This is a genomic window from Streptomyces sp. NPDC005775, assembly GCF_042871565.1.
GTDB lineage: Bacteria > Actinomycetota > Actinomycetes > Streptomycetales > Streptomycetaceae > Streptomyces.
This window is the reverse complement of record NZ_JBIAIU010000010.1, coordinates 283,994-338,996: the sequence shown is the minus strand read 5'-3', so window position 1 is coordinate 338,996 and position 55,003 is coordinate 283,994. Positions and strand designations below refer to the sequence as shown.

Below are 55,003 nucleotides of genomic sequence, written 5' to 3'. Positions count from 1 at the left end.
CAAGGTCCTCGGACAGGGCGAGATCTCCGTGGCACTGCAGGTTTCGGTTGACGCCGTCTCCGGCTCCGCCAAGGAGAAGATTGCCGCTGCCGGCGGCACCGTCACTGAGCTCGTCTGAGACAACTCGGACCAATCGGTGGCCTGAACATCCAACCGGGGATGCCTCTCATATGGGGCATCCCCGGTTGGTCGTTCCTAGGGGGGCATGTACGCCGGTAAGGTGGCCTCCGTTGCTGTGGTAAGCCCTGGGCGCAAGCGCCTTGGGCCCTTTGGCTATTACGAATTCATCGATCCTCAAGACCGTCACCTCTACGCATTGCGCGGGGGTCGCAGGAGGCACCGTGCTCACCGCGTTCGCCCGGGCGTTCAAGACGCCCGACCTGCGCAAGAAGCTGTTCTTCACGCTCGGCATCATCGTGCTCTACCGGCTCGGGGCACACATCCCGGTCCCGGGAGTGAGCTACGAGAACGTCCAGACCTGTGTTGATCAGGCAAGTAAGGGCAACAACAGCCTCTTCGGCCTGGTGAACATGTTCAGCGGTGGTGCACTGCTGCAGATCACGATCTTCGCGCTCGGCATCATGCCGTACATCACGGCCAGCATCATTCTTCAGCTGCTGACCGTGGTGATTCCCCGACTCGAGGCGCTCAAGAAGGAGGGGTCGTCCGGGCAGACCAAGATCACGCAGTACACGCGTTATCTGACGGTCGCGCTCGCGATCCTGCAGGGCACCGGTCTGGTGGCCACCGCACGCAGCGGTGCGCTCTTCAGCGGCTGTCCGGTCGCCGACCAGATCGTCCCGAACCAGTCGATGTTCACGACGGTCGTCATGGTCGTCACCATGACCGCCGGTACCTGCGCCGTCATGTGGCTCGGTGAGCTCATCACCGACCGCGGCATCGGCAACGGCATGTCGATCCTGATGTTCATCTCGATCGCCGCCAGCTTCCCCGGCGCGATCTGGGCCATCAAGACGAGCGGCAAGCTCGCGGACGGCTGGATCGAGTTCGCCACCGTCATCCTGATCGGCTTCGTGATGGTCGGCCTCGTCGTCTTCGTCGAGCAGGCCCAGCGCCGCATCCCGGTGCAGTACGCGAAGCGCATGATCGGACGCCGGTCCTACGGCGGTACGTCCACGTACATCCCGCTGAAGGTGAACCAGGCGGGTGTGATCCCCGTCATCTTCGCTTCTTCGCTGCTCTACATCCCGGCCCTGATCGTCCAGTTCTCCAACTCCACCGCGGGCTGGGCCACCTGGATCCAGGACCACTTCGTCAAGGGCGACCACCCGTACTACATCGCGACGTACTTCCTGTTGATCGTGTTCTTCGCCTTCTTCTACGTGGCGATCTCGTTCAACCCCGAGGAAGTCGCCGACAACATGAAGAAGTATGGTGGCTTCATCCCGGGTATCCGGGCAGGTCGACCTACTGCCGAGTACCTGAGCTACGTGCTCAACAGGATCACTTGGCCGGGCTCGCTGTATCTGGGTCTGATCGCTCTTGTGCCGACGATGGCGTTGGCAGGCTTCGGTGGAGCCAACCAGAACTTCCCGTTCGGCGGGACGAGCATCCTCATCATCGTGGGTGTGGGTCTGGAAACCGTGAAGCAGATCGAGAGTCAGCTCCAGCAGCGCAATTACGAAGGGTTCCTCCGCTGATGCGAATCGTCCTCGTCGGCCCGCCGGGTGCCGGCAAGGGAACGCAGGCTGCGTACCTTGCCAAGAACCTGTCGATTCCGCACATCTCCACGGGCGACCTCTTCCGCGCCAACATCAGCCAGGGCACCGACCTTGGCAAGCAGGCCCGCGCCTACATGGACGCGGGGCAGCTGGTGCCGGACGAGGTCACGATCGGGATGGCCAAGGACCGCATGTCCCAGCCGGACGCGGTCAACGGCTTCCTGCTCGACGGCTTCCCGCGCAACGTGGGTCAGGCCGAGGCCCTCGATGTGATGCTCAAGGACGAGGGCGTAAAGCTGGACGCGGTGCTCGACCTCGAAGTACCCGAGGACGAGGTCGTGAAGCGGATCGCGGGCCGTCGGGTCTGCCGCAACGAGAGCGCGCACGTGTTCCACGTGACGTACAACCCGCCGAAGACCGAGGGTGTCTGCGACACCTGCGGGGGCGAGCTGTACCAGCGCGACGACGACAGCGAAGAGACGGTCCGCACCCGGCTCGAGGTCTACCACACGCAGACCGAGCCGATCATCGACTACTACAGGGCTCAGGACCTGGTGGTCACCATCTCCGCGCTCGGCAAGGTCACCGATGTGACCGAGCGGGCCATGGAGGCTCTGAGGTCCGACGAGGGCTGAGAGAGAACACCGCAGTACTTGTTGTGCAGTCGGGCGCGGGGGGCCCCGGCGCCCCCCCCCCCCCCCGGCCCCCCCCCCCCGGCGGCCCCCCCCCCCCCCCCCCCCCCCCCCCGCCCCCCCCCCCCGGGGCCCCCGCCCCGCCCCCCCCGCCCCCCCCCCCGCCGGGCCCCCCCCCCGCGGGCCCCAGGGCCCCGGGGGGGCCGGCGGGCCCGTGGGGGGGTGGGGGGCGGTCGGGGGGGTGTCCCCCCCCCCCGCGGGGTTGGGGGGGGGGGGCGCGGGGGCGCCGGGGCCCCCCGCGCCCGACTGCTTGCGCCGTATCGTTGACTACGCCGCACCCGTCACGTCCATCCAGAAAGGCGCCGCGCAATGGTGCAGATCAAGACCCCCGAGCAGATCGCGAAGATGCGTGAGGCGGGGCTGGTGGTCGCCGCCATTCACGCCGCCACCCGCGAGGCGGCGGTGCCCGGCGCCACCACGCACGACCTGGACCAGGTCGCCCGCAAGGTGATCGCCGACCACGGCGCGAAGTCGAACTTCCTCGGGTACGGCGGGTTCCCCGCGACGATCTGCACCTCGGTGAACGAGGTCGTCGTCCACGGCATCCCGGACGAGAAGACCGTCCTCAAGGACGGCGACATCATCTCCATCGACGCAGGCGCGATCATCGACGGCTGGCACGGCGACGCCGCGTACACGGCCTTCGTCGGCACCGGTCACGCTCCGGAGCTCATCGAGCTCTCCCGGGTGACCGAGGAGTCGATGTGGGCCGGCATCGCCGCGATGAAGGTGAACAACCGCCTCGTCGACATCTCGAAGGCGATCGAGTCCTACATCCGCCGCCAGCCCCGTCCGGCGACGGGCAAGTACGGGATCATCGAGGACTACGGCGGGCACGGCATCGGCACGGAGATGCACATGGACCCGCACGTGCTGAACTACGTCGCCCGCAAGCGCGGCAAGGGCATCAAGCTGGTCCCGGGCCTCTGCCTGGCGATCGAGCCGATGGTCTCCCTCGGCACGGCCCGTACCGAGGTGCTGGAGGACGAGTGGACCGTCATCACCACCGACGGCACCCGGTCCTCCCACTGGGAGCACAGCATCGCCCTCACGGAGCAGGGTCCGCTGGTTCTGACCGCTCCGGACTGCGGCCGCGAGAAGCTGGCGCAGTACGGCGTCGAGGTGGCGCCGGACCCTTTCCCAAGGTCTTAAGGACCAGGGGAGACCCCAACGGCTGATTGATGGCCACCGCGAGGTCTAAGGATCTCCCGCGGTGGGCAAACTTGACGGATTCGTCTTTTGGAGTCCGCTGACGTAGACTGACTCGTCGGCTCTCGTGCATCCGTGTGTCCGCATACGAGTGACGAGAGTCGATCAAGGTAGCCGATTCGAAAGGCGAAGCGTGGCCAAGAAGCAAGGTGCCATCGAGATTGAGGGCACCGTGATCGAGTCCCTCCCGAACGCAATGTTCAGGGTGGAGCTCCAGAACGGTCACAAGGTCCTCGCGCACATCTCCGGCAAGATGCGGATGCACTACATCCGAATCCTTCCGGACGACCGGGTCGTGGTGGAGCTCTCCCCGTACGACCTGACGCGTGGCCGGATCGTCTACCGCTACAAGTAGATCTTGCCCACATCTCGCTTCGGCGGGGTGCTGGCACTGACCCGGAGAACCTGACATCCCATGAAGGTCAAGCCGAGCGTCAAGAAGATCTGCGACAAGTGCAAGGTGATCCGCCGTCACGGTCGGGTCATGGTCATCTGCGACAACCTGCGCCACAAGCAGCGCCAGGGCTGACGCACGACCCCCTGCATCTCGCAGTACTTCGCGCGACGCACGAAAACGTACATACGCAGAACCCGTCCAAGCCACGGCTGACGACACCTCCGGCGGGGGCCGGGGACTCGGGCGTACCACCTCTCTCCGAGAGGTCGGCGGTCGGGAGTGGTTCTGTGGAAGACCCCCGAAATAACAACTGGAGCCATTGAATGGCACGCGTTTCAGGTGTTGACATCCCGCGCGAAAAGCGCGTGGAGGTTGCCCTCACCTACGTCTTCGGTATCGGGCGCACCCGGTCCAAGGAGATCCTCGCCGCCGCCGGCGTGAACCCCAACACCCGCGTTCGTGACCTGGCCGAAGAGGACCTGGTCAAGATCCGCGAGTACGTGGACGCCAACCTCCGCACCGAGGGTGACCTTCGCCGCGAGATCCAGGGCGACATCCGCCGCAAGATCGAGATCGGCTGCTACCAGGGCATCCGTCACCGTCGCGGTCTGCCGGTCCACGGCCAGCGCACCAGCACGAACGCTCGTACCCGCAAGGGCCCGCGTCGCGCGATCGCCGGTAAGAAGAAGCCGGGCAAGAAGTAGTCCTCAGCGGACGCACTGCGAGCGTCCGGTTCGCCGGACAACCGCGGTATCCAGCGGTCTTCGCTGTAGGACCGATCACCTCCCCTCTCCATCTGGAGTCAAGACATGCCCCCCAAGGGTCGTCAGGGCGCAGCCAAGAAGGTGCGTCGCAAGGAAAAGAAGAACGTCGCTCACGGGCACGCCCACATCAAGAGCACGTTCAACAACACCATCGTCTCGATCACGGACCCCTCGGGCAACGTGATCTCCTGGGCCTCCGCCGGCCACGTCGGCTTCAAGGGCTCGCGCAAGTCCACCCCCTTCGCCGCACAGATGGCCGCCGAGTCGGCCGCCCGTCGCGCGCAGGAGCACGGCATGCGCAAGGTTGACGTCTTCGTCAAGGGTCCGGGCTCCGGCCGCGAGACCGCGATCCGCTCCCTGCAGGCCACGGGCCTGGAGGTCGGTTCGATCCAGGACGTCACCCCGACGCCGCACAACGGCTGCCGTCCGCCGAAGCGTCGCCGCGTCTGATCCGGTGCGGCCGGTGACGGCCGCGCACGGGCAGTAGCGTTTTGGGGTGCGGGCGGTATGTCCCTGTAGGGGCCTGCCGCCCGTATCCTTGTTTCATCTGTCGGGCGTCAAATAGTGGGCGCCCACGACTGAAGGATTCACACATGCTTATCGCTCAGCGTCCGTCGCTGACCGAAGAGGTCGTTGACGAGTTCCGCTCGCGGTTCGTCATCGAGCCGCTGGAGCCGGGCTTCGGCTACACGCTCGGCAACTCCCTGCGTCGCACGCTCCTCTCCTCGATCCCGGGTGCCGCTGTCACCAGCATCCGCATCGACGGTGTCCTGCACGAGTTCACCACCGTGCCGGGCGTCAAGGAGGACGTGACCGACCTCATCCTCAACATCAAGCAGCTGGTCGTCTCCTCGGAGCACGACGAGCCGGTCGTGATGTACCTGCGCAAGCAGGGCCCCGGCCTGGTCACCGCTGCCGACATCGCCCCGCCGGCCGGTGTCGAGGTCCACAACCCGGACCTCGTCCTGGCCACGCTGAACGGCAAGGGCAAGCTGGAGATGGAGCTGACCGTCGAGCGCGGTCGCGGCTACGTCTCCGCCGTCCAGAACAAGCAGGTGGGCCAGGAGATCGGCCGTATTCCGGTCGACTCCATCTACTCGCCGGTGCTCAAGGTCACGTACAAGGTCGAGGCGACCCGTGTCGAGCAGCGCACCGACTTCGACAAGCTGATCGTCGACGTCGAGACCAAGCAGGCCATGCGTCCCCGTGACGCCATGGCGTCGGCCGGTAAGACCCTGGTCGAGCTGTTCGGTCTGGCGCGCGAGCTCAACATCGACGCCGAGGGCATCGACATGGGCCCCTCGCCGACGGACGCCGCGCTCGCCGCGGATCTGGCGCTGCCGATCGAGGAGCTGGAGCTCACGGTCCGCTCGTACAACTGCCTCAAGCGCGAGGGCATCCACTCGGTGGGCGAGCTCGTGGCCCGCTCCGAGGCGGACCTGCTCGACATCCGCAACTTCGGTGCGAAGTCGATCGACGAGGTCAAGGCGAAGCTGGCCGGTATGGGCCTGGCGCTGAAGGACTCGCCTCCCGGCTTCGACCCGACCGCCGCGGCCGACGCGTTCGGTGCGGATGACGACGCGGATGCCGGTTTCGTGGAGACCGAGCAGTACTGAGTCGCCTCCGGCCGGGGTGCCTGTCCCTGACGGGCGCCCCGGACCGGGCGAGGACTGTGTCCTCAATCGCCGGACGGGCTCGGTTTACGGGCTGCGGCTCGATGCCGAGTGCGTGCGGCGGATCAAGACTTCCGTGTGGCGACCGCCGCGCGGGAACTGACACCGGTACCTGATACGGCCGGTGCAGCACACAAGGAGAAAACCATGCCTCAGCCCGCCAAGGGTGCCCGTCTGGGCGGCAGCGCTGCGCACGAGAAGCTTCTTCTCAACAACCTCGCGAAGTCGCTGTTCGAGCACGGCCGCATCACCACGACCGAGGCCAAGGCCCGCCGCCTGCGTCCGGTCGCCGAGCGTTTCATCACCAAGGCGAAGAAGGGCGACATCCACAACCGTCGCCTGGTGCTGCAGTCGATCACGGACAAGGGCATCGTGCACACGCTCTTCACCGAGATCGCGCCGCGGTACGAGAACCGCCCCGGTGGTTACACCCGCATCACCAAGATCGGCAACCGTCGTGGCGACAACGCCCCGATGGCCGTCATCGAGCTGGTCGAGGCCCTGACCGTGGCGCAGGCTGCCACCGGTGAGGCCGAGGCCGCCACGAAGCGTGCGGTCAAGGAAGACGCCCTCAAGAAGGACGAGACCCCGGTCGAGTCCGTCGAGGACGCCAAGCCGGCCGAGGCCGACGAGGAGTCGAAGGACGCCTGAGCGTTCTGAGACGACTGGGACGGGCCCGCATCACCCTTCGGGGCGGTGCGGGCCCGTTTCGCTGTGTACGGATCTTGAGAGGATCGCTGGTGTGAGTGACGTGGTGGAGCCCGGATTCGTACGGGTGCGGCTGGACCTGGCCTATGACGGCAAGGACTTCTCGGGCTGGGCGAAGCAGACCGGCCGGCGGACCGTCCAGGGGGAGATCGAGGACGCGCTGCGGACCGTGACCCGCTCCCCGCGTACCTACGACCTGACCGTGGCCGGGCGCACCGATGCCGGCGTGCACGCCCGGGGACAGGTCGCGCACGTGGATCTGCCGGCCGAGGTGTGGGCCGAACACGATTCGATGCTGCTGCGGCGGATGGCCGGCCGGATGGCGCTCGATGTGCGGATCAGGCGGATCGAGGAGGCGGCGGCCGGGTTCAACGCCCGTTTCTCCGCCCTGTGGCGCCGGTACGCGTACCGGATCTCGGACAGGCCCGGCGGGGTCGATCCGCTGGTGCGCGGTCATGTGCTGTGGCACGACCGGCCGTTGGACCTCGATGCGATGAACGCGGCGGCGGCGCGCATGACGGGGGAGCACGACTTCGCCGCGTACTGCAAGAAGCGCGAGGGTGCGACGACCATCAGGACGCTGCAGAAGCTGAGTTGGGTACGTGACGAGGCGTCCGGGATCATCACCGGCACCGTGCAGGCGGACGCCTTCTGCCACAACATGGTGCGGGCGCTCGTGGGGGCGATGCTGTTCGTCGGCGACGGGCGTCGCCCGGCCCCGTGGCCGGCCGAGGTGCTCGCGGCCGGGGTGCGCGATCCCGGGGTGCACGTGGTGCGGCCGCACGGGCTGACGTTGGAGGAAGTGGCTTACCCCGCCGATGAGTTGCTCGCCGCCAGGGCGGTGGAGGCGCGTAACGTGCGGACGCTTCCGGGAGCCGGCTGCTGCTGACCGCCGGTCAGGACGCGTCACGTCTTCGGCGGCGCAGCGCGGTCGTGAGGGAGCCCGCCAGGTACAGCGCCGCGCCGCTCAGCAGCGAGGAGCGGAACCAGCCGATGCGCGGGCTCCACCAGGCGAAGACCGCCGCCACGCCGACGGCCACGAGCGCGGCGGTACGGGTCAGCCACCAGCGGGTCGTCCGCGGGGTGCCCTCGTCGGGTGCGGGCGGATGGCTGCCGGTGCTCGTCGTCATGGTGTCGCGCATCCCCGCCAGGATGGAGCGGCGGGCCTGCACCCGGGCGCCGGGGATGTCGCCGAGGATCTCGGTGTCCCCGCCGAAGCCGGGCGGGACGGGCGGCAGCCCGAGGGCGGTCACCAGATCGGCCTGGTGGCGGACCGGGTCGCCGGTACCGCGCAGGATGTGGGCCAGCGGGCGAGGGTCCGCCACCCGGTACAGCCGCGCGAGGTCCCCGGCGGTGTCCTGCACGTCGGCGTGGTCGGGGGCGGCGGACTCGGCGTCCCAGGTGTGCGAGGCGATGTGCCGACCCTGGTGGAGAGCGGTCACGGTGCAGCGCTCGGGGGTGCGGTGCAGCACCAGGGCGGGCCAGCCCTCCCCGGTGGTGAACGTCTCCGCCGCCGCGGTCAGTGGCTCCCGGGGGAGCAGCGCCGCGCGTCGGCCGCGGCTGGCCTCGGGGACCACCTCGACATAGCTGTAGCCCTCGCCCGCCGGGGCCGTACGCAGCGAGAAGCCGCAGATCAGCGCCGCCTGGGCGACGGCGGCCGGGGGCGCGGGGACGATCGCGACCGCGCGCGGGGTGAGGGCCGCCCAGTCGGGGGCGACGGCGGGCGGCTCGGGCGGGCGCGCGAAGAACGGGATCTCCGCGGCCAGGTCGAGCCGGACGTCGGACCGGGCTTCGAGGAACTCGGTACGGGGGTCGCCGAGGCGGTTCCACGGGTACTCGGTGGCGTGGACGCCGATGGCCCGGAACACGCCGAGGGCCTCGGCGGGCCGGTCCGACAGGATGAGGAGCAGGGCCAGTTCGTTGCGGAATCCGGCCGCCTCCCGGTCGCCCGCCCCGTCGTAGGTGTCGGAGAGGCCGAGCGCCCTGGTGATGGCCGCGTCGACCTTGGGTCCGTACGGGTCGGGGCCCTCGGGCTCGTCGGCCTCGGACAAGCGGTACTCCAGCGCCGCCTGGAGCGGCAGTGCGTGCAGCCTGGAGCCGGGCGGGGCCGAGGCCGCCACCCGCTCCGCGTACCGGAACATCTCCTCGTGCGAGCCGTACCACTTGGCGCACAGGTACTGCAGCGCCTGCGCGTGGCAGCCGAAGTGGTGCGGGTCGCGGGCCTCGGCCTCGGCGAGGTACGCGTCGAAGACCTCGCGCGGAGCCTGCGTGCCGCGGGCGTGGGTGAGCGCGATGCGCCAGGGGACCGGGTCGCCGGGATTGAGTTCGGCCGCGGCCCCGATCACGGGCACCGCGTCCTCCAGCAGCGCGAAGAACGCCTGGAACTGGTCCCGTTCGACGTCCTTCGCGCGGGCGCCCGTCCGCACCTTCCAGGCCTGGTGGAGGTGGAAGTCGGCGACGACGAGAAGGGCGTCGGGGTCGTCGGGGGACTCCGCCACCCAGGCGTCCAGCCAGCCGTCGTGGTGCAGCGCGGTCCGGGCCAGCCGGCTCACGTACGCGTCCCGGCGGTCCCACTGGGCGTGGACCCGCGTCGAGGCGAGGAGCTCCCGCGCGGGGGCGTGGTCGCCGGCCGTCGCCGCGGTGAGGGCGGCGCGGAGCGGGGCGTCCGGCGGGTCCAGGACGACGGCCTCGTCGGGTGCCAGGTCGACGCCGATGGCATCACGGTGGCGGAGGATGCGCAGGAAGGAGACCAGGAAGACGGGACGCACAGCAGCGGTCCTCCGCATCCGGGAGAGGTGACTGGGCCGAAGGACGTGCGGCGGGTCAGGTCGTGGGGGCGGTGGCGGCCGCCGACGCCTGGACGTCGCCGCGGTGGCGGATCTGGCGGAAGGTGAAGTCCGTCAGGTCGTCGCCGACGGCGAACACGTTCTTGTCGCCCTTGGTGACGTTCTTGCCGCTGGTGAAGCCGCCCACCGTGAAGTAGGCGTACCGGCCGTAGGAGTTGGCGGTGCGCCGGCAGACGGCGCCGCCGCGGCAGAACGTCGGCACGCCCGATCCGCTCAGCGAGGCCAGGCCTCCGCTGGCCTGCTGGGCGGCCCTCTTGGCCTGGGCCTCCGTCTCGAAGACCGCGAGGCCGATGGTCACGGCCACGCCGCTGCGGCTGTATGTGGCCCGCAGGACCTGGTCGCAGCCGTTGTTCGTGAGGATCGTGCCCAGCGCGCCCTGGGTGGTGGCGGCGCACTGCGTGGTGCGGTGCGTCGCCCCCTTGGAGTAGACGCGGTCACCCATCGTCAGCTTCTTGCCGGGGAAGAAGGCGTCCACGGTGACGGGTGCCCGGTCCTTCTTCACGTCGGATATGTAGTCCTTCGGGTTCGGCGGCGGTGCCGGGGCCACCGACGAGAACGACGGCTCCGGCAGTGCCGTCTCGCTGGGCAGATCGGTCGCCGACGGCAGCTCGCTCGCGTTCTTCCCGGAGGCGCCGCCGGGTTCGTCCTTGTTGGTCGAGATGACCGCGGTCGCCACGATCGCGGCGACCGCGGCGGTGGCCAGCGCGCCTCCGCCGATCATCAGCCACTTCTTGCGCCTGGCGCGTTTCGCCGATGCCTCGGCCAGTGCCGCCCAGTCCGGTGTACCAGTGCCCCCGGGCCCCCAGGAGGGCCCCCCTTGCCCAAAGCTCATGCCGCGAATCCTAGGCCCTCGGTAATCCGGTTGGGCCAGGGCTTCGCGGCCCGTGACAATGCTGTGCATGGGACATCTTGAAGCAGGCCATCTCGAGTACTACCTACCGGACGGGCGGGTGCTGCTCGGCGATGCTTCGTTCCGTGTGGCGGACGGGGCCGTGGTCGCCCTCGTCGGGGCGAACGGCGCCGGGAAGACGACCCTGCTGCGCCTGCTCGCCGGGGAGCTCCAGCCGCACGGCGGTTCGGTCTCGGTGAGCGGCGGGCTCGGCGTGATGCAGCAGTTCGTCGGCTCGGTGCGCGACGAGCGCACGGTGCGGGACCTGCTGGTGTCCGTCGCCCAGCCCCGGATCCGCGAGGCCGCGCGGGAGGTCGACCGGGCCGAGGAACTGATCCTCACCACCGACGACGAGGCCGCGCAGATGACGTACGCGCAGGCACTGAGCGACTGGGCGGAGGCGCGCGGGTACGAGGCCGAGACGGTCTGGGACATGTGCACCATGGCCGCGCTCGGCGTCCCGTACGAGAAGGCGCAGTGGCGCGAGGTGCGCACGCTGTCCGGCGGTGAGCAGAAGCGGCTGGTCCTGGAGGCGTTGCTGCGCGGGCCCGACGAGGTGCTGCTGCTCGACGAGCCGGACAACTATCTCGACGTCCCCGGCAAGCGCTGGCTGGAGGAGAAGCTGAGGGAGACCCGTAAGACGGTCCTCTTCGTCTCCCACGACCGGGAGCTGCTCTCCCGCGCCGCCGAGAAGATCGTCAGCGTGGAGCCCAGCCCGGCCGGCAGCGACGTCTGGGTGCACGGCGGCGGCTTCGCCACGTACCACCAGGCCCGCAAGGAGAGGTTCGCGCGCTTCGAGGAGCTGCTGCGCCGCTGGGAGGAGGAGCACGCCCGGCTGAAGGCGCTCGTCCTGCGGATGCGGCAGCAGGCGGCGAACAGCCCCGACATGGCGAACCGCTACCACGCGATGCAGACCCGCTTCAAGAAGTTCGAGGACGCCGGGCCGCCGCCGGAGCCGCCGCGCGAGCAGGACATCAAGATGCGGCTGCGCGGCGGCCGGACCGGGGTGCGGGCGGTGACCTGCAAGAACCTGGAGCTGACCGGCCTGATGAAGCCGTTCGACCTGGAGATCTTCTACGGGGAACGGGTCGCCGTCCTCGGCTCCAACGGGTCGGGCAAGTCCCACTTCCTGCGGCTGCTGGCGGGCGAGCCGGTGGCGCACACCGGGGAGTGGAAGCTCGGGGCGAGGGTGGTGCCCGGACACTTCGCGCAGACCCACGCCCATCCCGAGCTGCTCGGCAAGACGCTCGTCGAGATCCTGTGGACGGAGCAGGCCAAGGACCGGGGCGGCGCCATGTCCGTACTGCGGCGGTACGAGCTGGAGCGGCAGGGGGACCAGCCGTTCGAGAAGCTGTCCGGCGGGCAGCAGGCCCGCTTCCAGATCCTGCTCCTGGAACTCGCCGGCACGACCGCGCTGCTGCTCGACGAGCCGACCGACAACCTGGACCTGGAGTCGGCGGAAGCGCTTCAGGACGGGCTGGAGGTGTACGACGGGACGGTGATGGCCGTCACGCACGACCGGTGGTTCGCGAAGTCCTTCGACCGCTATCTGGTCTTCGGCTCGGACGGGGTCGTCCGGGAGACGACGGAGCCGGTGTGGGACGAGCGGCGGGTGTCACGAGCGCGGTAGCGCCTCCCCGGGGCGGCGGGGTTCCGTCCTCAATCGCCGGACGGGCTTGGTGGTGCGGGTGCTCCGCGGGGTGCGCTTCTGTCCGGTGGGTGGGGGTGGGGTCCCTCCGGGCAGACTCCTCAAAAATGGCGTGTGCGCCCGACGACGAACAGGTACCCGGGTCGTACGCCATTTTCTGCGGGGACTGCCCTGCACGCCCCCACCCGGTCGCTCCTGCGTCTGCACGCCGGTGGGACGATGGGTGCAGACTCACGGCGGGCGGGTTCGGGGGCGTGCAGGGGAGTCCCCGCAGGACGACGAACAGATACCCGGGTCGGCTGCGGACCCGCCGAACGTTCGTCGTCTGAGGAGACGCCCCGGAGGGGCCCCGGACCCCCACCCACAAACCCAGCCCGTCCGGCGCTTGAGGACGGAACCCAGCACCGAGGAACCCTCAGCCCCCGGACCGGGGCGACCCGTTTTGACCCGTCCGGGCCGCGGCGGGTACTCTCAGGGATTGTTATACGTATTGGCTTCGTCGTTCTCACGCGAAGGGCCCTTACGTAGGTTCTCTGGAGCAGTTACCAGTGGCTCGCATACGGGCAGCGTCCCCGGCATTGTGAGCCCCAGCTGCATTCGCTTCAGAGGTGCCGTGTGTCTGGACCCCATCCACTGAAGAAGCGAAGGCTACAAGGTGCGCACGTACAGCCCCAAGCCCGGCGATGTCACTCGCCAGTGGCACATCATCGACGCCGAGGACATCGTCCTGGGCCGTCTGGCCACCACGGCTGCGAACCTCCTCCGAGGCAAGCACAAGGCGATCTACGCCCCCCACATGGACATGGGCGACTTCGTCATCATCATCAACGCCGACAAGGTTCACCTGTCCGGCAACAAGAAGACCCAGAAGATGGCGTACCGTCACTCCGGCTTCCCGGGTGGTCTCCGCTCCGTTCGTTACGACGAGCTGCTCGCGAAGAACCCCGAGAAGGCCGTCGAGAAGGCCATCAAGGGCATGATCCCCAAGAACACCCTGGGCCGTCAGATGATCTCGAAGCTGAAGGTCTACGCGGGCGACCAGCACCCGCACGCTGCGCAGCAGCCGGTCCCGTACGAGATCACCCAGGTCGCGCAGTAGTTCCGGCCTCCCCCCAAAGACGTAAAGAAAGATCTGAGGAGAATCGTGGCCGAGACCACTGCAGAGACGCCCGTCGAGGGCACCGAGGTCACCGAGGGCGAAGAGACCTTCGCCGAGGTGACCACCTTCGAGTCGGAGGTCCCCGTCGAGGGTGAGTACACCTCCGAGTCGCTCGCGGGCCGCTTCGGCGACCCGCAGCCGGCGGCCGGCCTTGGCCGTCGCAAGAACGCCATCGCCCGCGTCCGGATCGTTCCGGGCACCGGCAAGTGGAAGATCAACGGTCGCACCCTTGAGGACTACTTCCCCAACAAGGTGCACCAGCAGGAAGTCAACGAGCCCTTCAAGATTCTCGAGCTCGACGGTCGCTACGACGTCGTGGCCCGCATCTCGGGTGGCGGTGTCTCCGGTCAGGCCGGTGCCCTGCGCCTCGGTGTGGCCCGCTCGCTGAACGAGGCGGACGTGGACAACAACCGCGCCACGCTGAAGAAGGCCGGCTTCCTCTCCCGCGACGACCGTGCGGTCGAGCGCAAGAAGGCCGGTCTCAAGAAGGCCCGTAAGGCCCCGCAGTACAGCAAGCGCTAAACCGCCTGCTCAACCGCGTTACACGTTCGCCCCGGCGGCACTCTTCGTGCTGCCGGGGCGTTCGTTTATTGAGCACGTCGGGCATATAACGGCATAAGGCGTTCATAGGCTTGATGCGCGTGTTGCTTACTTAGTCTGATTTTTTGCGTTTCGGAGCACCTTCGGAGGACACCAGTGGGACGACTCTTCGGCACGGACGGCGTGCGCGGTGTCGCGAATGCGGACCTGACGGCCGAGCTCGCGCTCGGTCTCTCGGTCGCGGCGGCACACGTACTGGCCGAGGCAGGCACCTTCGAGGGCCATCGGGCGACGGCCGTGGTGGGCCGCGACCCCCGCGCCTCCGGAGAGTTCCTGGAGGCGGCCGTGGTGGCCGGCCTCGCCAGCGCGGGCGTCGACGTCCTGCGCGTCGGCGTGCTGCCGACCCCGGCCGTGGCCTACCTGACCGGTGCCCTGGGTGCCGACATCGGCGTGATGCTCTCCGCCAGCCACAACGCCATGCCGGACAACGGTGTCAAGTTCTTCGCCCGCGGGGGCCACAAGCTCGCCGACGAGCTGGAGGACCGCATCGAGACGGTCTACGAGCAGCACCGCACCGGCGAGCCGTGGGCCCGCCCCACCGGTGCCGGAGTGGGCCGCGTCAGCGACTACGCCGAGGGCTTCGACCGTTACGTCGCCCACCTCATCGGAGTGCTCCCGAACCGCCTCGACGGTCTGAAGGTCGTCCTGGACGAGGCGCACGGCGCCGCCGCCCACGTCTCTCCGGAGGCGTTCGCCCGGGCCGGCGCGGAGGTCGTCACGATCGGCGCCGAGCCGGACGGCCTGAACATCAACGACGGCTGCGGCTCCACGCACCTGTCGCTGCTGCGCGCCGCCGTCGTCGAGCACGGGGCCGACCTCGGCATCGCGCACGACGGTGACGCCGACCGCTGCCTGGCCGTGGACGCGGCGGGCGAGGAGATCGACGGCGACCAGATCCTGGCCGTGCTGGCGCTCGCCATGCGCGAGGCCGGGCAGCTTCGCAAGGACACCGTGGTCGGCACCGTGATGTCGAACCTGGGCTTCAAGATCGCCATGGAGCGCGAGGGCATCCAGCTCGTCCAGACGGGCGTGGGCGACCGCTACGTCCTGGAGTCGATGAAGGCCGAGGGCTACGCGCTGGGCGGCGAGCAGTCCGGGCACGTCATCGTGCTGGACCACGCCACGACCGGCGACGGCACGCTGACCGGCCTGATGCTGGCGGCCCGCGTCGCCGCCACGGGCCGCTCGCTCGCCGAGCTGGCCGGTGTGATGGAGCGCCTGCCGCAGGTGCTCGTCAACGTCCCGGACGTCGACAAGTCCCGCGTGAACACCTCCCCGGAGCTGGCCGCGGCCGTGGCCGAGGCCGAGCGCGAGCTGGGTGCCACCGGCCGGGTGCTGCTGCGCCAGTCGGGTACGGAGCCGCTGGTACGGGTCATGGTCGAGGCGGCCGACATCGAGCAGGCGCGCGCGGTGGCCGGACGGCTGGCCGACGTGGTGAAGTCCGCGCTGGGTTAGCCGTGGGGTGGGCGGGTGCGCGCGTCGCCGCGCCCACCCGCCCACCGTCACCCGTCGGCGGTACGCGGCGTGGGGCGCCCGCCCCGCGGTCGCGCTACGCGTCCGCCGCCGCCGACGGCTGCGCGTGGGCCCGCTGACGGCGGAGGGCCGTCCGCCACAGCGCCTTCTGCGCCAGTAGCGTCAGCGTCCCCGCGAGCACGATCCCGCCGAGGTTCGCCAGCAACTGCTGGAGGGACCCGGTCATCTGGCCGTAGTCCCGGTAACTGAACGCCACCGCCGCGTTGGCCGCGGCCGGCACGGTCGTCACCGAGATCGCGACGCCGATGAGCGCCCCGGATTTCGCCGAGGTGAGCGAGAGCGTCCCGGCGACGCCCGCCAGCAGCGCCACCACGAACGACATCCAGTCCGGCTGCCAGACGAACGCCGTGTTCGGCCGGGGCGCCTCGATCATCGCGGCGTCGAACAGCCCGAGGGCGTTCAGCAGCCAGGCGAACCCGGCCGTCAGCACCATGGCCGCGGCGAAACCGCCGACCAGGGCCCACAGCGACCGCGTCACCAGACGCGGGGCGCGCTGCACCAGGGCCGTGGAGATCCCGGCCAGCGGCCCGAACTCCGGGCCCACCGCCATCGCGCCCACGATCAGGATCGCGTTGTCGAGCATCACACCGCAGGCGGCGAGCATCGTCGCGACCGCGAGGAACGACACGTAGGTGACGCTGAACGTCGAGTCCTCGTGGGTGACGTCCGTCAGCTCTTCCCACAGCACGGCGTCCGCGCCCTCGCCCGGCGCCTCCTCCTCGGCCCGGTCGGCGCGGGCGGAGAGCGTCAGGTCCATGTTCTCGACGGTGATCGCCCCGTACTCGTCGACCCCCAGCCGCCGCAGCTCCGCGATCAGCTCGTCGCCGGCCTCGCGCGCCACGTCGCACAGCACCACGTCGCCGACCGGGTCGCGGGCGACCCCCGGCAATACCGCGAGGTGGGCGGTGCCGACGGTCCGCTCCAGCAGGCCCGTCACCTCGTCCGTACGGTCGGCGGGGACGAGCAGGCGCAGATGCAGCACGGTGCAACCCTTCCGGAGTCAGAGCTTGCGCAGGGACAGCCGCTGGACCTTGTGGTCGGGGCCCTTGCGCAGCACGAGGGTGGCACGGCCGCGGGTCGGCGCCACGTTCTCCACCAGATTGGGCTTGTTGATGGTCCGCCACATCGTCGCCGCGTAGTCCATCGCCTCCGCCTCGGAGACCTGCGTGTACTTGCGGAAGTACGAGGACGGGTCCTGGAACGCCGTGGCGCGCAGCTTGCGGAAGCGGTTGAGGTACCAGGTCTCGATGTCCTCGGGCCGCGCGTCCACGTACACACTGAAGTCGAAGTAGTCCGCGAGCCCGACCCGGGTGCGGCCGTCCTTGCCGGGCAGCGCGGGTTGGAGGACGTTCAGCCCCTCGACGATGAGGATGTCCGGACGCCGTACGGTGAGCCGCTCGTCCGGCACGATGTCGTAGATCAGGTGCGAGTAGACGGGGGCCGTCACCTCGTCCTTGCCCGCCTTGATGTCGGCGACGAAGCGGGTCAGGGCGCGTCGGTCGTACGACTCCGGGAAGCCCTTGCGCGACATCAGGCCCCGCGCGTGCAGCTCCTTCATCGGCAGCAGGAATCCGTCCGTGGTCACCAGCTCCACCCGCGGGTGCTCCGGCCAGCGGGCCAGCAGCGCCTGGAGGATTCGGGCGCTGGTGGACTTGCCCACCGCGACACTGCCCGCGACCCCTATGACGAACGGGGTTCCGCGCTGTGCCCCGTGCCCGTTTCCCGCGTCCCCGAGGAAGGTGTTCAGGGCGCCGCGCAGCCCGGAGGTGGCCTGGACGTACAGATTGAGGAGGCGGGAGAGCGGCAAGTAGACGTCCCGCACCTCGTCGAGGTCGATGACGTCCCCGAGCCCGCGCAGCCGCTCCACCTCGTCGGCGGTCAGCGGTAGCGGCGTCTTGTCGCGCAGCGCGCTCCACTCCGCCCGGGAGAGGTCGACGTACGGCGTCGCGGCGGGCTCGGCGCGTCGGTTCGTGCTCCGTGTGGGCGAGGTGATCACGGGTTCATTGTTGCGGGAGTTCGACGGGAGTTCGAACGGAGCGGGGGGTGGGCTCGGTCACGTGGCGGACGGGGGCCCGGCCCCCGTCCGCCACGGCTCAGGCCTCCTGGGGGTGTTCCTCGGTGGCGCGGGAGTCGGTGAGCGTGAGCGCGCCGCCTGCCGCGACCAGGCCGACGATGACCGCCAGCACGGCGTAGGTGATCCGCTCGCCGTGGAAGAACGACGCGACCAGGGCGTCGCTCCAGGTGCCTGCGGGCAGCTGTGTGGTGACCAGCGCGGCGATCATCGTGCCGACCACGGCGGTGCCGATGCTGCTTCCGACCTCCTGGGCGGTGTCGTTGAGCGCCGTGCCGATCGACGTGCGGTTGTCGGGCATCGCGTCGACGAGTGCGATGGCGCAGATCGTCATGACGGTGCGCAGGCCGACGGTCATCAGGACCATGCAGGCCGCGATGGCGCCGTACCCGTGGTCGACGCCCCAGGACAGGCCGGCCAGCGAGCCGGCCATACAGGCCGCGCCGACCAGGCAGGCGATGCGGTGGCCGAACCTCCCCGCGAGCCACTCGGACAGGGGGGTCGCGGCGATCATCGTCACGATGAGCGGCAGGTTCGCCAGACCGGCGCGGACGGGGCTCCACCCGTAGGCGTACTGGAAGTGGAGGATCAGGCCGAACATCACGGCGGCCATCGCGATGGCCGTGCCGATCTGCGCGATGGCTGCGCCGCGCACGGTGCCGCTGGAGAAGAGGCGGAGGTCCAGCATGGGCGAGGCGCTGCGGCGCTCGTGCCACACGAACGCGATGCCCGCGGCGAGGGCGCCGAGGAGCGAGGCGAGCGTGATCGCGGAGAGCCAGCCGTGCTCGACGCCGCTGGTCAGCGAGTAGCAGGCGAGGCCGATGGTGGTGACGCTCAGCGCGGCGCCCGGCAGGTCGAGCCTGTCGCGGGTCAGGTCCTGCGGCCGGTCGGCCGGGACGCCGAGACGGACGCCGATGGCCGCGATCAGTGCGATCGGGGCGTTGACGAGCAGGAGCCACTGCCACCGCACGTGGGCGAGGGCGGTGCCGCCCAGCAGGGGGCCGAGGACGAAGCCGGACATGCCGACGATGATCATCAGGGTCATCGCGCGCATCCGCAGCGCCTTGTCGTCGAACAGCCGGAAGACCAGCGAGTTGGTGATGGGGGCCATCGCCGCCGCGGCGATGCCGAGGCCCGCCCGCAGGGTGATGAGCTCCCCCGCGGTGGACACGGCGACGACGCCCAGGCTCAGCAGGCCGAACACCGCCAGGCCGACCAATAGCACGCGCCGGCGCCCGAGCCGGTCGGCCATCGACCCCGCCGTCAGCAGCAGACCGCCGAACGTCAGCGAGTACGCGCCGGTGACCCACTGCAGCGCGGTCGTGCCGCTGCCGAGATCCCGGCCGATCGTGGGCAGCGCGATCGAGAGCAGGGTGTTGTCGACCATTTCGACGAAGAAGGCCAGACAGAGCGCGGTCAGGGGGATCCACGCGGCCAGCAGGGACGGATAGGTGCGTGGCGGGGCGGGCGCGGTGGCGGTGGTGGTGGTCATGACGGCCTCCTTCCGGAACGCCGTCGGCTATCGAACGACGTTCTACAATGGAACGTGGTTCGACCATAGAACGTCGTTCGAGAAATGTGCAAGCTGTGATTGGATGGGGACCATGACAGGCCCGCGACCACGACCCGCCGACCGCCCTTCCCGGGGACGTCAGCGTGGATCGCACTCCATCGAGACCGTTCTCTCCGCGGCCGTGGCCCTGCTCGACGAGGCGGGCGAGTCGGCGCTGACCCTCCGCGCCCTCGCGGCCCGGCTCGGCACGGGCGTCGGCAGCATCTACTGGTACGTCTCGGGCAAGGACGACCTGCTCGACCGCGCCATCGACCATGTCCTCGGCGGCGTGCTGGCCGCCGTCGAGGGGCAGCGGAGCAGCGGCGATCCGATCGACGACCTGCGCATGATGGCCGTCACCCTGTTCGACGCGGTCGTGGACCGGCCGTGGCTGGGCGCGCACTTCATGCAGAACATCAACCTCGAGGGCAACGCGTTGCGGCTCTACGAGGAGCTGGGGCAGAAGACGCTTCAGCTCGACCTCACCCCGCGACAGCGGTTCCACGCCGTGACGGCGGTCGTGGGCGTGGTGGTCGCCAACGCCGCCGACCTGGGCCAGGAGCCGCCCCCGGAAGTGGTCGACGGCTTCGTGGACCGCGACGAGTTCCTCGGCCGCTACGCCGCGACGTGGCGCACGCTCGACGCCGGGAAGTACCCGTTCGTGCACGACATCGTCGACGAGTTCGACGGACACGACGACAAGGAGCAGTTCCTCGCCGGGCTGGAGCTGACGCTGACGGGCCTGCGCCTTCAGGCCGGTGCCTGACGCCGGGCCGCCTCGGCTTCTGCGGGTGGGGCATCACCGGAAGCGCCACGTCGACGTGCGCTGAGGCGGTAGCGGGCAACGGCAACGAAAAGGCCGGCCGGGCGCACAGGGCGCCCGGCCGGCCTCTTTCGCGGCGTGCTAGTCCGTACCGGACTCCATCGCCGCACGGTCCAGCATCTCGTCGGCCTCGGAGACCTCGCCGCGGGAGGCGATGGCCTGGGCGCCGCCCTCGGGCAGGGAGCCGATCAGGCCGGTGGCGGCGGCCTGGGCCGCGCCGATGGCCGGGTTGGCGGTGCCGATCAGGCCGAGGCCCGCGTACTGCTCCAGCTTGGCGCGGGAATCGGCGATGTCGAGGTTGCGCATCGTCAGCTGGCCGATCCGGTCGACCGGGCCGAACGCGGAGTCCTCGGTGCGCTCCATGGACAGCTTGTCCGGGTGGTAGCTGAACGCCGGGCCCGTGGTGTCGAGGATCGAGTAGTCCTCGCCGCGCCGCAGCCGCAGCGTCACCTCGCCGGTGACGGCGGTGCCGACCCAGCGCTGGATCGACTCCCGCACCATGAGCGCCTGCGGGTCCAGCCAGCGGCCCTCGTACATCAGGCGGCCGAGCCGGCGGCCCTCGTTGTGGTACTGGGCGAGGGTGTCCTCGTTGTGGATCGCGTTGACCAGGCGCTCGTACGCGGCGTGCAGCAGCGCCATGCCGGGGGCCTCGTAGATGCCGCGGCTCTTGGCCTCGATGATCCGGTTCTCGATCTGGTCCGACATGCCCATGCCGTGGCGGCCACCGATGGTGTTCGCCTTCATCACCAGGTCGACGGCGGAGTCGAACTTCTCGCCGTTGATCGTCACCGGGCGGCCCTGGTCGAAGCCGATCGTGACGTCCTCGGTCTCGATCTCGACCGAGGGGTCCCAGAACTTCACACCCATGATCGGGTCGACGGTCTCCACGCCGGTGTTCAGGTGCTCCAGGGTCTTCGCCTCGTGCGTGGCGCCCCAGATGTTGGCGTCGGTGGAGTACGCCTTCTCCGTGCTGTCACGGTAGGGCAGGTCATGGGCGACCAGCCACTCCGACATCTCCTTGCGGCCACCGAGCTCGGTCACGAAGTCCGCGTCCAGCCAGGGCTTGTAGATCCGCAGGTGCGGGTTGGCGAGGAGACCGTAGCGGTAGAACCGCTCGATGTCGTTGCCCTTGTACGTGGACCCGTCGCCCCAGATCTGAACGTCGTCCTCGAGCATCGCCCGCACCAGGAGCGTGCCCGTGACGGCGCGGCCGAGCGGCGTGGTGTTGAAGTACGCCCGCCCGCCCGAGCGGATGTGGAACGCCCCGCAGGTGAGCGCGGCCAGCCCCTCCTCGACGAGCGCCGCACGGCAGTCGACCAGACGCGCGAGCTCGGCGCCGTAGGCCTTGGCGCGGCCGGGCACGGAGGCGATGTCGGGTTCGTCGTACTGGCCGATGTCGGCGGTGTAGGTGCACGGGACGGCGCCCTTGTCGCGCATCCACGCGACCGCGACCGAGGTGTCGAGGCCGCCCGAGAAGGCGATGCCGACGCGCTCGCCGGTGGGCAGGGAGGTGAGGACCTTAGACATAGGAAGATTATGCATCATCTCGCATGAACATGCAACGAGAGGCGGATCCGGCAGGTTTCCCGGCCCTCGCGGTCACCTCATCCGCCGGCGGACCCGCTTCACCTCGTCGCTGACGGTCCAGGCGTCGGCAACCGGTCCCAGGTGGCCGAGCTTGTCGGGGTTGATCACCGTGCGGATGGTCTGGATCCGCCCGTCGAGCACGTCGAGGGCCAGGGTGTGGAGCACCTTGCCGTCCCTGCCGCGGAAGACCGCTCCGGGCTGAGCGTTGACCTCGTGCGGCTCGAACGTCACGTCGATCCGGGCCAGCAGCGGGAAGACGGAGGCCAGCAGTCGCGTCACGTTCTCGGCGCCGGCGACGGCCCTGGCCAGCTGCGGGGCCTTGCCGCCGCCGTCCCCGACCATCTGTACGTCGGTGGCCAGCAGATCGCGCAGGCCGCTGACGTCGCCTTCGCGAAGCGCGTCGAAGAACCGCCTCGCCAGCTCCTCACGCTTCTGGCGGTCCGCTTCGAAGCGTGGCCTCCCGGTCCGCATGTGCCGCCGCGCCCGTACCAGCAGCTGCCGGCACGCCGGCTCCGAACGCCCCACCGCCGAAGCGATGTCGTCGAACCCGAAACCGAACACCTCCCGCAGGACGAACACCGACCGCTCCAGCGGGCTGAGGCGCTCCAGAAGCAGCAGCGCGGCCATGGAAACCGAGTCGGCCAGCTCCGCCGAGCGCGCCGGATCCTGATACGGATCGCTGAGGAGCGGCTCGGGGAACCATGGGCCCACGTACTCCTCCCGCCGCATCCGCGCGGAGCGCAGCACGTCGATCGAGATCCGCGTCACCGTGGTCGACAGGAACGCCTTGACCGACGTGGGAACGGCCGCCGATCCGTCGAAGCGCAGCCATGCCTCCTGCACCGCGTCCTCGGCCTCGCTCACGCTGCCCAGAATCCGGTAGGCGATCGAGAACAGCAGCGGTCGCAGCTCCTCGAACTCTCCGACCTTGTTCACGCCGTATCTCCCCTGAAGTCTTCCGCCCTGCCGTTTCCTGCGCGGGCACGTTCCGGCTCATCCTGTGCTCGACGGTGGGGCCGTACAAGGCCCTCTGTGGGCACGGGACGTACGACAGCGCCCCAGGCCCTGGCGGACCCTCAGTGGAACTGTCCGGCCCGGTAGTCGCCGGCCGGCTGCTGGGCGATGATGTTCAGCCGGTTCGCCGCGTTCATGAAGGCGATCAGCACCGTGAGGGCGGTGAGCTGCTCCTCGTCGTAGTGCTTCGCGGCCCGCGCCCACACCTCGTCGTCGACCCCGCCGGCCGCGTCCGCGACCCTGGTCCCCCGCTCCGCCAGCTCCAGCGCGGCACGCTCGCCCTCGGTGAAGACCGTGGCCTCGCGCCACGCCACCACCAGGTGCAGCCGGACCGGGGTCTCGCCGGCCGCGGCGGCCTCCTTGGTATGCATGTCGATACAGGCGGCGCAGCCGTTGATCTGGCTGACACGCAGCGCCACCAGCTCCTGCGTCGCGGCCGGCAGCGGCGACTCCTTGAGCGCCTTGCCCGCCGACATGAGGTGCTTGAGGGCCTTGGCGGCGGTGGGGTCGGCGAAGTAGTTCAGTCGCGCGGCCATGGTGTACTCCTCCGTGCTCGTCGATGGTTACACCCCTGAGGACGAGACAGCCCGATGCCCTGTGACACGGGTGGGGAAGACCAGGGTGTCGAGGTCGTCGGCGTGGGTCGTGTCCGTGCGGGTGCAGTCGAAGTGGGTGATGGCCCTGCCGCCCGGAGCAGGTGTGGCGCGGTGATGCCCGCCAGGGGGACCAGTGCCTGTCCGGCGGTGCCCACGGTGCCCGGGACGACGCGCTCCAGCCACGGGCCGAGGGGGCGCGGCTCACGGGTGCGTCCGGTGAAGGCCGCGGTGTACCGCTCGGGGTTTCCGGCTACCCCCGGAACGGCCGGTACGTCAGCTGCTTCACCCGCCGCAGGAACGGCATCGATTCCACGTGCTCGACGCCCTCCAGCGCGCCCAGGCGCTCACTCAGGTAGCGGTACAGATGGCCCGTGTCGCGGGTGATCACCACCGCCACCAGGTTGGACGGGCCCGTGGTCGCCGCCGCGTACGCCACCTCCGGGTGGGTGGCGAGTGCCTCGCCCACCGTGTGCAGGGCGCGGGGCGCGGCGGTGATGCACAGCATGGTGGGGTGGCGGAAGCCGAAGGGGTCGGAGTCGAATTCGACGTCCACGTACAGCGCGCCCGAGGCCACGAGCTGAGCCATCCGGCGCCTGACCACCGACTCGGAGCGGCCCGTGGCCTTCTGGAGTTCGGGGTACGTGGCCCGGCCGTCCGCCTCCAACGCGGCGACCAGGGGTTCGTCCTCGGTGGTGATGACGGCCGGGCCCCGGTGGTCCGGCAGGGGCGCGGGGGTGAGGGCGGCCGACTGTCCGGGCGACAGCGCGCCGCTCTTGTGGAGCCAGCCGGACGGGCCGCCGTAGAAGCGGTGCAGTAGCTGGTGAGCGCGGATGTCGACGATGTGCGGGGTACGCGGCAGCTTGCCGAGGAGCAGGTCGTCCGCGTCGTCACGGGAGCGGACGTTCGCCGTGCACGTCACCTCCGTACCGCCCGAAGTGAGGCCGATCCACGCCGTGTCCGGGCGCTTGGCCAGGGCCTCGGCGATGGCCGTCGCGCCCTCGGGCGCGCAGCGCACGCGCAGCAGCCAGTGGTCGAGCGAGTCCTCGGCGGCCGCGCAGCGGACCCCGACGACCCGGAGGTCCGCCTCGGACCGCAGCCTGCGGAAGCGCCGGGCCACGGTCTGGTCGGAGACGCCGAGCACGGTCGCGATCCGGCTGAACGGGGCGCGGGCGTCCAGCTCCAGCGCGTGCAGGATCTGGAGGTCGAGGGCATCGCCCACCGCGTTGGATTCCATTGTCTGTGGCCCCATCCGTGTCGAATTCCGGCGTCCGGACCTCTCTGGCCGGTGGTTTCGGCCGCGCCTCATCGATCGTACGGGAGTGGTCGCCGGCCACGCCGAAGCCGTACAGGGAGAAACACATGCGCAAGTGGGGGCCGCTCGTCGCGGTCTGTCTGGGGACGTTCATGCTGCTGCTGGACGTCACGATCGTCATCGTGGCGCTGCCCGACATGGCGCGGGTGCTGGGCGCGTCGCTCTCCGACCTGCAATGGGTCATCGACGGCTACGCCCTCGCGCTGGCCGCGCTGCTGCTCGGCATCGGGGCCGCCGCCGACCGGTTCGGGCGGCGCCGGGTCCATGTCGCGGGCGTCGTGCTCTTCGCCGTCGCGTCGCTGGGCTGCGGGCTCGCCTCGTCGCCGGCGCTGCTGGTCGCCGCGCGCGGGGTCCAGGGGGTGGGCGCGGCCGCGATGTTCGCGACCACGCTGCCGCTGCTCGCCTCCGTCTACCGGGACAGGGAGCGGTCCGTCGCGCTCGGGCTGTGGGGCGCGGTGAGCGGGGGAGCGGCCGCGGTCGGGCCGGTGGTCGGCGGGCTGCTGACCGAGGGGCCCGGGTGGCGATGGATCTTCTTCGTGAACCTTCCGGTCAGCGTCGCCGCGATCTGGCTGACGGCCCGGACCGTGCCCGAGTCGCGCGGGGCGCGGGACCGGCGGATCGACTGGGCGGGGACCGTGAGCTTCGCGGTGTTCGCGGCGGCGGCGACGTACGCCGTCGTCCGGGCCGGGAGCCTGGGCTGGACGTCGGCGAGCACGCTCGTCACGTTCGGGATCGCCGCGCTCGCCCTGCTCTGCTTCGTACGCGTCGAGCGACGCGTCGAACACCCGCTGCTGGAACTGTCGTTGTTCCGCAAGTCCGCGTTCACCGGCGTGATGGCCGGAGCGTTCGCGTACAACATGGCCGCCTTCGCCGTCCTGCCGTACACCTCCATCTGGCTGCAGACGGTGCTCGGGCTCAGCCCCGTCCAGGGCGGCCTCGCCCTCCTGCCGCTGGCCGCGACGGCCTTTGTGGTGGCCGCCGTCGGCGGGCGGCTGCTGCACGGGGTGCAGCCGAGGCTGACCATCGGTGTCGGGCTCGTCCTGATCGGCGTGGGCACGCTCGGCCAGGCCGTACTCGGTGCGGGTTCCTCGTGGCCCGCGCTGCTGCCGGGGCTCGTGGTCGCGGGCATCGGTACGGGTCTGGTGACCCCGGCCCTCGCCGGTGCCGCGCTCGCCTCCGTACCGCCGCAGCGGGCGGGCATGGCGGGCGGCGCGGTCAACACCTTCCGCCAGCTCGGATACGCCCTCGGGGTGGCCGTGCTCGGGACGGTGGTGACGTCGCGGATCGGCGAGACCCTCAGCGAGGAGCAGTCGCACGGGCTCGCGGGCGGCGGTGCGCCGGGGCTGCGGGCCGCGGGCGTGCCGGAGCACGCGCTGCGGGCGGCGTTCGCCTCGGGGCTGAACACGGCGGCCGCGGTGGCCGGTGTGGTGGGGGTCGTCGCGGGGGTGGCGGTACTCCTGCTGGTGCGAAAGCCCCCGGAGGGCCGGGAGGGCGGGGCGCCGGAGCGGGTGCGTGGCGGGGACGTCCACCACGGCGGCGCTGTCCGTCCTCGGGACGGCGAGACCACTCCCGCCGCGTAGGTGATGACGACGGGCCTCCCGCCGGCCCCGCCGTTCACCCGGCGGCGGGCGCCGGCCCGTCCGCGGTCCTGTCCGACGCCGTCCTCCCTGACACCTTCCGCAGCTTCTGCGACTATGCGAAGAACAGGGGCTGGTGACCAGGAAAGGACCACTATGTGCGGAATCGTGGGTTACGTCGGTGGGCAGTCGGCGCAGGACGTCGTCGTCGCCGGTCTCAAACGACTGGAGTACCGGGGGTACGACTCCGCCGGGATCGCGATCCTCGCCGACGGGGGGCTGGCCGCCGCCAAGAAGGCCGGGAAGCTTGTCAATCTTGAGAAGGTGCTGGTCGAGAGCCCGCTGCCGACAGGCAGCGCAGGCATCGGGCACACCCGGTGGGCCACCCATGGCGGCCCCACCGACACCAACGCCCACCCGCACCTCGACAACGCCGGACGCGTCGCCGTCGTCCACAACGGGATCATCGAGAACTTCGCCGCCCTGCGCGCCGAGCTCGGCAGGCGCGGCCACGACCTGGTCTCCGAGACCGACACCGAGGTCGTCGCCCACCTCCTCGCCGAGGCGTTCTCGCAGAGCGCGGACCCGGCCGAGGCGATGCGGCAGGTGTGCCGGCGCCTCGAAGGGGCCTTCACACTCGTCGCCGTGTTCGCGGACGCGCCCGACGTGGTGGTCGGCGCCCGGCGGAACTCGCCGCTCGTCGTCGGGGTGGGCGAGGGCGAGGCCTTCCTCGCCTCGGACGTCGCCGCCTTCATCGCCCACACCCGGTCCGCGATCGAGCTGGGCCAGGACCAGGTGGTCGAGCTGCGGCGGGAGGGGGTCCAGGTCACCGGGTTCGACGGGGAGCCCGCCGAGGTGCACTCGTACCACGTGGACTGGGACGCCTCCGCCGCCGAGAAGGGCGGCTACGCCTCCTTCATGCTCAAGGAGATCGCCGAACAGCCCAAGGCCGTCACCGACACGCTCCTCGGCCGGATCGACCGGGAGGGCACGCTCCACCTCGACGAGGTGCGGATCACGCGGGGCGAGCTGCGCGAGGTCGACAAGGTGGTGATCATCGCCTGCGGGACCGCGTTCCACGCGGGGATGATCGCCAAGTACGCCATCGAGCACTGGACCCGCATCCCCTGCGAGACCGAGCTGGCCAGCGAGTTCCGCTACCGCGACCCGATCCTCGACCCGCACACCCTCGTCATCGCCATCTCGCAGTCCGGCGAGACGATGGACACCCTGATGGCGCTGCGGCACGCCCGCGAGCAGGGCGCCAAGGTCCTCGCCATCTGCAACACCAACGGCTCGACCATCCCGCGCGAATCCGACGCCGTGCTCTACACACACGCCGGCCCCGAGGTCGCCGTCGCCTCCACCAAGGCGTTCCTGACCCAGCTCGTCGCCTGCTACCTCGTCGCGCTCTACCTCGGCCAGGTCCGGGGGACGAAGTGGGGCGACGAGATCCGGACCGTCATCCGTCAGCTCTCCGAGATCTCCGGCTCCGTCCACCGGGTCCTGTCGACCATGGAGCCGGTGCGGGAGCTCGCGAGGTCCCTGGCCTCGCACGACACCGTGCTCTTCCTCGGCCGGCACGTGGGCTATCCGGTGGCCCTGGAAGGCGCGTTGAAGCTCAAGGAGCTCGCGTACATGCACGCCGAGGGGTTCGCCGCCGGTGAGCTCAAGCACGGGCCGATCGCGCTCATCGAGGAGGGGCTGCCCGTGGTCGTGGTCGTCCCGTCACCGGCCGGGCGTTCCGTGCTGCACGGCAAGATCGTGTCGAACATCCAGGAGATCCGGGCCCGCGGCGCGCTCACCGTCGTCATCGCGGAGGAGGGCGACGAGGAGGTGGTGCCGTACGCCGACCACCTCATCCGGATCCCGGCAACGCCTACGCTGCTTCAGCCGCTGGTCGCGACCGTGCCGTTGCAGGTCTTCGCCTGCGAGCTGGCGACGGCCCGCGGCAACGAGGTGGACCAGCCGCGCAACCTGGCGAAGTCCGTCACCGTGGAGTGAACAGAGGGAATAACAGTGAGGGTGCGTACGTGATCATCGGGGTCGGGATCGACGTGGCGGAGATCGAGCGGTTCGACGCGGCGCTGGAGCGTACGCCGCAACTGGCCCAACGGCTCTTCGTCGACAGCGAGTTGCTGCTGCCCGGTGGCGAGCGGCGCGGGATCGCCTCGCTGGCGGCCCGGTTCGCCGCCAAGGAGGCCCTCGCCAAGGCGCTCGGCGCGCCCGGCGGCCTGCTGTGGACGGACGCCGAGGTGTACGTCGAGGAGACCGGGCAGCCCCGGCTGCGGGTCCGGGGCAGCGTCGCCGCGCGTGCGGCCGAGCTGGGTGTGCGGCAGTGGCACGTGTCGCTCAGCCATGACGCGGGGATCGCCTCGGCCGTCGTGATCGCGGAGGGGTAGGGGAAGGGATTGTTGCGTACGTTGGAGCCATGCGTACCGCTTACAGCGTCTCGACCGTACGGGCCGCCGAACGGGCCCTGATGGCACGGCTCCCGGAGGGCACGCTGATGCGGCGCGCCGCCGCCGGACTCGCGGCCGCCTGCGCCGATCTGCTGCGGCGCGGCGGCCGGGTCTACGGTTCCCGGGTCGTCCTCCTCGTCGGCAGCGGCGACAACGGCGGCGACGCGTTGTACGCGGGGGCCGGACTGGCCAAGCGCGGTGCCGGGGTCGTGGCCGTGCGGGTGTCACCCGGCCGGGCCCACGAGGGCGGGGTCGCCGCCCTGCTGGCCGCCGGCGGGCGGGTGATGGACGGCGGTGAGGTCAGCCCGCACCGCGACTGGGGCGGGCACATCGACCTCGTCGTCGACGGCATCACCGGCATCGGAGGGCGCGGCGGACTGCGGCCGGACGCCGCCGCCGTGGTGGAGCACTACGCGGCGCACGGGGTGCCCGTCCTCGCCGTCGACCTGCCGAGCGGCGTCGAGGCCGACACCGGCGAGGTGCGGGGGGCCGCCGTGCGCGCCGACGCCACCGTCACCTTCGGCGCGTACAAGGCGGGGCTGCTCGTCGACCCGGCCGCCGAACGGGCCGGGGCCCTGCACCTCGTCGACATCGGGCTCGGCGCCGAACTCCCGGACGTGCCCGACCTGGAGGCGCTCCAGTACGCGGACGTCGCCGCACTGCTGCCCGCGCCCGCCGCGGAGAGCGACAAGTACCGGCGCGGCGTCGTCGGCATCGTCGCCGGATCGGCGCGCTACCCGGGCGCCGCGGTCCTCGCCGTCTCCGGGGCGCTGCGCGGCGGGGCGGGGGCCGTGCGCTACGTCGGCCCGGGGGGCGACGCCGTGATCGCGCGGCATCCGGAGACCCTGATCCACGCCGGCCCGCCGTCGAAGGCCGGGCGCGTACAGGCGTGGGTGGTCGGGCCGGGGCTCGGTGACGGCACGGACGCCGTCGAGGCCGTCTCCGACGTGCTGGCCACGGACGTGCCCGTGCTCGTCGACGCGGACGGGCTGCGGCTGCTGGACGCCGACGTCGTACGGGCGCGCACCGCGCCCACCGTCCTGACCCCGCACGCCGGGGAGGCCGCGGCGCTGCTCGGCGTACCGCGCGAGGAGGTCGAGGCGGGGCGGCTCGCCGCCGTACGCGAACTCGCCTCCCGGTTCCGCGCCACGGTCCTGCTCAAGGGGTCGACGACCCTGGTCGCCACCGACGCCCCGCACACGCCCGTGCGGGTCAACCCGACCGGCACCTCCTGGCTGGCCACGGCGGGCAGCGGTGACGTGCTCTCCGGGCTGACCGGCTCGCTGCTCGCCGCAGGCCTCGCCCCGCACGACGCCGCGTCCGTCGGCGCCCACCTCCACGGCCTCGCCGCCCGGCACGCCTCCGACGGCTCGCCGGTCGCCGCGCTGGACGTCGCGGAGGCGATCGCGTCGGCATGGCGGGACGTACGGGCCTGAGCGAAGCTGGGAACGGAGAAAGGGGTGTGCCGGTGACCGCCAGTAGCGACCTGCGCGTACGACGGGTGTACGACCCCCCGGAGGAGGGTGACGGCACGCGCGTCCTCGTCGACCGGCTGTGGCCGCGCGGCGTCTCCAAGGAGCGGGCCGCGATCGACAGGTGGCTCAAGGACGTCACTCCGTCGGACCAACTGCGTTCCTGGTACCACGAGGACCGCTCCGGGACCCGCTACGACGCGTTCGTCGACCGCTACCGCGCCGAGCTGGCCGACCCGGCGCACACCGCGGCCGTGGACGAGCTGACGGCGCTGGTCCGCGAGGGCGGTCCGGTGACGCTCGTCACGGCGGTCAAGGACGTCCCGCACAGCCATGTCCCGGTCCTCGTCGACCATGTGGAACACGCGTCGCGCCACCACTGACGTGCGCGTCCACCCGCGCGCCGCGCCCTGCGCCGCCCGGCGCCCGGGGGTCCCGCCGGGCGCCAGTGAGACACTGGGCGCGATGAACGAGACAGCGTCCTTGAGAGCCCGTGCCGAGATCGACCTCGCCGCACTCCGCGCCAACGTGCGCGCTCTGCGGGCCCGGGCGTCCGGGGCGCACCTCATGGCCGTGGTCAAATCCGATGCCTACGGACACGGGGCGGAGCGCTGCGCCCGTGCCGCGCTCGAAGCGGGCGCCACCTGGCTGGGCACCGCCACCCCGCACGAGGCGCTCGCCCTGCGCGCGGCCGGTCTCGGCGGGCGGATGATGTGCTGGCTGTGGACGCCGGGCGGGCCCTGGCGCGAGGCGATCGAGGCCGACATCGACGTGTCGGTGAGCGGCATGTGGGCGCTGGACGAGGTCACCGCGGCGGCCGCGGAGGCGGGCCGGCCCGCCCGTGTCCAGCTCAAGGCCGACACCGGCCTGGGCCGCAACGGCTGCCAGCCCGCCGACTGGCCCGAACTGGTCGCCGCCGCCCGTACCGCCGAACAGGCGGGCACCGTCCGCGTCACCGGCCTCTGGTCCCACTTCGCCTGCGCCGACGAGCCCGGGCACCCCTCGATCACCGCCCAGCTCGACACGTTCCGCGACATGGTGGCGTACGCCGAGAAGGCCGGCATCGAGCCCGAGGTGCGGCACATCGCGAACTCCCCGGCGACGCTGACGGTCCCCGAGTCGCACTTCGACCTCGTGCGGACCGGCATCGCCATGTACGGCATCTCGCCCAGCCCCGAGCTCGGCACCCCGGCGGACTTCGGACTCCGGCCCGTGATGACGCTCGCCGCCTCGATCGCCCTGGTCAAGCACGTACCGGCCGGTCACGGCATCAGCTACGGGCACCACTACACGACGTCCGCGGAGACCACGCTCGGCCTGGTGCCGGTGGGGTACGCGGACGGCATCCCGCGCCACGCGTCGGGCCGCGGGCCGGTCCTCGTCGGCGGTGTCCGGCGGACGATCGCGGGCAGGGTGGCCATGGACCAGTTCGTCGTCGACCTGGACGGGGACGAGCCGGCGGTGGGCAGCGACGCCGTGCTGTTCGGCCCCGGGGACCAGGGCGAGCCGAGCGCGGAGGACTGGGCGCGGGCGGCCGACACGATCGCGTACGAGATCGTCACCCGGATCGGCGGCCGGGTGCCGCGCGTCTACCGGGACGACGAAACGCCGGAGGGCCCCTCGGCCGGGTCCTGACCGAACAGGCGCCCCTGACCAGGCACGATCGGAGATGTCCCCGGGCAGCCGGACAGTCGGACAGCAGGGCGGGATCGCAGGAGGCCGGCCGGCCCGGTCCGACGGACACGACATGACACGACCGACGAGGAGCGCGGCACGGTGAGCGAGATCAGCGCGGGGGACGCGGTGGCGACGGCCGCTACGGCGGCCGGCTGGCGCCGGGCGGGTTTCGCCGGGGCCGCCATAGGTGTGATCGCCGCCGGTGCGGCGGCCGGGGTCGCGGTCGAGCGGCTGACGGTCGGCCGCGGCATGCGCAAGCGCGCGAGGCTGGCGCTGGACGCCACCGGACCGTACGGCTCGCTGCGCGGGCTGCCGGGCCGGGCCACCGCCGACGACGGCACCGAGCTGTACTACGAGATCGACGAGGTCGACCCGGGCGGCGGCAGCGGAACGGACGGCGCGCCCCCCGGCCCCGCCGCCGGTCCGCGCAGGCGCCGTCTCTTCGGCCGCAAGGCGCCCGCCCCGGTGACGGTCGTCTTCAGCCACGGCTACTGCCTCAGCCAGGACTCCTGGCACTTCCAGCGGGCGGCCCTGCGCGGCCTCGTGCGCACCGTCCACTGGGACCAGCGCAGCCACGGCCGTTCCGAGCGCGGCCGGGCGCAGGCGCAGGGCGTGCACGTCGGCATCGACCAGCTCGGCCGCGACCTCAGGGCCGTGATCGACGCGGCCGCCCCCGAGGGGCCCCTGGTGCTGGTGGGACACTCCATGGGCGGCATGACGATGATGGCGCTCGCCGACCAGTACCCGGCCCTGATGCGGGACCGGGTCGCCGCCGTGGCCTTCGTGGGTACGTCGAGCGGAAAGCTCGGCGAGGTCAACTTCGGGCTGCCGGTGGCGGGAGTGAACGCGGTGCGCCGGGTGCTGCCCGGCGTACTGAGGGCGCTCGGTTCGCAGGCCGAGCTGGTGGAGCGGGGGAGGCGGGCGACCGCCGACCTGTTCGCCGGGCTGATCAAGCGGTACTCGTTCGGCTCGCGGGACGTGGACCCGGCGGTCGAGCGGTTCGCCGAGCGGCTCATCGAGTCCACGCCGATCGATGTCGTCGCGGAGTTCTACCCCGCCTTCGCCGAGCACGACAAGAGCAACGCGCTGCCGCTGTTCCGGGACGTGCCGGTGCTGATCCTGGCGGGCGACAAGGACCTGGTGACGCCCAGCGCGCACAGCGAGGCGATCGCGGACGAGCTGCCCGACGCGGAGCTGGTCATCGTCCCGGACGCCGGACACCTGGTGATGCTGGAACACCCGGAGACGGTGACGGACCGGCTGGCGGACCTGCTGGTGCGGGCCGGGGCCGTGCCGGAGTCGTCCGAGGCGCGTGGGTGAGGGCGGGGGCGGTACCGGAGTCCGCCGGGGCGCGTGGGTGAGGGCCGGGGCCGTAGCGGAAATCCTCTAACGTTGGCGGGCATGGAAGCACCGCAGAACAGCCCGGCGGCCGAGCGCGCCGGAGGCATCCCCACGGGCACCGTCACCGTGACGCTGGCCGTCGAATCCCCCGAACAGATGCAGGCCCTGGGCCGCCGGCTCTCCGGGGTGCTGCGCCCCGGCGACCTGGTGATGCTCAGCGGCGAGCTCGGCGCCGGGAAGACGACCCTGACCCGCGGTCTCGGGGAGGGCCTGGGCGTACGGGGCGCCGTCACGTCCCCCACCTTCGTGATCGCCCGCGTCCACCCTCCGCTCGGAGCCGGCCCGGCGCTGGTCCACGTCGACGCGTACCGCCTGGGCGGTGGCCTCGACGAGATGGAGGACCTGGACCTCGACGTGTCGCTGCCGGACTCGGTGGTCGTCGTCGAGTGGGGCGACGGCAAGGTCGAGGAACTCTCCGAGGACCGGCTCCAGGTGCTGATCGACCGCGCGGTCGGCGACACGGACGACGAACGCCGCGAGGTGACGCTCGCGGGCATCGGCGCGCGGTGGGCGGGGCTGGGCGCGGAGTCCTGGGCCCCGTGGGACTCGGCCGGCGCCTGAGCGGCCGCGCTCCGGGCCTGTTTCCGACATGGTGTCGGCAAATTGTTGCGCGGGGCGGCACGGGCGTGGTGACATGGAGGGCGAGAGCAGGTTAGGTCTGCCTAACCGTGCCTTCCACCGGAGCCCCAGGAGGCGTCCATGCCGACATCGGAGCGAGAAGCGCAGCCGTCCCCGCGGGCGGTGTCGATGAGAGACCTGCTCGCCGCCGGAGCGGCGGCCGACGCGGTTTCCACCCCGCCCTGCCCGCGACCGCACGGCGGCGCGCCCGCGCCGCGCGAGGGCAAGGGCAAGGGCAAGGAACCGAAGACGAAGCGGGCCTGAGTCCGCGGGGCCGGGCTCGGCAACGGCAGCGCGGGACAGAGGCGTCGCGAGGCGGGCGGGCCGCTGAGAACGCGCCTACGGGACGACGACGACCTTCACGCCCACCGTGGCGAACGTCCACACCGCGCCGCCGTCCGCACGGGACATCCGTACGCCACCCGCCTTCAGCGTCGGGTCCGGGCTCTCCATCGAGCCGTCCTGCGCGGCGCTGAAGCCGATGGCCACGTCCTTGTTGGTCGCGAACCGGACCACGTGCTCGATCGGCACCCCGTCGGAGCCCGTGACGCGGCCCGAGCGCGAGGTCACCTGATAGGTGCCCGGAGCGGCCTGCACCGCGCTCGGCATCACCTTGAAGGTCCGGGTCGACTTGTTCTTCGCGTCCACCAGCCACACCCGGCGGTCACCGAGCGCGTAGACCACGCGCATCCCCGTGCCGGACGCGGCGGGAACCGCGAGGGGGTCCTTCTTCGGCTTCGGCTTGGCACTGCCGGCCGTGGCCGGGGCGCTGCTGGACGCCTTCGGCTTGGCGCCGAGGTCGTCCGGGACGTTCGCCGATGCCTGGTAGGCCAGGAAGCCGACCGCGACGACGGCCGCCGCGGTGAGCGCGGCCACGATTCCCGAGCTGCCCCTAGCCACCGTGCGCCTCTTTCACCGTCGTATGTCGTACAAGCGTTTACACGTACTCCGCGTATACCGGGTGACGGTAGCACCGGAGCGCCCCCGTCCCGGGACGCCGTACGGGGCGCCGTACCGCCCCCGGCGGAGCCGTAGGCTGTTTGCGTGCTCTTGCTCGCTATGGATACCGCCACCCCCGCCGTCACCGTCGCCCTGCACGACGGGACCCGCGTCGTCGCCGAGTCCGGTCAGGTCGACGCCCGAAGGCACGGGGAACTGCTGCTGCCCGCCGTCGACCGGGTCCTCGCCGAGGCCGGAGTGAAACTCGACGCCGTGACCGACGTGGCCGTGGGCGTCGGCCCCGGCCCGTACACCGGTCTGCGGGTCGGCCTGGTGACGGCCGCGACCTTCGGCTCGGCACTGTCCGTGCCCGTGCACGGGATCTGCACCTTGGACGCCCTGGCGTACGCCGCGGGGCGGGCAGGGGTGGCGGGCCCGTTCGCCGTCGCGACGGACGCCCGCCGCAAGGAGGTCTACTGGGCGCGGTACGAGGACCCCCTCACCCGGACCGGTGAACCCGCCGTGGACCGGCCCGCCGACATCGCGGAGCGGCTCGCGGGCCTGCCCGTCGTCGGGGCGGGCGCGGTGCTCTACCCCGAGGCGTTCCCGGACGCGCGCGGGCCCGAGCACGTCGCGGCCGGCGCGCTGGCCGCCCTCGCCGCCGAGCGCCTCGCCGCGGGGACGGAGCTGCTGCCGCCGCAGCCGCTCTACCTGCGCAGGCCCGACGCGCAGGTCCCGAAGAACTACAAGGTGGTCACCCCCAAGTGACCGCCACGACCGCAGCGCTGCGCGAGATGCGCTGGTGGGACATCGATCCGGTGCTCGACCTGGAGCACGAGCTGTTCCCGGACGACGCCTGGTCGGCCGGCATGTTCTGGTCCGAGCTGGCGCACGCCCGCGGGCCGCAGGCCACCCGCCGCTACGTGGTCGCCGAGGACCCGGTCTCGGGCCGGATCGTCGGATACGCGGGCCTCGCGGCGGCCGGTGACCTCGCCGACGTACAGACGATCGGCGTCACCCGCGGCCACTGGGGCGGCGGGCTCGGCTCCGAGCTCCTGACCGATCTGCTGAAGCACGCCACGGCCTTCGAGTGCGCCGAGGTGCTGCTGGAGGTCCGCGTCGACAACACACGGGCGCAGAAGCTGTACGAACGCTTCGGCTTCGAACCGATCGGCTTCCGCCGCGGCTACTACCAGCCGGGCAACATCGACGCACTCGTCATGCGCCTCCATGTACAAGAGCACGTACAAGAGCACGTACAAGAAAACGAGACTGACTGATGGCTGACGAACCGCTCGTACTCGGCATCGAGACCTCCTGCGACGAGACCGGCGTCGGCATCGTCCGGGGGACGACGCTGCTCGCCGACGCCGTCGCGTCCAGCGTCGACACGCACGCCCGTTTCGGCGGCGTCGTGCCGGAGATCGCCTCCCGCGCGCACCTGGAGGCCATGGTCCCCACGATCGAGCGCGCCCTGAAGGAGGCCGGCGTCACCGGACGCGACCTCGACGGGATCTCGGTCACCGCGGGCCCCGGACTCGCGGGCGCGCTGCTCGTCGGCGTCTCGGCCGCGAAGGCGTACGCGTACGCGCTGAACAAGCCGCTGTACGGCGTGAACCACCTCGCCTCGCACATCTGCGTCGACCAGCTGGAGCACGGCCCGCTGCCGGAGCCCACGATGGCGCTGCTGGTCAGCGGCGGTCACTCCTCGCTGCTGCTGGCCCCCGACATCACCAACGACGTACGGCCGCTCGGCGCGACCATCGACGACGCGGCCGGCGAGGCCTTCGACAAGATCGCCCGGGTGCTGCACCTCGGCTTCCCCGGCGGCCCGGTCATCGACCGCCTCGCCAGGGAGGGCGACCCGAAGGCCATCGCGTTCCCGCGCGGCCTGAGCGGCTCGCGCGACCCCGCGTACGACTTCTCCTTCTCCGGCCTCAAGACCTCCGTCGCCCGCTGGATCGAGGCGAAGCGCGCCGCGGGCGAGGAGGTGCCGGTACGGGACGTCGCGGCGTCCTTCCAGGAGGCCGTGGTGGACGTGCTCACGCGAAAGGCCGTCCGGGCCTGCAAGGACGAGGGCGTCGACCACCTGATGATCGGCGGCGGCGTCGCGGCCAACTCGCGACTGCGCGCGCTGGCCCAGGAGCGCTGCGAGCGGGCCGGCATCCGGCTGCGCGTGCCGCGGCCCGGACTGTGCACCGACAACGGGGCCATGGTCGCCGCGCTGGGCGCGGAGATGGTGGCCCGCAACCGGCCCGCCTCCGACCTGGAGCTCTCGGCCGACTCCTCGCTGCCGGTCACCGAGACCCACGTACCGGGCGCGCACCACACCCACGACCACGTGCACGAGGTCAGCAAGGACAACCTGTACTCATGAGCGGCAACGGCACGACCGTCGCGCTGATGTGGGAGGCCCGGGCCACCGAGGGCCGGGGCGCGGAACTCCTGGAGTGGGCCCGCGCCCGCGCCGGCGAGCTGGCGCGCCCCCCGCTGCGCAGCGAGCTGCTGTGCGCCCCGCAGGACCGCGTCCTGGTCCTCACGTGGTGGGAGGGCGCGTACGGCGACGACCTGCCCGAGCTGCCCGAGCCGGACGCGGCGATCGTCACCCGGCCGGTGCACCGCTGGCGCTTCGAGTCCCTCGGGCCCGCCGACCGCTAGTGCCGCGGTCCTCCTTGCCGCCGGTGCAGCACGGCGAGGAGGACCACCCCGGTGGCCGGTCGGCAAGATTCTCGGAAGAATTCCGGGGGGAAGTGTCGATTCGGCTGTCTCCCGTTCGACGCAGGGGTGAGAGGCGGGGAAGAGGTCCCCGCCCTCCCGACCGAGGAGCCACCATGCCGCGCTTCATGTCCCTCATCCGCCTCGACGAGCAGGCGGCCGCCGGTTTCGAGCCCGACCCCGGCTTCGACGAGCGGGTCACCGCCCTGTTCGAGGAGATCAACAAGGCGGGCGTGATGCTGGAGACGGCCGGCCTCACCCCCACCGCCCAGGGCACCCGCGTCCACTGGGCCGGCGGCCGGATCAGCCACACCGACGGGCCCTTCACCGAGACGAAGGAAGTCGTCGGCGGGTACGCCATCCTCCAGTGCAAGGACATGGAGGAAGCGCTGGAGTGGGCCAAGAGGTTCCTCCAGGTGCACCCGGAGAGCTGGACCGTCACCTGCGAGGTCCGCGCCATCGACGAACCCTGAGCGGACCCGGGTCGCGCTTGCCCGCGTCCGGTGCGGCTGCTCTGATGGGTGGCCGTGACGGCAACGGGCGCGGTGGAGACGGTGTTCAGGATCGAGTCCGCGCGGATCATCGCCGGTGTCGCCCGGATCGTCCGGGACGTGGGCATCGCCGAGGAACTCGCGCAGGACGCCCTGGTCGCCGCGCTGGAGCAGTGGCCGGAGTCGGGCGTCCCGGACAACCCGGGAGCCTGGCTCATGGCCACGGCCAAGCACCGCGCCATCGATCTCGTACGCCGCCGCGAGACGTACGCCCGCAAGCTGACCGAGATGGGCCGCGACCTGGACGGCGTCCGGGGCGAACCGGATCCGGGAGCCGCGGACCCCGACGCCATCGACGACGACCTGCTGCGGCTGATCTTCACCTCCTGCCATCCGGTGCTCTCCACCGACGCCCGGATCGCCCTCACCCTGCGGCTGCTGGGCGGTCTCACCACCGAGGAGATCGCCCGCGCCTTCCTCACCACCGAGCCGGCCGTCGCCCAGCGGATCGTCCGCGCCAAAAGGGCGCTGGGCCGCGCCCAGGTCCCCTTCGAGGTGCCGTACGGCCCCGAGCGCGCCGCCCGGCTCGGGTCGGTGCTCGAAGTCATCTACCTGGTCTTCAACGAGGGGTACGCGGCCACCGCCGGCGACGACTGGCTGCGCCCGGGGCTCTGCGAGGACGCGCTGCGGCTGGCCCGGGTGCTGGCCGGGCTGGTGCCGGGCGAACCCGAGGTGCACGGGCTGGCCGCCCTGCTGGAGCTCCAGGCGTCGCGCACCGCCGCCAGGACCGGGCCGGACGGCGCCCCGGTGCTGCTCGCCGACCAGAACCGGGCCCGCTGGGACCGGCTGCTGATCCGCCGCGGCTTCGCGGCCCTCATCCGGGCGAGCGACACGGCCGCGGAGACGGGGCAGGCCCTGGGCCCGTACGCGCTCCAGGCCGCCATCGCCGCCTGCCACGCCCGGGCGGTGCGCTACGAGGACACCGACTGGCCCGCCATCGCCGCCCTCTACGACCGGCTCGCCGCCCTGACCCCGTCACCGGTGATCGAGCTCAACCGCGCCGTCGCCGTCTCCATGGCCGAGGGCCCGGCCGCCGGTCTCGTCCTGGTCGACGCCCTGGCCGCGGACCCCGCGCTCAAGGCGTACCACTTGCTGCCGAGCGTCCGCGGGGATCTGCTGGAGCGGATGGGGCGTACGGACGAGGCACGTGCCGAGTTCGTACGGGCGGCGGAGCTCACCCGCAACGAACGGGAACGGGCGCTGCTCCTGGGCCGGGCGGGCCGATGAGTTCCGGGCTCGCGACCGGTCTACCTTGCACGGCACTCAGTACACCGCGTACCCCGCGTGAGGAGAAGACCATGCAGAAGGTCACCACGTTCCTGTGGTTCGACAACAACCAGGCCGAGGAGGCGGCGGACCACTACATCTCCGTCATCGGCGGCGACTCGCGCGTCCTGGACGTGACCCGCTGGACCGCGGCGTCGCCGGGCGAGGACGGCGCGGTGATGACGGTCCGCTTCCAGCTGGAGGGCGCCGAGTACATCGCGTTCAACGGCGGACCCGAGTTCCCCTTCAGCGAGGCCGTCTCCCTCTCCGTCGAGTGCGCCTCGCAGGAGGAAGCGGACCGGCTGTGGGACGAGCTCACCGCCGACGGCGGCCAGGAGAGCCAGTGCGGCTGGCTCAAGGACAAGTTCGGCGTCTCGTGGCAGATCATCCCGCCCGGTCTCGGCGAGGCCCTGACCGACCCGGACCCGGACAAGGCGGCCCGCGCCATGAAGGCGATGCTCGGCATGAGGCGCCTCGACATCGAGGCCCTGCGCAACGCCTGACGCGTCGTCACACGGTCGGGGCGGTGTCCGGCGCTCGATAGGGTCTGGCCCATGTCCAGTCGATCGGCGCTGCCGCCGTCCCCGCCGCCCGTGGAGATACGCACCTGGCCCGACCGGGGAGCACTGCTCGCCGACCGGGCCTTCATCCTGGGCGCGTTGGTGAAGATGCACATCGGTCCCGGCCGCCTCGGGCTGCTGTGGTCGTGGGGAGCGGTCGGCGCGCTCGGCTGGGCGCTGATCGGCACCGCGTTCGTCGCCTTCGAGCAGTCGTCCGACGTCTTCAGCGCGGTCTTCGGTGTGATCATGCTGGCCATGGGCGCCTGCTGCCTGGTGCCGGCCGTCATCCTCGTCGTCATCGGCCTGCGCCGGGACCAGGAGGTCCGGCGACTGCTCGAGCAGTGGGGGGCGTTGGACCGCGATCCGGCGAGCGACGCCGCGTACCGGCTGCCGGGCCTGAGCCTGGTCTGGCTCCTCGGCTCCTTCGCGCTCTGCGCCTGCGGACTGTACGCCTGCTTCGCCGTCCCGGCGGGCGCCGTCCGGGGCGATGACACCTACGGCCTGATGGCCCTGGTCATGGGCCTCGGGTTCATCGCCTGGCTGATCGGCCTCATCGGCATCACCAAGGCCTTCCGGCACCGGCGTTGGGTCCTGCGGACGCTGCTCGGAGTGCCCGCCCCCGAGCCGCTGATCTCCGTGGGGGGTGGCGCGCACCGCTGAACCCGGCCCTGGCGGCTGCCAGCAGTACGTGGGTCCGCAGCCGCTCTCGCAGGTGTACGCGGAGGATCTGACCGACCTCGCCTGACGCCACGCACCTGAGACCGGGTGCGTGAGGCCACGCACCTGAGGCCGGGCAGCGGTCACCCGAGGCCGGCCTCCGGGCCGGTCACGGGACGGCCGATCAGCATCGTCGGCGCGTCCGCCACCCTGGTCAGGAAGACCGTGGCCGCATGGGGGCCCCGAAGCTTCATCTTCCGTCGCAGTTCCTCCGGTTCGACCGCCGAGCCACGCTTCTTGACCGTGAGGACGCCGACCTCCCGCTCGCGCAGCAGCGCCTTCAGCCGCTTCGTGTTGAAGGGGAGCTGATCGGTGATCTCGTAGCCGGCGGTGTACGGGGAGTCGTGCAGCTCGTCACTCGTGACGTACGCGATCATCTCGTCGAACAGCCGCCCGTGGCACCGCTCCACGATCCCGGCGACCAGATGCGCCCGGATCACCGCGCCGTCCGGCTCGTACAGGTAGCGCCCCACCGGGCCGACCGGCGGGGCGGGCAGCGCGGCGGGAGCGGACAGCGTGGCGCCCGACGGCAGCAGCGTCGCGCGGTAGGAGCCCGCCTCGAAGCCCTCGCCGAACCAGAGCACCGCCTCCTTCACGTCGCCGCCGTCCGAGATCCACTCGGCCTCCGCCTGCGGCCCGATCGCCTCGTGCGGGACGCCCGGGGCGATCTTCAGCGCGGCCGTGGGCGCCTTCAGCGCGGCCGCGGTCGCCCAGGACAGGGGCGGGGAGTACGCCTCCGGGTCGAAGATCCGGCCGCGTCCGCCCCGGCGGGCCGGGTCGACGAACACCGCGTCGTAGGGCGAGGTGTCGATCTCCGTGACGTCGGCGCACCGCACCTCGATCAGCGCCTCCAGGCCGAGCGCGGCGGCGTTCGCCCGGGCCACCTCGGCGGTCAGCGGGTCGCGGTCCACGGCGAGGACGGAGATCCCGGCCCGGGCCAGGGCGATCGCGTCGCCGCCGATCCCGCAGCAGAGGTCGGCGACGCTGCGCACCCCGGCGTCCGCGAACCGCCGGGCGCGGTAGCCGGCCACCGAGGTGCGGGTCGCCTGCTCGACCCCGTTCGGCGTGAAGAACATCCGGTGCGCGTCCTCGGCGCCGAACTTCGCCTCCGCCCGCTGCCGCAGCCGGGCCTGCCCCAGCGCCGCCGACACGAGGGCGGCCGGGTGGGTGCGGCGCAGCCGGGTGGCGGTGGCCAGTTCGGTGGCGGGGTCGTACGCCCGCAGCCCGGCCAGCAGCCCGGTGCCCTCGGGTGTGCGCAGGGCCCGGAAGGCGGCGAGGGGGTCGGGGGCGTCGGACGGGTCGGTCGGGGCGAGAGCGTTCACCCGCCCCATTGTGGGCCAGTCGGCTGCGCGCCAGCCGGGGGACCGTGCGGGGTGGGCGTTGTGTCGTCCCGGATGCCCGGTCCCGGGCTGGCAGGATGCGGCGCCATGCAGCCAGTACGACAAAAGGAAGAACTCACCATGAAGCGGCGCAGACCAGGTGTGGACTCGGCCGGCCAGGGCGGCGGGAAGCGCGGGCAGGGCCACCTGCGGCGCCGCCCGGGCTACGCGGTACTCGCCGCCCTCCTGGTGGCAGCCGTCGGCTCGGGCTGTGCGGCCGAGACCGGCGACCGTGCCCCCGTCGACCCCGGGCGCGCGGCCGCGGCGCAGGCCGGGCAGCCGGGCGGCCCCCCGGCGGGCGCGGCGGGTTCCGTGGCGGCGCAGGCCGAGAAGGCGAGCCGCGCCCGGGCCGCGCGGGCCGTCGCCGCCAAGAAGTGGGGTCTGGCGAGCACCCCGCTGACACCGCCGGCGCCGCCCGCCGTGAAGCCGCACATCACCACCCGCAAGGGCTTCGAGGTCGAGGGCGGTGACGCCTCGCTGCCGCCGGTCTTCACCACGGTCCCCACCAAGGAGAAGATCGTCTTCCTGACGATGGACGACGGGGACGACAAGGACCCCGAGCTGCTGAAGATGATGTCGGACCTCAACATCCCGTACAGCGCCTTCCTCAGCGACTACCTGGTGCGCGACAACTACACGTACTTCAAGGAGGCCCAGGTCCGCGGGGCCGTCCTCGGCAACCACACGCTGAACCACCGTTACATGCCCGGGCTCTCCCATGACGAGCAGAAGCACGAGATCTGCGACCAGCAGGAGATCCTCGAGAAGCAGTACGGCGAGCGCCCCCGGCTCTTCCGGCCGCCGTACGGCAACTACAACGGCGACACCCTGCGGATCGCCAAGTCCTGCGGCATCACGGCGGTGCCGCTGTGGGCGGCGGAGGCGTTCCCCGACCACATGGAGTGGCGGGAGGAGGACCAGGACCTGCATCCCGGCGACATCATCCTCACGCACTTCCGGGGCGAGAAGGACTGGAAGGGCAGCATGCCCGACCTGATCCGGTCCGTCATGAAGGTCATCACGGACAAGGGTTACGCCGTGGCCCGCCTGGAGGACTACGTATGAGGAGGGCGCGCCGGCTGCTGGCCGGGCTGCTGACCGCCGGTGCGCTCCTGACCGCCACCGCCGGCTGCGCGCAGTCGGTGGACCCGATCGAACGGCTGGGCCGGAAGGCGGCGCAGCGGGTGAACCCGCCGCCCGGCGGTCACGGGGCTGGGTCCGCCGCGGTGCGCGGTGATCACGGCGCGCCGGGGGCGATGGTCGTCGTCGCCTGCGGCGGCCCTGCGGCGGCCGGCGGTTCCCGGGTGCGAGCGTCGGTCCACCACTGGTGGCCGGACGGGCGGCCGGCGCGGCACGGCGGGGCGTCCGGGACCGCGGTCGCGGGGTGCGCGAGCCGGTGACCGGAACGTTTCACGGGCGCAGCCTCACGGAGGGCGCCCCCTTCTGACGCCACGAGTCCGACGCCACGAGGGACGTGAATTGGCACTCCGCTTGACCGAGTGCTAATCGCGGTCATAGTCTCAGTGCTGGCACTCCCCACTGGAGAGTGCCAGCAGTACTGTGCGACCAGCAGGTCCGGCACCCGCGACGACGGGCCCACCTGGTCGCCACCCAAGACTGATAACCCCGTGAGATCTCCGAAGGGGGAGACCGGATCGTGTCGACCAGCACCAAGGTTGCGATCAAGCCGCTCGAGGACCGCATTGTGGTCCAGCCGCTCGACGCCGAGCAGACCACGGCCTCCGGCCTGGTCATTCCGGACACGGCGAAGGAGAAGCCCCAGGAGGGCGTCGTCCTGGCCGTGGGCCCGGGCCGCTTCGAGAACGGCGAGCGCCTTCCGCTCGACGTCAAGACCGGCGATGTCGTGCTGTACAGCAAGTACGGCGGCACCGAGGTGAAGTACAACGGCGAGGAGTACCTCGTCCTCTCGGCCCGCGACGTGCTCGCGATCATCGAGAAGTAATTCACCTTACGTTTGCTTCTGTTCTGCGCCCCTGGCCCCCTGCGAGATAACTAGCCGGGCGGCAGGGGCGCAGTTCTTTGTTTTGAGAGGACAGTTCAGCTCCATGGCGAAGATCCTGAAGTTCGACGAGGACGCCCGTCGCGCCCTCGAGCGCGGCGTCAACAAGCTTGCCGACACGGTGAAGGTGACGATCGGTCCGAAGGGCCGGAACGTCGTCATCGACAAGAAGTTCGGTGCGCCCACCATCACCAACGACGGTGTCACCATCGCGCGCGAGGTCGAGCTGGACGACCCGTACGAGAACCTCGGTGCCCAGCTGGTGAAGGAGGTGGCGACCAAGACCAACGACGTAGCGGGCGACGGTACGACCACCGCCACCGTCCTGGCCCAGGCGCTCGTCCGCGAGGGCCTGCGCAACGTGGCCGCGGGCGCGTCCCCGGCCGCCCTGAAGAAGGGCATCGACGCCGCGGTCAAGGCCGTGTCCGAGGAGCTCCTCGCGACCGCCCGCCCGATCGAGGACAAGTCCGACATCGCCGCCGTGGCCGCGCTCTCCGCGCAGGACACCCAGGTCGGCGAGCTCATCGCGGACGCGATGGACAAGGTCGGCAAGGACGGTGTCATCACCGTCGAGGAGTCCAACACCTTCGGTCTGGACCTCGACTTCACCGAGGGCATGGCCTTCGACAAGGGCTACCTGTCCCCGTACATGGTGACCGACCAGGAGCGTATGGAGGCCGTCCTCGACGACCCGTACATCCTGATCCACCAGGGCAAGATCGGCTCGATCCAGGAGCTGCTCCCGCTCCTGGAGAAGGTCATCCAGGCCGGTGCCTCCAAGCCGCTGCTGATCATCGCCGAGGACGTCGAGGGCGAGGCCCTGTCGACCCTGGTCGTCAACAAGATCCGTGGCACCTTCAACGCCGTCGCGGTGAAGGCCCCGGGCTTTGGTGACCGCCGCAAGGCCATGCTCGGCGACATCGCCACCCTCACCGGTGCGACCGTCATCGCCGAGGAGGTCGGCCTCAAGCTCGACCAGGCCGGTCTGGACGTGCTGGGCACCGCCCGTCGCGTGACCGTCTCCAAGGACGACACCACCATCGTCGACGGTGGCGGCAAGTCCGACGAGGTCGCCGGCCGCGTCAACCAGATCAAGGCCGAGATCGAGTCCACGGACTCCGACTGGGACCGCGAGAAGCTCCAGGAGCGCCTGGCGAAGCTGGCCGGCGGTGTCTGCGTGATCCGCGTCGGCGCTGCCACCGAGGTGGAGCTCAAGGAGAAGAAGCACCGTCTGGAGGACGCCATCTCCGCGACCCGCGCCGCGGTCGAGGAGGGCATCGTCTCCGGTGGTGGCTCCGCTCTGGTCCACGCCGTCAAGGTCCTCGAGGGCAACCTCGGCAAGACCGGTGACGAGGCCACCGGTGTCGCGGTCGTGCGCCGCGCCGCCGTCGAGCCGCTCCGCTGGATCGCGGAGAACGCCGGTCTCGAGGGCTACGTCATCACCTCGAAGGTCTCCGAGCTCGACAAGGGTCAGGGCTTCAACGCCGCGACCGGCGAGTACGGCGACCTGGTGAAGGCCGGCGTCATCGACCCGGTCAAGGTCACCCGCTCCGCCCTGGAGAACGCCGCGTCCATCGCGTCGCTGCTGCTCACGACCGAGACCCTGGTCGTCGAGAAGCCGGCCGAGGAAGAGGCCGAGGCCGGTCACGGCCACGGTCACTCCCACTAGCGGTCAGCTTTTCCCGCGCAAGCGGCGAGGTCCGGCACCCCTGGGGGGTGCCGGACCTTTTTGCTTGCGGCCCCCGCGCGGGGCCTTGCGTGTGCGGGCCCTTGCGTGCGCGGGCTCTTCGGGGGCCGCGGCTTGAACACCGCCTGCCGTGCGTGCGGGCCGTAACCGGCCGTTCACTGCGGCCCGTACTTGCGGCCGGTCCTGGAGGTGACACCCCCGAGCAGGCTGCGCGGCGTCACCTTCACCAGTCCCATCAACGCCTTGTAGCGCGGGTCCGGGATCGAGAGCGACTTGCCGCGCGCCAGGTCCGCCAGCGCCGTCGCCACCAGCTTGTCGGCGTCGAGCCACATCCAGCCCGGGATGTTGCCGGTGCCCATCCCGGCCCTCTGGTGGAACTCCGTCCGTACGAAGCCGGGGCAGAGCGCCATCAGCCGCACCCCCGAACCGGCGAGGTCCTTCGCCGCGCCCTGGGTGAACTGCACGACCCAGGCCTTGGACGCCCCGTACGTACCGCGTGGCACGAACGCCGCCACGGAGGCCACGTTCACGATGCCGCCCCTGCCCCGCTCCTGCATGCCGGCCGCGGCCGCCGAGGTCAGCCGCAGCACCGCCTCGCAGTGCACCTTCAGCATCGTCAGCTCGTCGGCCATCGAGACGTCGAGGAAATGGCCCTTGTTGCCGAACCCGGCGTTGTTGACCAGCAGATCGACCGACTGCCTGCGGTCGGCCAGCCTGGTCTCGACCGCGGCGATCCCGTCGTCCGTGGACAGGTCCGCGGTCAGCACCTCGGCCTCGATGCCGTGCCGGTCGTGCAGTTCGGTGGCCTGTTCGCGCAGCCGGTCGGTGTCGCGGGCCACCAGGACGAGGTTGTGTCCCTCGGCCGCGAGCCGCCGCGCGAAGGCGGCCCCGATGCCCGCGGTCGCGCCGGTAATCAATGCAGTCGTCATACGCGGCACGTTAGTGCCCCGCGTGGACCTCGGGACGACCCGCCCGCCCACCGGGCCCGACACCGTTCCCCCAGGCGGCCGGGGGTCCGGCCGCAAGGCCGCCGGGCGGTCAGGACGCCGCGAGCTCCTCCGCGTACGCACGCGCCTTCCGCAGCGCCGCGGGGTGCAGCGCCTCACCGGCCGGGAGGAGCAGCGGCAGCAGATCACGCCGGGTCGTCACGGCCCGGAACTGCAGTTCCACCGTCACCTCGTGGTCCGGGCGGTGCACGATCTCGATGGGGTCGCCGGCCCGGATGCCGCCCGGCGTGATCACCCGGAAGTACGCGCCGGGGGCCGCCGCCCGCGTGAACCGCTTGACCCAGCGCGCCTCGTCGAGATGGCTCGCGAACGTACGGCACGGAATCCGGCCGGAGGTGACCTCCAGGACCAGTTCGGCACCGATCCGCCAGCGCTCGCCGATCAGCGCGCCGCTGACCGTCGCCCCGCTCGTGGTGAGGTTCTCGCCGAACGCGCCGTTGGCCAGCGGGCGCCCCAGCTCCCGCTCCCACCCGTCGAGCTCCTCGCGGGCGAAGGCGTACACGGCCTGGTGCGAGCCGCCGTGGTAGCGCAGGTCGCAGACCGCGTCCCCGGCCAGGCCGCTGCCGCCCTCGCCCGCGGGGCCGGGATCGCAGACCCGTATGAGCCCCTCGACGGGGCGCTTGTCGATCCCGGTCACGCCGCTGGGGGCGTCGGTGTACGAGGCCGCCTCGGCACGCCCGGTGTTCACGGTCAGCACAGTCATCGCAGTCATGCCCGCACGGTAGCGAGTGCCCGCCCAAAGGCGCACGCCGATAATGCGCAGGCAACCCAAGAATCCCTTATATTCGAAGGGTGATCGAAGCCCGTCATCTCCGAGTCCTGCGCGCCGTGGCCGGTACCGGCTCCTTCTCCGCCGCCGCCCGCGAGCTGGGCTGCACCCAGCCGGCCGTGAGCCAGCAGATGAAGGCCCTGGAGTCCTCGGCGGGCACCACGCTGCTCATCCGCACCGGACGCGAGATGCGGCTGACCCAGGCCGGGGAGGCGCTCGTGCGCCACGCCTCGGGCATCCTCGCCGGACTCACCGCCGCGGAGGAGGAGGTCGCCGCGATCGCCGGGCTGCGGGCCGGCCGGGTCCGGCTGGTCTCCTTCCCGAGCGGCAGCTCCACCCTGGTCCCGGGCGCCCTCGCGGCGCTCCGGGCCGCCCATCCCGGCACCCGGGTATCCCTGGTCGAGGCCGAGCCGCCCCGCTCGGTGGAGATGCTGCGCGACGGCGACTGCGACATCGCGCTGGCCTTCCGGTACGGCACGCAGGGCGCCGAGTGGGACGACCTGGTGGTGCGGCCCCTGCTCACCGACCGGCTGATCGGGCTGGTCCCCGAGGGCCACGGGCTGGCGGACCGGGACGAGGTGGGCATCGGGGAACTCGCCGGGGAACCGTGGATCGCCGGCTGCCCGCGCTGCCGCCGGCAGCTGGTGGAGGTCTGCGAGGCATCCGGCTTCACCCCGCGGATCGACTTCGCCACCGACGACTACCCGGCGGTGATCGGTCTGGTCGGCGCGGGCCTCGGGGTGGCCGTGCTTCCGGCACTGGCGATCGAGTCGGTACGCCCCCGGGGGGCCAGGACCGTCACGGTGGAGCCCGCCATCGAGCGCGAGATCGTCGCGCTGACCCTGCCCGACCTCGCGCAGGTGCCCGCCGTGGCGGCCACCCTGGACCAGCTGTCGCTGGCGGCCGCCCGCTGAGCGCTCCGCCGTGGGCCCAGGGGCCTGGGCCGCGCGAGTGAAGGAACGTTTCTGCTCTGATCGGGTGCGGTGGGGTCAGCCGTGTCCGGGCGGGGACGAGGGGGCCGCCGCGCTGATCAGCCGGTTGCGGGCCCGTCCCATGAGCTCCTCGCGCTCGTCCTCGGTCAGCCCTCCCCACACCCCGTAGGGCTCACGTACCGCCAGCGCGTGGGCGGCGCACTCGGCGCGCACCGGGCACCGCATGCAGACCTCTTTCGCGGAGGTCTCGCGGGCGCTCCGGGCGGCTCCGCGTTCCCCCTCGGGATGGAAGAACAGCGAGCTGTCGACCCCTCGGCAGGCCGCCAGCAGCTGCCAGTCCCACAGATCGGCGTTGGGTCCGGGAAGGCGGGAGAAATCTGCCATTGCTTGTCCCCTCGAAACCATGCTGAGTCGGAAACGTCGTGGTCGTCCGTCGTACCGTGCCCATGACCGTACATCTACGGTGTTAGTAGATGTAAATATGACTGATTGCGAATCTAGTCACAGACACCAGCAAAAGGGAAGAAAACCCGCTAAATGGGGCATAAGTTCGTGCGAAGTTTCGGTTGACGCCTGGACGACCCGTGGCGCTCTCCTCCGTACCCGGCCCCTCACGTAGAGTGCCGAACCCGGCTGTCCGACCCGTAACTCTTTCGAGTGACCATCGTTGAGAGTGCGGAGGCGGTTGGCAGAGAAAGCGATCGGGCAGATGTCCGAGAGCGTCAACCGCACAGGTGACGACTTGTAACAGCCTGGAGGCACAAGGTGACGCGCATCAGCTGCGGGGGGCGGTCATGACATCCGTTCTCGTCTGCGACGATTCCCCGCTTGCCCGAGAAGCGCTCCGTCGCGCGGTCGCGACCGTGCCCGGCGTCGAGCGCGTGACGACGGCGGCCAACGGGGAGGAAGTCCTCCGCCGCTGGGGTGCCGACCGTTCGGATCTGATTCTGATGGACGTACGCATGCCCGGTCTGGGCGGTGTGGAGACCGTCCGTCGGCTGCTCTCCGCCGACCCCGGGGCGCGGATCATCATGCTGACCGTCGCCGAGGACCTCGACGGGGTCGCGCTTGCGGTCGCCGCCGGGGCCCGGGGGTACCTGCACAAGGACGCCTCCCGGGCGGAGCTCAGGGCGACCGTCACCCAGGCGCTCGCCGATCCGACGTGGCGGCTCGCCCCGCGCCGGCTGCGGTCGGCCGAGATGGGTGCGGCCCCCACGCTCACGGCGCGTGAGATCCAGGTGCTCGAGGGGATGAGCCACGGCCGCTCCAACGCGGAGATCGGCCGTGAACTGTTCCTCTCCGAGGACACGGTGAAGACGCACGCCCGGCGCCTGTTCAAGAAGCTCGGCGCCTCGGACCGCGCTCACGCGGTGGCGCTCGGTTTCCGCTGGGGGCTGGTCCGCTGAGGGCCGGCCGTGAGCGGCCACCGATCGATTCCCCGTCCGCTCGCGGGCGGACGGGGCGACCCCGGGCCAGGGGTGCGGAGCCGGGACGTCTCCCCGGACACGACCCGCTCGTACCCCGCCCGTGCAGCCCGCCGCCCCGCGGCATGTGACGCTTCCCGGCCGATGACGCATCCTTGAGACGTGGAGTTCCTCGGGAACGATTCGGTCGAGCGGAAGGGGAGGGCGCAGGACATGACTTCCGGCGCACCCGCTCATAACGCTTCAGTGCACAACTACGGACGCGGTGCCGCGGATGACGCGGCGCCGGGGCACCATGGTTCGATGCGCGAGGACGGAACGACGGTGATCGGTGCCCTGGTGCATCGCGCCGTCGAGGGCGACGCGCAGGCCACCCATGATCTGCTGGCCCACGTCCACCCCCTCGCGCTGCGCTACTGCAGGTCCCGGCTGAACCGGCTGCCCGGTGATGCCCGTCACTTCGTGGAGGACCTCGCGCAGGAGGTCTGTGTCGCGGTGCTCATGGCGCTGCCGCGGTACAAGGACACCGGCAGACCCTTCGAAGCCTTCGTCTTCGCCATCGCCGGCCACAAGGTGGCCGACCTCCAGCGAGCCGCGATGCGGCACCCGGGATCGACCGCGGTGCCCTCCGACGAGATGCCGGAGCGGCCGGACGACTCGCTCGGGCCCGAGGAGCGGGCGCTGCTCAGCAGCGATGCCGCCTGGGCCAAGAAGCTCCTCGCCAACCTGCCGGAGAACCAGCGCGAGCTGCTGGTCCTGCGGGTCGCCGTCGGGCTCACCGCCGAGGAGACCGGACAGATGCTCGGCATGTCGCCGGGCGCCGTCCGGGTCGCCCAGCACCGCGCGCTCAGTCGGCTGCGGGCGCTCGCGGAACAGTGACGACGAGCCCTGCCCGGGCCCGTAGGAAGCTACAGAACCTCCCGGTGATCTTGCCCGTGGAATGAGACACCCCCGGAGGCCGTTAGCATGGACATCCGCACCGATCAAGGCCATTTGGGGAAGGTGTCATGACTGCAAACGTCGACGGAGTGCCCGAGAAATTCGCGACGCTCGGGCTGACATACGACGACGTGCTGCTGCTGCCCGGCGCATCCGAGGTGCTGCCGAACGCGGTCGACACCTCGACGCTCATCTCGCGGAACGTACGCGTGAACATCCCGCTGCTCTCCGCCGCGATGGACAAGGTGACCGAGGCCCGCATGGCCATCGCCATGGCCCGTCAGGGCGGCGTCGGCGTACTCCACCGCAACCTCTCGATCGAGGACCAGGTCAACCAGGTCGACCTCGTGAAGCGGTCCGAGTCCGGCATGGTCACCGACCCGATCACGGTCAGCCCGGACGCCACGCTCGGCGACGCCGACGCGCTGTGCGCCAAGTTCCGCATCAGCGGCGTCCCGGTCACCGACCCGGCGGGCAAGCTGCTCGGCATCGTCACCAACCGCGACATGGCCTTCGAGTCGGACCGCTCGCGCCAGGTGCGCGAGGTCATGACGCCGATGCCGCTGGTCACCGGCCGGGTCGGCATCTCCGGCGTGGACGCCATGGAGCTGCTGCGCCGCCACAAGATCGAGAAGCTTCCGCTGGTCGACGAGGCGGGCATCCTCAAGGGCCTCATCACGGTCAAGGACTTCAAGAAGGCCGAGCAGTATCCGAACGCGGCCAAGGACGCCGAGGGCCGCCTGCTCGTCGGCGCGGCCGTCGGCGCCAGCCCGGAGGCACTGGACCGCGCCCAGGCGCTGGCCGGGGCAGGGGTGGACTTCCTGATCGTCGACACCTCGCACGGCCACAACAGCAACGCCCTCAACTGGATGGCGAAGATCAAGTCGGCCGTGGACGTGGACGTCATCGGCGGCAACGTCGCGACCCGCGACGGCGCCCAGGCCCTGATCGACGCCGGCGTGGACGGCGTCAAGGTGGGCGTCGGCCCCGGTTCGATCTGCACCACCCGAGTGGTCGCCGGCATCGGCGTCCCGCAGGTCACCGCGATCTACGAGGCCGCACTGGCCGCCCGCGCGGCGGGCGTCCCGGTCATCGGCGACGGCGGCCTGCAGTACTCCGGCGACATCGGCAAGGCGCTCGCCGCCGGTGCCGACAGCGTGATGCTGGGCTCCCTCCTCGCGGGGTGCGAGGAGTCGCCGGGCGAGCTGCTCTTCATCAACGGCAAGCAGTTCAAGTCGTACCGCGGCATGGGCTCGCTGGGCGCGATGCAGTCCCGCGGACAGGGCCGCTCGTACTCGAAGGACCGCTACTTCCAGGCCGAGGTGTCCTCCGACGACAAGCTCGTCCCCGAAGGCATCGAGGGCCAGGTGCCCTACCGCGGCCCGCTGGGCAACGTGCTGCACCAGCTCGTCGGCGGACTCCGCCAGACGATGGGGTACGTGGGCGCGGCGTCCGTCGACGAGATGGAGAGCAAGGGCCGCTTCGTACGGATCACCTCGGCGGGTCTCAAGGAGAGCCACCCGCACGACATCCAGATGACGGTCGAAGCACCGAACTACAGCAGGAAGTAAGGCGACAGCGCAGGTGAGGGGCGGTCCGGGGTTCCCGGGACCGCCCTCAGCCCGACCGCGACTTGGGGGGCGTCGCTGGGCTGGGTGCGCGCATCTGCGGCGTTGACGTCGGTCCACAACGCTCCGCGTTGCCTCCCTCCTCCGCCCTGCAGCCGCACGCACCCAGCCCCGCTCCTTCACCCACCCCCCATGTCGCGGTCGGGCTCGCTGGTGCGTCGGGGATACTGGACAGCGCAGACGTAGAGGGAAAGGCCACACCATCGTGACTGAGATCGAGATCGGGCGCGGCAAGCGCGGCCGCCGGGCATACGCATTCGACGACATCGCCGTCGTCCCGAGCCGCCGGACCCGCGACCCGAAGGAGGTCTCGATCGCCTGGCAGATCGACGCCTACCGCTTCGAGCTGCCGTTCCTGGCCGCCCCCATGGACTCCGTCGTCTCCCCGCAGCACGCCATCCGCATCGGCGAGCTCGGCGGCCTCGGCGTGCTCAACCTGGAAGGCCTGTGGACCCGGCACGCCGACCCGCAGCCGCTGCTCGACGAGATCGCCGAGATGCCGGTCGAGTCCGCGACCCGCCGGCTCCAGGAGATCTACTCCGCCCCCATCCAGGAGGAGCTGATCGGGCAGCGCATCAAGGAGGTGCGCGACTCCGGTGTCGTCACCGCCGCCGCGCTCTCCCCGCAGCGCACCGCGCAGTTCTCCAAGGCCGTCGTCGACGCGGGTGTGGACATCTTCGTCATCCGCGGGACGACGGTCTCCGCCGAGCACGTCTCGGGTGCGGCCGAGCCGCTCAACCTGAAGCAGTTCATCTACGAGCTGGACGTCCCGGTCATCGTCGGCGGCTGCGCTACGTACACCGCGGCCCTGCACCTGATGCGTACGGGCGCGGCCGGTGTCCTCGTCGGCTTCGGCGGCGGCGCCGCGCACACCACGCGCAACGTCTTCGGCATCCAGGTCCCGATGGCCACCGCGGTCGCCGACGTGGCCGGTGCCCGCCGTGACTACATGGACGAGTCCGGCGGCCGGTACGTGCACGTGATCGCGGACGGCGGCGTCGGCTGGTCCGGCGACATCCCGAAGGCCGTCGCCTGCGGCGCGGACGCCGTGATGATGGGCTCCCCGCTCGCCCGCGCGACGGACGCGCCGGGCCGCGGCCGCCACTGGGGCATGGAGGCCGTCCACGAGGACGTGCCGCGCGGCAAGCTGGTCGACCTCGGCTCCGTGGGCACGACGGAGGAGGTCCTCACCGGTCCTTCGCACACCCCCGACGGCTCGATGAACATCTTCGGCGCGCTGCGCCGCGCGATGGCGACGACGGGGTACAGCGACCTCAAGGAGTTCCAGCGCGTCGAGGTGACGGTGGCGGACTCGCAGCACCGGCGCTGACCGCACGGAACATGACGGGAGGGCCCGGACCGCGATCGCGGTCCGGGCCCTCCCGTGTGCGGTGCCCGCGGTCCGACTAGTCGGACGTCTTGCGGGCGGTGGAGAACGCCACCACGGCCGCGACCACGAAGAAGAGGGCGCCGATGAAGTCGATCTCTTCCTTCCACGCCGTGTTCAGGTCGCTGAAGTGGTCGAAGAAGATCTCGGTGACCGAGAGCGGGACGATGTCGCTGAGCAGGATCGCCGCACCGAGCAGCTGACCGAGGTACACGCCGAGCAGCGCGAAGACGCCACTGATGACCGGCAGGGCGGGGTTGCGGCCGCCGAGCTTGCCGGCGGCGAAGCCGACGAGGGCGCCGACACCCACGGCCGCGTAGCCGATCTCGTGCTCCGTGGCGCCGATGATCCCGCCGTAGATCCCGGCCGCGACGAGGGCCGCCACGAACGCGACGAGCACACCGAGCCCGACGTTGTTGCGCGCCGGTGCCACCGGAGCGAACGGTGCGCCGCCGCCGAACGGGGCGCCGGCCGGCTGCTGACCCGCGAACGGGTTGCCGGTCGGGGCGCCGGGCTGGCCGGGCTGCGGCTGGCCGGGCTGGGCGGCGTACGGGTTGCCCGGCTGCGGCTGCGGCTGGGCGTCGTACGGCTGGTTCGGCGGTGGTACGGGCGTGCTCATTTTGGGTTCCCCCTGGGACTGTGGCGCACGAGTGTGCGATGAGTGACGCCGCAGGCTAGCAGCCGGTTCCGACATCGGCCCACAGAAATCCTTGGGGGAACTGCGATCAGAGCCGGTGTGCGGCCCCCGCCGGGGTCGCGCCACGCGTGTCCAGGAGGAGCTGCGCCTTCACCGCGAGTCCTTGGAGGTCGTAGGTGCGGTGGTGCTGGAGCAGGACCGTCAGGTCGGCGCTGGAGGCGGCCTCGTACAGCGAGTCGGCGCGGGGGACCGGGAGTTCACGTACGCGCCAGTCCAGGACGTGCGGATCGTGGTAGCCGATCTGGGCACCCATGTCCATCAGCCGGGTGGCGATCTCGCGCGCGGGGGAGGCCTCCTGGTCGGCGAGATCGGGCTTGTAGGTGACGCCGAGGAGGAGGATCCGGGCGCCCCGGACGGATTTCCCGTGCTCGTTGAGGAGGGTGGCGCAGCGCTGGATCACGTACTGCGGCATCCGGTCGTTGAT

Annotated in this window: 58 protein-coding genes (2 of these 58 cut by a window edge); 42 read left to right on the top strand and 16 right to left on the bottom strand. The window is 71.3% G+C overall.

The features are described from left to right. From rplO to truA, 11 genes are all read left to right on the top strand, one after another. A protein-coding gene (rplO, locus tag ACFYPA_RS24165; RefSeq protein ID WP_018550610.1) for a 50S ribosomal protein L15 crosses the window boundary here: on the top strand, nucleotides 1–118 show its end. The gene continues 338 nt to the left of window position 1, outside the view; only the last 118 of its 456 coding nucleotides appear in the window; the start codon falls outside the window, past its left edge; it ends in the stop codon at nucleotides 116–118. A gap of 223 nt (nucleotides 119–341) precedes the next feature. Next, a complete protein-coding gene (gene secY, locus ACFYPA_RS24160; RefSeq protein WP_359078357.1) occupies nucleotides 342–1,661 on the top strand; it encodes a preprotein translocase subunit SecY in 1,320 nt (439 codons plus the stop codon). Further along, nucleotides 1,661–2,317: an adenylate kinase gene (locus ACFYPA_RS24155; RefSeq protein WP_389134115.1), complete on the top strand. Its 657-nt coding sequence runs from the start codon at nucleotides 1,661–1,663 to the stop codon at nucleotides 2,315–2,317. The genes secY and ACFYPA_RS24155 overlap by 1 nt, the downstream gene beginning before the upstream one ends. A 366-nt stretch (nucleotides 2,318–2,683) precedes the next feature. Then, nucleotides 2,684–3,526, top strand: a complete 843-nt coding sequence (gene map / locus ACFYPA_RS24150) for a type I methionyl aminopeptidase (protein WP_359078361.1) — start codon at nucleotides 2,684–2,686, stop codon at nucleotides 3,524–3,526. 190 nt (nucleotides 3,527–3,716) lie between these two features. Next, nucleotides 3,717–3,938, top strand: coding sequence for a translation initiation factor IF-1 (infA, locus tag ACFYPA_RS24145; RefSeq protein ID WP_014047798.1), 222 nt, complete (start codon nucleotides 3,717–3,719; stop codon nucleotides 3,936–3,938). A gap of 60 nt (nucleotides 3,939–3,998) precedes the next feature. Continuing rightward, nucleotides 3,999–4,112: a 50S ribosomal protein L36 gene (rpmJ, locus tag ACFYPA_RS24140; RefSeq protein WP_003956441.1), complete on the top strand. Its 114-nt coding sequence runs from the start codon at nucleotides 3,999–4,001 to the stop codon at nucleotides 4,110–4,112. A gap of 191 nt (nucleotides 4,113–4,303) precedes the next feature. After that, nucleotides 4,304–4,684 (top strand): 30S ribosomal protein S13, encoded by a 381-nt coding sequence (rpsM, locus tag ACFYPA_RS24135; RefSeq protein WP_014154579.1) that lies wholly within the window; start codon nucleotides 4,304–4,306, stop codon nucleotides 4,682–4,684. A gap of 105 nt (nucleotides 4,685–4,789) precedes the next feature. Continuing rightward, the gene (rpsK, locus tag ACFYPA_RS24130) at nucleotides 4,790–5,194 is read left to right on the top strand and encodes a 30S ribosomal protein S11 (protein WP_003956432.1); all 405 of its coding nucleotides are present in this window, start codon (nucleotides 4,790–4,792) and stop codon (nucleotides 5,192–5,194) included. Between the two features lie 143 nt (nucleotides 5,195–5,337). Continuing rightward, a complete protein-coding gene (locus ACFYPA_RS24125) occupies nucleotides 5,338–6,360 on the top strand; it encodes a DNA-directed RNA polymerase subunit alpha (RefSeq protein ID WP_003966937.1) in 1,023 nt (340 codons plus the stop codon). Nucleotides 6,361–6,564: 204 nt separating this feature from the next. Then, nucleotides 6,565–7,068 (top strand): 50S ribosomal protein L17, encoded by a 504-nt coding sequence (rplQ, locus tag ACFYPA_RS24120; RefSeq protein ID WP_136328425.1) that lies wholly within the window; start codon nucleotides 6,565–6,567, stop codon nucleotides 7,066–7,068. 91 nt (nucleotides 7,069–7,159) lie between these two features. Further along, nucleotides 7,160–8,014 (top strand): tRNA pseudouridine(38-40) synthase TruA, encoded by an 855-nt coding sequence (gene truA / locus ACFYPA_RS24115; RefSeq protein WP_389134111.1) that lies wholly within the window; start codon nucleotides 7,160–7,162, stop codon nucleotides 8,012–8,014. A gap of 7 nt (nucleotides 8,015–8,021) precedes the next feature. Here the strand turns inward: truA and ACFYPA_RS24110 are convergent, their stop codons facing one another. Together ACFYPA_RS24110 and ACFYPA_RS24105 are read right to left on the bottom strand one after the other, a co-directional pair. Next, entirely contained in the window at nucleotides 8,022–9,893 is a 1,872-nt protein-coding gene (locus tag ACFYPA_RS24110; protein WP_389134108.1) for a hypothetical protein, read from the bottom strand. 55 nt (nucleotides 9,894–9,948) lie between these two features. Next, a complete protein-coding gene (locus ACFYPA_RS24105; protein WP_359078368.1) occupies nucleotides 9,949–10,803 on the bottom strand; it encodes a hypothetical protein in 855 nt (284 codons plus the stop codon). Nucleotides 10,804–10,870: 67 nt separating this feature from the next. Here ACFYPA_RS24105 and ACFYPA_RS24100 point away from each other — a divergent pair, with 67 nt between their 5' ends. The 4 genes from ACFYPA_RS24100 to glmM all read left to right on the top strand — a co-directional run bounded on the left by ACFYPA_RS24100 (nucleotide 10,871) and on the right by glmM (nucleotide 15,722). Then, nucleotides 10,871–12,490: an ATP-binding cassette domain-containing protein gene (locus ACFYPA_RS24100; protein WP_359078370.1), complete on the top strand. Its 1,620-nt coding sequence runs from the start codon at nucleotides 10,871–10,873 to the stop codon at nucleotides 12,488–12,490. A 673-nt stretch (nucleotides 12,491–13,163) separates the two neighbouring features. Continuing rightward, nucleotides 13,164–13,607 (top strand): 50S ribosomal protein L13, encoded by a 444-nt coding sequence (rplM, locus tag ACFYPA_RS24095; protein WP_266781688.1) that lies wholly within the window; start codon nucleotides 13,164–13,166, stop codon nucleotides 13,605–13,607. A gap of 45 nt (nucleotides 13,608–13,652) precedes the next feature. Further along, nucleotides 13,653–14,189 carry a 30S ribosomal protein S9 gene (rpsI, locus tag ACFYPA_RS24090; RefSeq protein WP_359078373.1) on the top strand — a complete coding sequence of 179 codons (537 nt, stop codon included), beginning with the start codon at nucleotides 13,653–13,655 and terminating at the stop codon, nucleotides 14,187–14,189. A 174-nt stretch (nucleotides 14,190–14,363) separates the two neighbouring features. After that, nucleotides 14,364–15,722, top strand: a complete 1,359-nt coding sequence (gene glmM, locus ACFYPA_RS24085; protein WP_359078376.1) for a phosphoglucosamine mutase — start codon at nucleotides 14,364–14,366, stop codon at nucleotides 15,720–15,722. Nucleotides 15,723–15,816: 94 nt separating this feature from the next. Here glmM and ACFYPA_RS24080 read toward each other — a convergent pair whose 3' ends face one another. From ACFYPA_RS24080 to ACFYPA_RS24070, 3 genes are all read right to left on the bottom strand, one after another. Then, nucleotides 15,817–16,782: a DUF389 domain-containing protein gene (locus ACFYPA_RS24080; RefSeq protein WP_359078377.1), complete on the bottom strand. Its 966-nt coding sequence runs from the start codon at nucleotides 16,780–16,782 to the stop codon at nucleotides 15,817–15,819. 18 nt (nucleotides 16,783–16,800) lie between these two features. Then, entirely contained in the window at nucleotides 16,801–17,796 is a 996-nt protein-coding gene (gene coaA, locus ACFYPA_RS24075; protein ID WP_359078380.1) for a type I pantothenate kinase, read from the bottom strand. Nucleotides 17,797–17,893: 97 nt separating this feature from the next. Continuing rightward, entirely contained in the window at nucleotides 17,894–19,363 is a 1,470-nt protein-coding gene (locus ACFYPA_RS24070) for an MFS transporter (RefSeq protein ID WP_359078382.1), read from the bottom strand. 178 nt (nucleotides 19,364–19,541) lie between these two features. Here ACFYPA_RS24070 and ACFYPA_RS24065 point away from each other — a divergent pair, with 178 nt between their 5' ends. Then, nucleotides 19,542–20,189 (top strand): helix-turn-helix domain-containing protein, encoded by a 648-nt coding sequence (locus ACFYPA_RS24065; RefSeq protein ID WP_359078912.1) that lies wholly within the window; start codon nucleotides 19,542–19,544, stop codon nucleotides 20,187–20,189. A 138-nt stretch (nucleotides 20,190–20,327) separates the two neighbouring features. Here ACFYPA_RS24065 and argG read toward each other — a convergent pair whose 3' ends face one another. The 4 genes from argG to ACFYPA_RS24045 all read right to left on the bottom strand — a co-directional run bounded on the left by argG (nucleotide 20,328) and on the right by ACFYPA_RS24045 (nucleotide 24,677). Continuing rightward, nucleotides 20,328–21,773 carry an argininosuccinate synthase gene (gene argG, locus ACFYPA_RS24060; protein ID WP_327709375.1) on the bottom strand — a complete coding sequence of 482 codons (1,446 nt, stop codon included), beginning with the start codon at nucleotides 21,771–21,773 and terminating at the stop codon, nucleotides 20,328–20,330. A 72-nt stretch (nucleotides 21,774–21,845) separates the two neighbouring features. Further along, nucleotides 21,846–22,769 (bottom strand): RNA polymerase sigma-70 factor, encoded by a 924-nt coding sequence (locus tag ACFYPA_RS24055; protein WP_389134101.1) that lies wholly within the window; start codon nucleotides 22,767–22,769, stop codon nucleotides 21,846–21,848. A 140-nt stretch (nucleotides 22,770–22,909) separates the two neighbouring features. Continuing rightward, a complete protein-coding gene (locus ACFYPA_RS24050; RefSeq protein ID WP_359078386.1) occupies nucleotides 22,910–23,383 on the bottom strand; it encodes a carboxymuconolactone decarboxylase family protein in 474 nt (157 codons plus the stop codon). Between the two features lie 310 nt (nucleotides 23,384–23,693). Next, complete coding sequence (locus ACFYPA_RS24045) at nucleotides 23,694–24,677, bottom strand: AsnC family transcriptional regulator (protein ID WP_359078388.1); 984 nt, start codon at nucleotides 24,675–24,677, stop codon at nucleotides 23,694–23,696. Nucleotides 24,678–24,802: 125 nt separating this feature from the next. On the opposite strand from ACFYPA_RS24045, the gene ACFYPA_RS24040 reads away from it, so the two are divergent. From ACFYPA_RS24040 to ACFYPA_RS24000, 9 genes are all read left to right on the top strand, one after another. Further along, nucleotides 24,803–26,335, top strand: coding sequence for an MFS transporter (locus tag ACFYPA_RS24040; protein ID WP_359078390.1), 1,533 nt, complete (start codon nucleotides 24,803–24,805; stop codon nucleotides 26,333–26,335). 153 nt (nucleotides 26,336–26,488) lie between these two features. Next, entirely contained in the window at nucleotides 26,489–28,336 is a 1,848-nt protein-coding gene (gene glmS / locus ACFYPA_RS24035; RefSeq protein ID WP_359078392.1) for a glutamine--fructose-6-phosphate transaminase (isomerizing), read from the top strand. 29 nt (nucleotides 28,337–28,365) lie between these two features. Continuing rightward, entirely contained in the window at nucleotides 28,366–28,734 is a 369-nt protein-coding gene (locus ACFYPA_RS24030; RefSeq protein WP_389134097.1) for a holo-ACP synthase, read from the top strand. A gap of 29 nt (nucleotides 28,735–28,763) precedes the next feature. Next, nucleotides 28,764–30,230 carry an NAD(P)H-hydrate dehydratase gene (locus tag ACFYPA_RS24025; protein WP_389134095.1) on the top strand — a complete coding sequence of 489 codons (1,467 nt, stop codon included), beginning with the start codon at nucleotides 28,764–28,766 and terminating at the stop codon, nucleotides 30,228–30,230. Between the two features lie 32 nt (nucleotides 30,231–30,262). Continuing rightward, a complete protein-coding gene (locus ACFYPA_RS24020; protein WP_359078398.1) occupies nucleotides 30,263–30,649 on the top strand; it encodes a DUF488 family protein in 387 nt (128 codons plus the stop codon). Between the two features lie 82 nt (nucleotides 30,650–30,731). Next, nucleotides 30,732–31,901, top strand: a complete 1,170-nt coding sequence (alr, locus tag ACFYPA_RS24015; protein WP_359350782.1) for an alanine racemase — start codon at nucleotides 30,732–30,734, stop codon at nucleotides 31,899–31,901. A 141-nt stretch (nucleotides 31,902–32,042) separates the two neighbouring features. After that, nucleotides 32,043–33,263, top strand: a complete 1,221-nt coding sequence (locus ACFYPA_RS24010) for an alpha/beta fold hydrolase (protein ID WP_389134093.1) — start codon at nucleotides 32,043–32,045, stop codon at nucleotides 33,261–33,263. Nucleotides 33,264–33,344: 81 nt separating this feature from the next. Beyond that, nucleotides 33,345–33,905, top strand: a complete 561-nt coding sequence (gene tsaE / locus ACFYPA_RS24005; protein WP_359078403.1) for a tRNA (adenosine(37)-N6)-threonylcarbamoyltransferase complex ATPase subunit type 1 TsaE — start codon at nucleotides 33,345–33,347, stop codon at nucleotides 33,903–33,905. A gap of 138 nt (nucleotides 33,906–34,043) precedes the next feature. Beyond that, on the top strand, nucleotides 34,044–34,226 hold the full coding sequence (locus tag ACFYPA_RS24000; protein WP_389134091.1) for a hypothetical protein: 183 nt from the start codon (nucleotides 34,044–34,046) through the stop codon (nucleotides 34,224–34,226). A gap of 75 nt (nucleotides 34,227–34,301) precedes the next feature. On the opposite strand, the gene ACFYPA_RS23995 is transcribed toward ACFYPA_RS24000, so the two are convergent. Next, nucleotides 34,302–34,838, bottom strand: a complete 537-nt coding sequence (locus ACFYPA_RS23995; RefSeq protein WP_359078914.1) for a hypothetical protein — start codon at nucleotides 34,836–34,838, stop codon at nucleotides 34,302–34,304. Nucleotides 34,839–35,021: 183 nt separating this feature from the next. Between ACFYPA_RS23995 and tsaB the strand changes: the two genes are divergently transcribed. The 8 genes from tsaB to ACFYPA_RS23955 all read left to right on the top strand — a co-directional run bounded on the left by tsaB (nucleotide 35,022) and on the right by ACFYPA_RS23955 (nucleotide 40,653). Continuing rightward, nucleotides 35,022–35,669: a tRNA (adenosine(37)-N6)-threonylcarbamoyltransferase complex dimerization subunit type 1 TsaB gene (gene tsaB / locus ACFYPA_RS23990; RefSeq protein ID WP_359078916.1), complete on the top strand. Its 648-nt coding sequence runs from the start codon at nucleotides 35,022–35,024 to the stop codon at nucleotides 35,667–35,669. Continuing rightward, on the top strand, nucleotides 35,666–36,181 hold the full coding sequence (gene rimI / locus ACFYPA_RS23985) for a ribosomal protein S18-alanine N-acetyltransferase (RefSeq protein ID WP_359313718.1): 516 nt from the start codon (nucleotides 35,666–35,668) through the stop codon (nucleotides 36,179–36,181). Before tsaB ends, rimI begins: the two co-directional genes overlap by 4 nt. Next, the gene (gene tsaD, locus ACFYPA_RS23980; RefSeq protein ID WP_359078409.1) at nucleotides 36,181–37,278 is read left to right on the top strand and encodes a tRNA (adenosine(37)-N6)-threonylcarbamoyltransferase complex transferase subunit TsaD; all 1,098 of its coding nucleotides are present in this window, start codon (nucleotides 36,181–36,183) and stop codon (nucleotides 37,276–37,278) included. The genes rimI and tsaD overlap by 1 nt, the downstream gene beginning before the upstream one ends. Then, nucleotides 37,275–37,559, top strand: coding sequence for a hypothetical protein (locus ACFYPA_RS23975; protein ID WP_389134088.1), 285 nt, complete (start codon nucleotides 37,275–37,277; stop codon nucleotides 37,557–37,559). Before tsaD ends, ACFYPA_RS23975 begins: the two co-directional genes overlap by 4 nt. A gap of 173 nt (nucleotides 37,560–37,732) precedes the next feature. Then, entirely contained in the window at nucleotides 37,733–38,089 is a 357-nt protein-coding gene (locus ACFYPA_RS23970) for a YciI family protein (protein WP_359078413.1), read from the top strand. A 54-nt stretch (nucleotides 38,090–38,143) separates the two neighbouring features. Beyond that, nucleotides 38,144–39,394 (top strand): RNA polymerase sigma factor, encoded by a 1,251-nt coding sequence (locus tag ACFYPA_RS23965; RefSeq protein WP_359078415.1) that lies wholly within the window; start codon nucleotides 38,144–38,146, stop codon nucleotides 39,392–39,394. A gap of 71 nt (nucleotides 39,395–39,465) precedes the next feature. After that, entirely contained in the window at nucleotides 39,466–39,936 is a 471-nt protein-coding gene (locus ACFYPA_RS23960) for a VOC family protein (protein WP_359078417.1), read from the top strand. 51 nt (nucleotides 39,937–39,987) lie between these two features. After that, entirely contained in the window at nucleotides 39,988–40,653 is a 666-nt protein-coding gene (locus tag ACFYPA_RS23955) for a hypothetical protein (protein ID WP_389134084.1), read from the top strand. Between the two features lie 140 nt (nucleotides 40,654–40,793). On the opposite strand, the gene ACFYPA_RS23950 is transcribed toward ACFYPA_RS23955, so the two are convergent. Continuing rightward, nucleotides 40,794–42,041, bottom strand: coding sequence for a methyltransferase domain-containing protein (locus tag ACFYPA_RS23950; protein WP_389134083.1), 1,248 nt, complete (start codon nucleotides 42,039–42,041; stop codon nucleotides 40,794–40,796). 96 nt (nucleotides 42,042–42,137) lie between these two features. Between ACFYPA_RS23950 and ACFYPA_RS23945 the strand changes: the two genes are divergently transcribed. The 4 genes from ACFYPA_RS23945 to groL all read left to right on the top strand — a co-directional run bounded on the left by ACFYPA_RS23945 (nucleotide 42,138) and on the right by groL (nucleotide 45,778). Next, the gene (locus ACFYPA_RS23945; RefSeq protein ID WP_389134081.1) at nucleotides 42,138–43,154 is read left to right on the top strand and encodes a polysaccharide deacetylase family protein; all 1,017 of its coding nucleotides are present in this window, start codon (nucleotides 42,138–42,140) and stop codon (nucleotides 43,152–43,154) included. Beyond that, nucleotides 43,151–43,489, top strand: a complete 339-nt coding sequence (locus ACFYPA_RS23940; protein WP_389134080.1) for a hypothetical protein — start codon at nucleotides 43,151–43,153, stop codon at nucleotides 43,487–43,489. Before ACFYPA_RS23945 ends, ACFYPA_RS23940 begins: the two co-directional genes overlap by 4 nt. A gap of 254 nt (nucleotides 43,490–43,743) precedes the next feature. Then, on the top strand, nucleotides 43,744–44,052 hold the full coding sequence (groES, locus tag ACFYPA_RS23935) for a co-chaperone GroES (protein WP_024490209.1): 309 nt from the start codon (nucleotides 43,744–43,746) through the stop codon (nucleotides 44,050–44,052). A gap of 103 nt (nucleotides 44,053–44,155) precedes the next feature. Next, a complete protein-coding gene (groL, locus tag ACFYPA_RS23930) occupies nucleotides 44,156–45,778 on the top strand; it encodes a chaperonin GroEL (protein ID WP_148020263.1) in 1,623 nt (540 codons plus the stop codon). Between the two features lie 173 nt (nucleotides 45,779–45,951). Here groL and ACFYPA_RS23925 read toward each other — a convergent pair whose 3' ends face one another. Next, nucleotides 45,952–46,725 (bottom strand): SDR family NAD(P)-dependent oxidoreductase, encoded by a 774-nt coding sequence (locus ACFYPA_RS23925; RefSeq protein WP_389134078.1) that lies wholly within the window; start codon nucleotides 46,723–46,725, stop codon nucleotides 45,952–45,954. A 109-nt stretch (nucleotides 46,726–46,834) separates the two neighbouring features. Beyond that, a complete protein-coding gene (locus tag ACFYPA_RS23920) occupies nucleotides 46,835–47,506 on the bottom strand; it encodes an MOSC domain-containing protein (protein WP_359078918.1) in 672 nt (223 codons plus the stop codon). A gap of 89 nt (nucleotides 47,507–47,595) precedes the next feature. On the opposite strand from ACFYPA_RS23920, the gene ACFYPA_RS23915 reads away from it, so the two are divergent. Continuing rightward, a complete protein-coding gene (locus ACFYPA_RS23915) occupies nucleotides 47,596–48,486 on the top strand; it encodes a LysR family transcriptional regulator (RefSeq protein WP_359078427.1) in 891 nt (296 codons plus the stop codon). Nucleotides 48,487–48,561: 75 nt separating this feature from the next. Here the strand turns inward: ACFYPA_RS23915 and ACFYPA_RS23910 are convergent, their stop codons facing one another. Further along, nucleotides 48,562–48,888, bottom strand: a complete 327-nt coding sequence (locus ACFYPA_RS23910) for a WhiB family transcriptional regulator (protein WP_018550557.1) — start codon at nucleotides 48,886–48,888, stop codon at nucleotides 48,562–48,564. A gap of 410 nt (nucleotides 48,889–49,298) precedes the next feature. On the opposite strand from ACFYPA_RS23910, the gene ACFYPA_RS23905 reads away from it, so the two are divergent. From ACFYPA_RS23905 to ACFYPA_RS23890, 4 genes are all read left to right on the top strand, one after another. After that, a complete protein-coding gene (locus tag ACFYPA_RS23905; RefSeq protein ID WP_003948568.1) occupies nucleotides 49,299–49,910 on the top strand; it encodes a response regulator transcription factor in 612 nt (203 codons plus the stop codon). Nucleotides 49,911–50,231: 321 nt separating this feature from the next. Then, nucleotides 50,232–50,807, top strand: coding sequence for a sigma-70 family RNA polymerase sigma factor (locus tag ACFYPA_RS23900; protein ID WP_148020273.1), 576 nt, complete (start codon nucleotides 50,232–50,234; stop codon nucleotides 50,805–50,807). Between the two features lie 128 nt (nucleotides 50,808–50,935). Next, complete coding sequence (gene guaB / locus ACFYPA_RS23895; RefSeq protein ID WP_359078429.1) at nucleotides 50,936–52,438, top strand: IMP dehydrogenase; 1,503 nt, start codon at nucleotides 50,936–50,938, stop codon at nucleotides 52,436–52,438. 262 nt (nucleotides 52,439–52,700) lie between these two features. After that, nucleotides 52,701–53,825 (top strand): GuaB3 family IMP dehydrogenase-related protein, encoded by a 1,125-nt coding sequence (locus tag ACFYPA_RS23890; protein ID WP_173315126.1) that lies wholly within the window; start codon nucleotides 52,701–52,703, stop codon nucleotides 53,823–53,825. A 76-nt stretch (nucleotides 53,826–53,901) separates the two neighbouring features. On the opposite strand, the gene ACFYPA_RS23885 is transcribed toward ACFYPA_RS23890, so the two are convergent. Continuing rightward, nucleotides 53,902–54,501, bottom strand: a complete 600-nt coding sequence (locus tag ACFYPA_RS23885) for a hypothetical protein (RefSeq protein ID WP_359078431.1) — start codon at nucleotides 54,499–54,501, stop codon at nucleotides 53,902–53,904. A gap of 106 nt (nucleotides 54,502–54,607) precedes the next feature. Then, on the bottom strand, nucleotides 54,608–55,003 hold the 3' end of the coding sequence (locus ACFYPA_RS23880) for a nucleotide sugar dehydrogenase (RefSeq protein WP_359078432.1). The gene runs 867 nt beyond the window's last position; only the last 396 of its 1,263 coding nucleotides appear in the window; the start codon falls outside the window, past its right edge; its stop codon occupies nucleotides 54,608–54,610.

What these genes read in the sequence shown, in the direction of transcription:
- ACFYPA_RS24155 (WP_389134115.1), top strand. Translation starts at nt 1,661, where the DNA reads ATGCGAATCGTCCTCGTCGGCCCGCCGGGTGCCGGCAAGGGAACGCAG.
- map (WP_359078361.1), top strand. Translation starts at nt 2,684, where the DNA reads ATGGTGCAGATCAAGACCCCCGAGCAGATCGCGAAGATGCGTGAGGCG.
- rpmJ (WP_003956441.1), top strand. Translation starts at nt 3,999, where the DNA reads ATGAAGGTCAAGCCGAGCGTCAAGAAGATCTGCGACAAGTGCAAGGTG.
- rpsM (WP_014154579.1), top strand. Translation starts at nt 4,304, where the DNA reads ATGGCACGCGTTTCAGGTGTTGACATCCCGCGCGAAAAGCGCGTGGAG.
- rpsK (WP_003956432.1), top strand. Translation starts at nt 4,790, where the DNA reads ATGCCCCCCAAGGGTCGTCAGGGCGCAGCCAAGAAGGTGCGTCGCAAG.
- ACFYPA_RS24125 (WP_003966937.1), top strand. Translation starts at nt 5,338, where the DNA reads ATGCTTATCGCTCAGCGTCCGTCGCTGACCGAAGAGGTCGTTGACGAG.
- rplQ (WP_136328425.1), top strand. Translation starts at nt 6,565, where the DNA reads ATGCCTCAGCCCGCCAAGGGTGCCCGTCTGGGCGGCAGCGCTGCGCAC.
- ACFYPA_RS24105 (WP_359078368.1), bottom strand. Translation starts at nt 10,803, where the DNA reads ATGAGCTTTGGGCAAGGGGGGCCCTCCTGGGGGCCCGGGGGCACTGGT.
- ACFYPA_RS24100 (WP_359078370.1), top strand. Translation starts at nt 10,871, where the DNA reads ATGGGACATCTTGAAGCAGGCCATCTCGAGTACTACCTACCGGACGGG.
- ACFYPA_RS24070 (WP_359078382.1), bottom strand. Translation starts at nt 19,363, where the DNA reads ATGACCACCACCACCGCCACCGCGCCCGCCCCGCCACGCACCTATCCG.
- argG (WP_327709375.1), bottom strand. Translation starts at nt 21,773, where the DNA reads ATGTCTAAGGTCCTCACCTCCCTGCCCACCGGCGAGCGCGTCGGCATC.
- ACFYPA_RS24050 (WP_359078386.1), bottom strand. Translation starts at nt 23,383, where the DNA reads ATGGCCGCGCGACTGAACTACTTCGCCGACCCCACCGCCGCCAAGGCC.
- ACFYPA_RS24045 (WP_359078388.1), bottom strand. Translation starts at nt 24,677, where the DNA reads ATGGAATCCAACGCGGTGGGCGATGCCCTCGACCTCCAGATCCTGCAC.
- ACFYPA_RS24040 (WP_359078390.1), top strand. Translation starts at nt 24,803, where the DNA reads ATGCGCAAGTGGGGGCCGCTCGTCGCGGTCTGTCTGGGGACGTTCATG.
- glmS (WP_359078392.1), top strand. Translation starts at nt 26,489, where the DNA reads ATGTGCGGAATCGTGGGTTACGTCGGTGGGCAGTCGGCGCAGGACGTC.
- ACFYPA_RS24025 (WP_389134095.1), top strand. Translation starts at nt 28,764, where the DNA reads ATGCGTACCGCTTACAGCGTCTCGACCGTACGGGCCGCCGAACGGGCC.
- alr (WP_359350782.1), top strand. Translation starts at nt 30,732, where the DNA reads ATGAACGAGACAGCGTCCTTGAGAGCCCGTGCCGAGATCGACCTCGCC.
- tsaE (WP_359078403.1), top strand. Translation starts at nt 33,345, where the DNA reads ATGGAAGCACCGCAGAACAGCCCGGCGGCCGAGCGCGCCGGAGGCATC.
- ACFYPA_RS24000 (WP_389134091.1), top strand. Translation starts at nt 34,044, where the DNA reads ATGCCGACATCGGAGCGAGAAGCGCAGCCGTCCCCGCGGGCGGTGTCG.
- tsaB (WP_359078916.1), top strand. Translation starts at nt 35,022, where the DNA reads ATGGATACCGCCACCCCCGCCGTCACCGTCGCCCTGCACGACGGGACC.
- tsaD (WP_359078409.1), top strand. Translation starts at nt 36,181, where the DNA reads ATGGCTGACGAACCGCTCGTACTCGGCATCGAGACCTCCTGCGACGAG.
- ACFYPA_RS23975 (WP_389134088.1), top strand. Translation starts at nt 37,275, where the DNA reads ATGAGCGGCAACGGCACGACCGTCGCGCTGATGTGGGAGGCCCGGGCC.
- ACFYPA_RS23970 (WP_359078413.1), top strand. Translation starts at nt 37,733, where the DNA reads ATGCCGCGCTTCATGTCCCTCATCCGCCTCGACGAGCAGGCGGCCGCC.
- ACFYPA_RS23960 (WP_359078417.1), top strand. Translation starts at nt 39,466, where the DNA reads ATGCAGAAGGTCACCACGTTCCTGTGGTTCGACAACAACCAGGCCGAG.
- ACFYPA_RS23955 (WP_389134084.1), top strand. Translation starts at nt 39,988, where the DNA reads ATGTCCAGTCGATCGGCGCTGCCGCCGTCCCCGCCGCCCGTGGAGATA.
- ACFYPA_RS23950 (WP_389134083.1), bottom strand. Translation starts at nt 42,041, where the DNA reads ATGGGGCGGGTGAACGCTCTCGCCCCGACCGACCCGTCCGACGCCCCC.
- ACFYPA_RS23945 (WP_389134081.1), top strand. Translation starts at nt 42,138, where the DNA reads ATGCAGCCAGTACGACAAAAGGAAGAACTCACCATGAAGCGGCGCAGA.
- ACFYPA_RS23940 (WP_389134080.1), top strand. Translation starts at nt 43,151, where the DNA reads ATGAGGAGGGCGCGCCGGCTGCTGGCCGGGCTGCTGACCGCCGGTGCG.
- groL (WP_148020263.1), top strand. Translation starts at nt 44,156, where the DNA reads ATGGCGAAGATCCTGAAGTTCGACGAGGACGCCCGTCGCGCCCTCGAG.
- ACFYPA_RS23925 (WP_389134078.1), bottom strand. Translation starts at nt 46,725, where the DNA reads ATGACGACTGCATTGATTACCGGCGCGACCGCGGGCATCGGGGCCGCC.
- ACFYPA_RS23920 (WP_359078918.1), bottom strand. Translation starts at nt 47,506, where the DNA reads ATGACTGTGCTGACCGTGAACACCGGGCGTGCCGAGGCGGCCTCGTAC.
- ACFYPA_RS23910 (WP_018550557.1), bottom strand. Translation starts at nt 48,888, where the DNA reads ATGGCAGATTTCTCCCGCCTTCCCGGACCCAACGCCGATCTGTGGGAC.
- ACFYPA_RS23905 (WP_003948568.1), top strand. Translation starts at nt 49,299, where the DNA reads ATGACATCCGTTCTCGTCTGCGACGATTCCCCGCTTGCCCGAGAAGCG.
- ACFYPA_RS23900 (WP_148020273.1), top strand. Translation starts at nt 50,232, where the DNA reads ATGCGCGAGGACGGAACGACGGTGATCGGTGCCCTGGTGCATCGCGCC.
- guaB (WP_359078429.1), top strand. Translation starts at nt 50,936, where the DNA reads ATGACTGCAAACGTCGACGGAGTGCCCGAGAAATTCGCGACGCTCGGG.
- ACFYPA_RS23885 (WP_359078431.1), bottom strand. Translation starts at nt 54,501, where the DNA reads ATGAGCACGCCCGTACCACCGCCGAACCAGCCGTACGACGCCCAGCCG.